General features: G+C 39.3%; 57 protein-coding genes, 1 tRNA gene and 1 other annotated feature. Of the genes, 3 read left to right on the forward strand and 55 right to left on the reverse strand.

What is annotated here, in order from left to right:
* The 8 genes from P6922_RS05230 to P6922_RS05265 all read right to left on the reverse strand — a co-directional run.
* Positions 1-5,674: ESPR-type extended signal peptide-containing protein (locus P6922_RS05230; protein WP_276874923.1), on the reverse strand; the 5,674-nt coding region annotated here is incomplete at its 3' end.
* Positions 5,675-6,173: 499 nt separating this feature from the next.
* Positions 6,174-7,172: an SLAC1 family transporter gene (locus tag P6922_RS05235; RefSeq protein ID WP_007553986.1), complete on the reverse strand. Its 999-nt coding sequence runs from the start codon at positions 7,170-7,172 to the stop codon at positions 6,174-6,176.
* A gap of 305 nt (positions 7,173-7,477) precedes the next feature.
* Positions 7,478-8,347, reverse strand: coding sequence for a YoaK family protein (locus P6922_RS05240; protein WP_276874926.1), 870 nt, complete (start codon positions 8,345-8,347; stop codon positions 7,478-7,480).
* A 264-nt stretch (positions 8,348-8,611) separates the two neighbouring features.
* A complete protein-coding gene (locus tag P6922_RS05245; protein WP_276874928.1) occupies positions 8,612-9,805 on the reverse strand; it encodes an amidohydrolase in 1,194 nt (397 codons plus the stop codon).
* A gap of 127 nt (positions 9,806-9,932) precedes the next feature.
* Positions 9,933-10,325 carry a biotin/lipoyl-containing protein gene (locus P6922_RS05250; protein WP_276874930.1) on the reverse strand — a complete coding sequence of 131 codons (393 nt, stop codon included), beginning with the start codon at positions 10,323-10,325 and terminating at the stop codon, positions 9,933-9,935.
* Positions 10,326-10,343: 18 nt separating this feature from the next.
* Positions 10,344-10,817: a sortase gene (locus P6922_RS05255; protein ID WP_276874932.1), complete on the reverse strand. Its 474-nt coding sequence runs from the start codon at positions 10,815-10,817 to the stop codon at positions 10,344-10,346.
* Positions 10,818-10,835: 18 nt separating this feature from the next.
* A complete protein-coding gene (gene mmdA / locus P6922_RS05260) occupies positions 10,836-12,365 on the reverse strand; it encodes a methylmalonyl-CoA decarboxylase subunit alpha (RefSeq protein ID WP_007556239.1) in 1,530 nt (509 codons plus the stop codon).
* 100 nt (positions 12,366-12,465) lie between these two features.
* Positions 12,466-13,695 carry an O-antigen ligase family protein gene (locus P6922_RS05265; RefSeq protein WP_276874935.1) on the reverse strand — a complete coding sequence of 410 codons (1,230 nt, stop codon included), beginning with the start codon at positions 13,693-13,695 and terminating at the stop codon, positions 12,466-12,468.
* Between the two features lie 151 nt (positions 13,696-13,846).
* Positions 13,847-14,086 (forward strand) — a binding site (T-box leader).
* Positions 14,087-14,148: 62 nt separating this feature from the next.
* On the opposite strand from P6922_RS05265, the gene P6922_RS05270 reads away from it, so the two are divergent.
* Complete coding sequence (locus P6922_RS05270) at positions 14,149-14,967, forward strand: MetQ/NlpA family ABC transporter substrate-binding protein (RefSeq protein WP_276874938.1); 819 nt, start codon at positions 14,149-14,151, stop codon at positions 14,965-14,967.
* Between the two features lie 66 nt (positions 14,968-15,033).
* Here P6922_RS05270 and yihA read toward each other — a convergent pair whose 3' ends face one another.
* From yihA to P6922_RS05500, 46 genes are all read right to left on the reverse strand, one after another.
* Entirely contained in the window at positions 15,034-15,675 is a 642-nt protein-coding gene (gene yihA, locus P6922_RS05275) for a ribosome biogenesis GTP-binding protein YihA/YsxC (protein WP_276874940.1), read from the reverse strand.
* Positions 15,676-15,685: 10 nt separating this feature from the next.
* A complete protein-coding gene (lon, locus tag P6922_RS05280; RefSeq protein ID WP_007556234.1) occupies positions 15,686-18,019 on the reverse strand; it encodes an endopeptidase La in 2,334 nt (777 codons plus the stop codon).
* Between the two features lie 299 nt (positions 18,020-18,318).
* The gene (locus P6922_RS05285; protein WP_276874942.1) at positions 18,319-19,668 is read right to left on the reverse strand and encodes an autotransporter outer membrane beta-barrel domain-containing protein; all 1,350 of its coding nucleotides are present in this window, start codon (positions 19,666-19,668) and stop codon (positions 18,319-18,321) included.
* A gap of 177 nt (positions 19,669-19,845) precedes the next feature.
* Positions 19,846-21,144 (reverse strand): dicarboxylate/amino acid:cation symporter, encoded by a 1,299-nt coding sequence (locus P6922_RS05290; protein WP_276874943.1) that lies wholly within the window; start codon positions 21,142-21,144, stop codon positions 19,846-19,848.
* A gap of 276 nt (positions 21,145-21,420) precedes the next feature.
* On the reverse strand, positions 21,421-22,656 hold the full coding sequence (gene clpX, locus P6922_RS05295) for an ATP-dependent protease ATP-binding subunit ClpX (protein WP_276874944.1): 1,236 nt from the start codon (positions 22,654-22,656) through the stop codon (positions 21,421-21,423).
* A 10-nt stretch (positions 22,657-22,666) separates the two neighbouring features.
* On the reverse strand, positions 22,667-23,266 hold the full coding sequence (clpP, locus tag P6922_RS05300) for an ATP-dependent Clp endopeptidase proteolytic subunit ClpP (RefSeq protein WP_174249865.1): 600 nt from the start codon (positions 23,264-23,266) through the stop codon (positions 22,667-22,669).
* Positions 23,267-23,340: 74 nt separating this feature from the next.
* Entirely contained in the window at positions 23,341-24,798 is a 1,458-nt protein-coding gene (tig, locus tag P6922_RS05305) for a trigger factor (RefSeq protein WP_276874946.1), read from the reverse strand.
* Between the two features lie 232 nt (positions 24,799-25,030).
* A complete protein-coding gene (locus P6922_RS05310; protein WP_007553957.1) occupies positions 25,031-25,897 on the reverse strand; it encodes a YitT family protein in 867 nt (288 codons plus the stop codon).
* A gap of 54 nt (positions 25,898-25,951) precedes the next feature.
* A tRNA-Ser gene (locus P6922_RS05315) sits at positions 25,952-26,041 on the reverse strand.
* A gap of 73 nt (positions 26,042-26,114) precedes the next feature.
* Positions 26,115-27,092: an AEC family transporter gene (locus tag P6922_RS05320; RefSeq protein WP_007554032.1), complete on the reverse strand. Its 978-nt coding sequence runs from the start codon at positions 27,090-27,092 to the stop codon at positions 26,115-26,117.
* 1 nt (position 27,093) lies between these two features.
* Positions 27,094-28,062 (reverse strand): AEC family transporter, encoded by a 969-nt coding sequence (locus P6922_RS05325; RefSeq protein ID WP_276874947.1) that lies wholly within the window; start codon positions 28,060-28,062, stop codon positions 27,094-27,096.
* A gap of 573 nt (positions 28,063-28,635) precedes the next feature.
* Entirely contained in the window at positions 28,636-28,977 is a 342-nt protein-coding gene (gene rplQ, locus P6922_RS05330) for a 50S ribosomal protein L17 (protein ID WP_007553958.1), read from the reverse strand.
* 17 nt (positions 28,978-28,994) lie between these two features.
* A complete protein-coding gene (locus tag P6922_RS05335) occupies positions 28,995-29,969 on the reverse strand; it encodes a DNA-directed RNA polymerase subunit alpha (RefSeq protein WP_276874949.1) in 975 nt (324 codons plus the stop codon).
* A gap of 53 nt (positions 29,970-30,022) precedes the next feature.
* Complete coding sequence (gene rpsK / locus P6922_RS05340; protein WP_276874951.1) at positions 30,023-30,406, reverse strand: 30S ribosomal protein S11; 384 nt, start codon at positions 30,404-30,406, stop codon at positions 30,023-30,025.
* Positions 30,407-30,424: 18 nt separating this feature from the next.
* Positions 30,425-30,802 carry a 30S ribosomal protein S13 gene (gene rpsM / locus P6922_RS05345; RefSeq protein WP_007553983.1) on the reverse strand — a complete coding sequence of 126 codons (378 nt, stop codon included), beginning with the start codon at positions 30,800-30,802 and terminating at the stop codon, positions 30,425-30,427.
* A 24-nt stretch (positions 30,803-30,826) separates the two neighbouring features.
* Positions 30,827-30,940: a 50S ribosomal protein L36 gene (rpmJ, locus tag P6922_RS05350; protein ID WP_007554086.1), complete on the reverse strand. Its 114-nt coding sequence runs from the start codon at positions 30,938-30,940 to the stop codon at positions 30,827-30,829.
* A gap of 16 nt (positions 30,941-30,956) precedes the next feature.
* A complete protein-coding gene (gene infA / locus P6922_RS05355; RefSeq protein ID WP_007554001.1) occupies positions 30,957-31,175 on the reverse strand; it encodes a translation initiation factor IF-1 in 219 nt (72 codons plus the stop codon).
* 46 nt (positions 31,176-31,221) lie between these two features.
* The gene (gene map / locus P6922_RS05360; protein ID WP_007553999.1) at positions 31,222-31,974 is read right to left on the reverse strand and encodes a type I methionyl aminopeptidase; all 753 of its coding nucleotides are present in this window, start codon (positions 31,972-31,974) and stop codon (positions 31,222-31,224) included.
* A complete protein-coding gene (locus P6922_RS05365; RefSeq protein WP_007554079.1) occupies positions 31,971-32,624 on the reverse strand; it encodes an adenylate kinase in 654 nt (217 codons plus the stop codon). The genes map and P6922_RS05365 overlap by 4 nt, the downstream gene beginning before the upstream one ends.
* 26 nt (positions 32,625-32,650) lie before the next feature.
* Positions 32,651-33,913 (reverse strand): preprotein translocase subunit SecY, encoded by a 1,263-nt coding sequence (gene secY / locus P6922_RS05370; protein ID WP_007554003.1) that lies wholly within the window; start codon positions 33,911-33,913, stop codon positions 32,651-32,653.
* A 1-nt stretch (position 33,914) separates the two neighbouring features.
* Positions 33,915-34,355 carry a 50S ribosomal protein L15 gene (gene rplO, locus P6922_RS05375; RefSeq protein WP_007554040.1) on the reverse strand — a complete coding sequence of 147 codons (441 nt, stop codon included), beginning with the start codon at positions 34,353-34,355 and terminating at the stop codon, positions 33,915-33,917.
* A 17-nt stretch (positions 34,356-34,372) separates the two neighbouring features.
* Positions 34,373-34,552: a 50S ribosomal protein L30 gene (gene rpmD, locus P6922_RS05380; protein WP_007553953.1), complete on the reverse strand. Its 180-nt coding sequence runs from the start codon at positions 34,550-34,552 to the stop codon at positions 34,373-34,375.
* A 13-nt stretch (positions 34,553-34,565) separates the two neighbouring features.
* A complete protein-coding gene (rpsE, locus tag P6922_RS05385; protein WP_007553950.1) occupies positions 34,566-35,066 on the reverse strand; it encodes a 30S ribosomal protein S5 in 501 nt (166 codons plus the stop codon).
* 17 nt (positions 35,067-35,083) lie between these two features.
* Complete coding sequence (rplR, locus tag P6922_RS05390; protein WP_007553992.1) at positions 35,084-35,449, reverse strand: 50S ribosomal protein L18; 366 nt, start codon at positions 35,447-35,449, stop codon at positions 35,084-35,086.
* A 17-nt stretch (positions 35,450-35,466) separates the two neighbouring features.
* The gene (gene rplF, locus P6922_RS05395; RefSeq protein WP_007553963.1) at positions 35,467-36,009 is read right to left on the reverse strand and encodes a 50S ribosomal protein L6; all 543 of its coding nucleotides are present in this window, start codon (positions 36,007-36,009) and stop codon (positions 35,467-35,469) included.
* A gap of 17 nt (positions 36,010-36,026) precedes the next feature.
* A complete protein-coding gene (gene rpsH, locus P6922_RS05400; RefSeq protein ID WP_007554070.1) occupies positions 36,027-36,425 on the reverse strand; it encodes a 30S ribosomal protein S8 in 399 nt (132 codons plus the stop codon).
* 27 nt (positions 36,426-36,452) lie between these two features.
* Positions 36,453-36,722 carry a 30S ribosomal protein S14 gene (rpsN, locus tag P6922_RS05405; RefSeq protein WP_007554072.1) on the reverse strand — a complete coding sequence of 90 codons (270 nt, stop codon included), beginning with the start codon at positions 36,720-36,722 and terminating at the stop codon, positions 36,453-36,455.
* 13 nt (positions 36,723-36,735) lie between these two features.
* Positions 36,736-37,275, reverse strand: a complete 540-nt coding sequence (gene rplE / locus P6922_RS05410) for a 50S ribosomal protein L5 (RefSeq protein ID WP_007556220.1) — start codon at positions 37,273-37,275, stop codon at positions 36,736-36,738.
* Between the two features lie 20 nt (positions 37,276-37,295).
* Positions 37,296-37,628 carry a 50S ribosomal protein L24 gene (gene rplX / locus P6922_RS05415; RefSeq protein ID WP_007554081.1) on the reverse strand — a complete coding sequence of 111 codons (333 nt, stop codon included), beginning with the start codon at positions 37,626-37,628 and terminating at the stop codon, positions 37,296-37,298.
* Between the two features lie 12 nt (positions 37,629-37,640).
* The gene (gene rplN, locus P6922_RS05420; RefSeq protein ID WP_007554034.1) at positions 37,641-38,009 is read right to left on the reverse strand and encodes a 50S ribosomal protein L14; all 369 of its coding nucleotides are present in this window, start codon (positions 38,007-38,009) and stop codon (positions 37,641-37,643) included.
* 29 nt (positions 38,010-38,038) lie between these two features.
* Positions 38,039-38,299: a 30S ribosomal protein S17 gene (rpsQ, locus tag P6922_RS05425; RefSeq protein WP_007554008.1), complete on the reverse strand. Its 261-nt coding sequence runs from the start codon at positions 38,297-38,299 to the stop codon at positions 38,039-38,041.
* A gap of 27 nt (positions 38,300-38,326) precedes the next feature.
* Positions 38,327-38,536, reverse strand: a complete 210-nt coding sequence (gene rpmC / locus P6922_RS05430) for a 50S ribosomal protein L29 (protein ID WP_007554074.1) — start codon at positions 38,534-38,536, stop codon at positions 38,327-38,329.
* 1 nt (position 38,537) lies between these two features.
* Complete coding sequence (rplP, locus tag P6922_RS05435) at positions 38,538-38,963, reverse strand: 50S ribosomal protein L16 (protein WP_276874953.1); 426 nt, start codon at positions 38,961-38,963, stop codon at positions 38,538-38,540.
* Positions 38,963-39,712: a 30S ribosomal protein S3 gene (gene rpsC / locus P6922_RS05440; RefSeq protein ID WP_276874955.1), complete on the reverse strand. Its 750-nt coding sequence runs from the start codon at positions 39,710-39,712 to the stop codon at positions 38,963-38,965. The genes rplP and rpsC overlap by 1 nt, the downstream gene beginning before the upstream one ends.
* 18 nt (positions 39,713-39,730) lie before the next feature.
* On the reverse strand, positions 39,731-40,066 hold the full coding sequence (gene rplV, locus P6922_RS05445; RefSeq protein WP_007553984.1) for a 50S ribosomal protein L22: 336 nt from the start codon (positions 40,064-40,066) through the stop codon (positions 39,731-39,733).
* Between the two features lie 14 nt (positions 40,067-40,080).
* A complete protein-coding gene (rpsS, locus tag P6922_RS05450; protein WP_007554076.1) occupies positions 40,081-40,350 on the reverse strand; it encodes a 30S ribosomal protein S19 in 270 nt (89 codons plus the stop codon).
* A 17-nt stretch (positions 40,351-40,367) separates the two neighbouring features.
* Complete coding sequence (gene rplB / locus P6922_RS05455) at positions 40,368-41,195, reverse strand: 50S ribosomal protein L2 (RefSeq protein WP_007554051.1); 828 nt, start codon at positions 41,193-41,195, stop codon at positions 40,368-40,370.
* A 14-nt stretch (positions 41,196-41,209) separates the two neighbouring features.
* Entirely contained in the window at positions 41,210-41,491 is a 282-nt protein-coding gene (gene rplW / locus P6922_RS05460) for a 50S ribosomal protein L23 (protein WP_276874956.1), read from the reverse strand.
* Complete coding sequence (gene rplD / locus P6922_RS05465; protein WP_007553951.1) at positions 41,491-42,114, reverse strand: 50S ribosomal protein L4; 624 nt, start codon at positions 42,112-42,114, stop codon at positions 41,491-41,493. The genes rplW and rplD overlap by 1 nt, the downstream gene beginning before the upstream one ends.
* 49 nt (positions 42,115-42,163) lie before the next feature.
* Positions 42,164-42,805, reverse strand: a complete 642-nt coding sequence (rplC, locus tag P6922_RS05470) for a 50S ribosomal protein L3 (RefSeq protein ID WP_007554006.1) — start codon at positions 42,803-42,805, stop codon at positions 42,164-42,166.
* Between the two features lie 11 nt (positions 42,806-42,816).
* Positions 42,817-43,128 carry a 30S ribosomal protein S10 gene (rpsJ, locus tag P6922_RS05475; protein ID WP_007553960.1) on the reverse strand — a complete coding sequence of 104 codons (312 nt, stop codon included), beginning with the start codon at positions 43,126-43,128 and terminating at the stop codon, positions 42,817-42,819.
* Positions 43,129-43,872: 744 nt separating this feature from the next.
* The gene (tuf, locus tag P6922_RS05480) at positions 43,873-45,060 is read right to left on the reverse strand and encodes an elongation factor Tu (RefSeq protein WP_276874958.1); all 1,188 of its coding nucleotides are present in this window, start codon (positions 45,058-45,060) and stop codon (positions 43,873-43,875) included.
* Between the two features lie 24 nt (positions 45,061-45,084).
* On the reverse strand, positions 45,085-47,160 hold the full coding sequence (fusA, locus tag P6922_RS05485; protein ID WP_276874960.1) for an elongation factor G: 2,076 nt from the start codon (positions 47,158-47,160) through the stop codon (positions 45,085-45,087).
* A gap of 18 nt (positions 47,161-47,178) precedes the next feature.
* A complete protein-coding gene (gene rpsG, locus P6922_RS05490; RefSeq protein WP_007555315.1) occupies positions 47,179-47,649 on the reverse strand; it encodes a 30S ribosomal protein S7 in 471 nt (156 codons plus the stop codon).
* Positions 47,650-47,685: 36 nt separating this feature from the next.
* A complete protein-coding gene (gene rpsL, locus P6922_RS05495) occupies positions 47,686-48,060 on the reverse strand; it encodes a 30S ribosomal protein S12 (RefSeq protein WP_276874962.1) in 375 nt (124 codons plus the stop codon).
* A 75-nt stretch (positions 48,061-48,135) separates the two neighbouring features.
* Positions 48,136-48,378, reverse strand: coding sequence for a ribosomal L7Ae/L30e/S12e/Gadd45 family protein (locus P6922_RS05500; protein WP_276874964.1), 243 nt, complete (start codon positions 48,376-48,378; stop codon positions 48,136-48,138).
* A 247-nt stretch (positions 48,379-48,625) separates the two neighbouring features.
* On the opposite strand from P6922_RS05500, the gene P6922_RS05505 reads away from it, so the two are divergent.
* Together P6922_RS05505 and P6922_RS05510 are read left to right on the forward strand one after the other, a co-directional pair.
* Positions 48,626-49,189 (forward strand): LOG family protein, encoded by a 564-nt coding sequence (locus tag P6922_RS05505; protein ID WP_276874966.1) that lies wholly within the window; start codon positions 48,626-48,628, stop codon positions 49,187-49,189.
* An 11-nt stretch (positions 49,190-49,200) separates the two neighbouring features.
* Positions 49,201-49,812: a TetR/AcrR family transcriptional regulator gene (locus P6922_RS05510; RefSeq protein ID WP_276874968.1), complete on the forward strand. Its 612-nt coding sequence runs from the start codon at positions 49,201-49,203 to the stop codon at positions 49,810-49,812.
* A gap of 104 nt (positions 49,813-49,916) precedes the next feature.
* Here the strand turns inward: P6922_RS05510 and potE are convergent, their stop codons facing one another.
* On the reverse strand, positions 49,917-51,230 hold the full coding sequence (gene potE / locus P6922_RS05515; RefSeq protein WP_276874970.1) for a putrescine-ornithine antiporter: 1,314 nt from the start codon (positions 51,228-51,230) through the stop codon (positions 49,917-49,919).
* Positions 51,231-51,367 lie beyond the last annotated feature (137 nt).

A 51,367-nucleotide genomic window follows, 5' to 3' on the forward strand; every position in this document is an offset into this window, starting at 1 on the left:
AAACAGTAAGGTTGTTACCTGCCAAGAAGCCAAAGGCATCATTTTTCTTTTCATCGCCTAACTTTACAGTAAACTTGTTGTCAGCTTCGTCTTTATTAACATACACATCGAATCCACGTTGTGTCGTTTTTTCAAAGGCTTCCAACTGTCCCTGTGTCGCTACTTGTGATCTGTCAAATGTAGCATCCCGTTTATCTTTAGGAATCCATGTAGTATTGGACAAGCCCTTGATAATTTTCTTTTCACCGTCCACAACCAAACTGTCTTGGCTGTCAGGTGCGCCGAATGTCACTTTCTTAATTTGAGAAATAGACTGATTTGTACCGTCAATTTTCATTGACGTGCCGTCTTTTCCAAATGTAATACTTTCCAAATCGGTTAAATTCTTAGCCAATTTCACATTCATTACATTTTCTTGCGTGTTGACAGTGACACCGATATTGTTATCACTCAACTTAGTTGTGTCTGCACCGCCCTTGATTGAAATATTCTGATTCGAACCGCGATGAAGGACATTCTTATCCTTTTCATGGTCATCATTTTCGCCCCATGTAGAATCATCTCCGGCGAAATGGAGCGGACGTGTCAATTGATATAATTGACTGCCATTCACAGCGTCAGTACTTGTGGCTGCCACCAATCCGGAAGCCACATTTTGAATACGGCGTTCGTTCCCTTTTGCACCCACTGTGACAACGCCTACCGGTTTAGTACCTGCAAAGGCATAGCCGTAAATAGAATCTTTCGTATACTCTTTATTGGCAGCAGATAGTGTTTCATCTTCGTTGTATGCAGCATTATCGCCCAAATATACAGACTTGTCCAGCGTAGTGGTAATACGGTTACCTAAGACTTGCACGTAATTATTCTGTACTTGGTTGTTGTTCCCCATAACCTGTGCGTCTTTAACCGCTTCCGAAACCTCTTTAGGTATGTCTTGACCTTCAGTCCCCTGTTCTGTGATATTTTTAATGATTCTAACCTCGTTAGCATTACCTATAATCTGTGTTCGATTTGCCGCTATCTTACTATTCGCATTACCCATAATTTGAGCATTAACTGTAACTCCCTCTACTTGAATGTTTTTATACCCGAAAAGAAGAGACTGTGTTCCTGCTACATTACTATTTTCATCGCCGATAACAGAGAGTTTTTCACCATCAATAGCGCTATTCGTATTGCCGATAACGTGACCACTCTTCGTAGAAATCTTCGTATTACTATTCCCTAAAATTTGTGCCTGCGCCGCAGAAATAGACGAGTTTTCATTACCGATGAGTTGTGTATCTTCTGCTGCTGTAACCTCTTTATTCTTATTCCCTAAAACGGTATTGCGGTTCCCGGTAATGTTATTATTTTCATTACCGATAACGCGTTGATCTTCGCCGGACACATTCGTATTAGTAAAGCCGATAACATGAGTTTTCTTGCCGGTGATAGTGTCATTGAAACTACCCAACACTTGTTGATTAGTGCCAGCAATCGCCTTATTCGAGAAACCGATAACATGACCATTTTCAGTAGTAACGCCGGTATTGGCATTGCCGAATACATTGGATCCCTCTCCAGCAACCTGTATATTATCATTGCCGATCACTGCTAAATTAGCACCACTTACCTCATTACGTTCACCCAATGTTTTTACAGAGTCACCGCTAATTTTGTTTTCATTACCTAATGTAGTAGTATGATGGCTGGTAATCTCGTTCTTCTCGCCTAATACGCCGGAAATCGTATTACTATTCGTTAATTTATTCTCACTCCCTACAAGGAATGTGGATGTAGTTTCTACTAATTCATTCGTACTACCGGTAACAAAGGAATTATTAGTTCGTGTTAACGTATTTGCATTACCTACAATATGATTATCTTCACCGCGAACAATGGCTTGATATGACGTTTTTCCATCTAATCCATCAAGGCTCTTGAACTTTGACACCATGGTATTGCGGTTACCGAGAACGGTGGAATCATTATCGGAAATCCCTTTAATCGCTGCATTGGCAATAGTATCTAGCACATCCTTGCGATCATCATCTGTCAAATTCATATTATCATTACCGATAACATAGCTATTATCACCGGATACGCCATTACGCGTACCCATTGTGCCAGATTCTCTGCCTAGTGCCGTATTGTGATTACCGATGGCCAAGGCTTTATTACGAAGGCTCCACGATTCACTGCCAATGGCCACACCATTTGGTTGATGTACTTCTGCCAAATGACCGATGGCAAGACCGTCTTTTGCATATACGGTTGATAAATATCCCATCGATAAGGCATAATCGACGCCAGTGTTTTCACTTTCCGCCTTATACGCTTTCTTTTTAGTTAACGCCCGTGGGCCGATAGCCATACTGTAATTACCTTCCGTTTGTGCACCAGCACCAATCGCTACATTATAGCGATATCCGGAGTAGGTTTTCGTCATAACCGGCTGTACTTCTTCCCCACTTCCTTCGATGGTAGGTTTATCATTTTCATTGAACCAACCGGTACCGATTGCCAAACTGCCTTCACCTTGTGCTTGTACATAGTTACCCATAGCCGCACTATATTTATTGGTAGCACTTGCATCGACACCGAAGGCAACGGAATTTTCCCCCGTAGCGCCTTCATTGGCAAAATTATGCTTATGGCCCGTAGTACGGGTGGAGAAATAGTGACCCATTCCTTTTTCTGTATATTCTTTAAGTTGTGCTAAGTTAACTGCATCGCCTGCATGTACGCCTTTTGCCACATTGTGAATGACTGTACCAGTTTTATTATCGCCTGCTTGTAACGTAATGCTTGGATTCCCACCAATGGCTGCCGGGTCATAATGAAGGTCTGTTTTACCAAGTTCACCTTTCGCCTTGACCATAAGATCATTACTTACTTCTGTCATGCTAGCGCGTAATTGTGCCAACGTAACTGCATCTTGATCATCTACGGCGTCACCCACATTCGTCACACGACGAAGCATACCTTTTTCCGCATTACCTACAGACACTATCCCGCTCTTAGCATCTGTACCTGTAAGGGCTGCTTTCTTGTCTGTCACATCCTGTTTCAATGCAACAGAGCCAGCGCCTAATGCGATATTGCCATCCTTAGCATTCGCTCCAGTACCTAAGGCTAAGGAACTTTCACCTTCTGCAATGGCAGCAAAACCATAGGCAGCGGTAGAGTTGCCCAACGCTTGTGCCTGATAACCTACAGCGGTACCATTATTAGCCGCCAAGGTTTCACTACCGATGGCGGTAGATTGTACTAATTTAATAGCTTGTGAATCTTCCGCAATGGAAGGAATCTTCATTTTAGGTTCTGCCGTTGGATCCACCGGATCTGTTCCTGGTGCTGGTTCAGGTATATTCTGATCTGGTTGGGTAACCGCTTTTCTAAAGTTTGCATGGTACCCGATAGAAACGTTTTTACCGATAGGGTCTGTACGACTTCCTAAGATATTTCTGCCCGCTTCGGAACCGATGGAAATGTTGTAGTTACTTTGTACATTGCCACCACTCTTATAGCCGAGAGCGATATTTTCGAGCCCTTCCATAGCTTGACCGGCCTGATTACCGATGACGATATGCGATGCGGCAAGCGGAATTGTGCCCGTTCTCTTCATGCCCAGACCGGCCTCTGCACCGATGGAAATGGTTGCATCTGATAGGGTCTGTGCGCTACGACCGATAGCGATCCCATCGATACCAGTACCAAGGCCATCCTGTTTCACTTCTCCATCTAACACGGGTGGTTCTATATACTCGCCGACCTGAGCGTCTTGCCCAATAGCCACGCCGCCCTTCATGTAGGTTTTAGCGCTATGACCTAATGCCATGCTTTCTTCTGCAAAAGTTTGCGTTGCCGCACCGATAGCAATGGCATACTTATTAGTAGCTACAATATTAGCAGCATTACCGATGGCAATGGCACCTTCAGACTGTTTAAGAATTTTTGCTTCTGTACCGATAGCAATCGTATTCGCATTATCCTTATCCCCGATTTCTACGCCATTACCGATACCGATGGAGTTTTCACCCCCTGCTGTAAGGCGTCCTGCTTCTCCGCCGGCGGCAATCCCAATCGCACCTTCACCGGAAGTTGTGCTCACACCGATGGCCATGGAATTAGCACCTTGTGGATCTGCATCGTGCTTATTATCCATGCTAGTACGGAAATATCTAAATCCCAATCTAGCATTTTCACCGATATCTAACCCTAAATTTTTCTGGCCCGCAGCCTGTCCATCTATTCTTTTCTGAATAAAATCTTGAATTTTTTTGAAATTATCATCTGTTTTCTGCTGATTGGTAGCCACTGTCTGATTTGTTGCATTAATTTGTCGCTGCAAATTCTGGTTTACACCGGAAATCTGACCTGCCAATGCTGCTTTTGCATCGCCTACATCTTTATTTATTTTATTCGTCAAATCCGTTTTAGCTTGATTCAAGTTTTGGTTGGTGGTATTAATCTTTCCTTGCAAATCATTTTTGACTGTTGTTAAAGCAGTATCGGCTGCCTTTTTATTGTCGCCGATAGTCTTCTCCAATGCGGACTTGGTCGTATCAATCTTATTGGACAATTCATTTTTGGTATCAGTTAACGTTTTATTTGTTGTATCTATTTTCTTTTGTAAATCATTTTTTGCTGTTGTTAACGCATTATCTGCCGCTTCTTTATTGTCGCTAACGGTCTGTCTAAGATTTTTTATATCTTCTTTATTCTGTTTGATATCTTTTTCGTTTTGTGATACACGACCTTCTAAGGCTTGATTGGTTTTACCAATTTCTTCTTGTGCTTTCTTTATTTTTCCTTCTAAATCGCTCTTTGCTGCCCCGATATCTGTAGCAATTTTCCCTTCCAAAGCAGACTTTGTGGTATCAATTTTCCCGGACAACTCATTTTTTGCACTCGAAATTTCATTGGAAAGCGCTTGCTTTGCTTGATCCAATGTTCCGCCCTGTTTCGTAATATCTTCAATGGCTTTTGCATTATTACCTATTTGTTCTTTATTTTTACCGATTTGAGTTTTATTGGCTTGAATATCTCCGGCATTCTTTGCAATGGCGTTCTTATTCGTATCCACTGCACCACCGGTACTCGTCAACTTTTGAACGGCATTCTGAATAGCCTTGTCCAATGTCCCGCCTTGTTTCGTAATATCCGCTACCGATGTTTGAAGTTGCTTAATGGCTCCACTATTCGTCCGTTGACTCTCTTGAAGTCGCTGCATCCCTTGTCCCGTCGCATCCAACATCGTATTAACTTGATCAATCGTTTGATCCAGTTTTCCGCCGGCTTTCGTGATATCGTTAATAGCGTCTTTATTTGCTTGCACTGATGCTTCAAAATTTTTCAACGACTGATCATAGGCACCTAATGCAGTACTATGTGCCTTAATTTCTTTTCCCTGTGCTTGAATAAGATTTTGTTGAGCAGCTAATTTCTCCAATATTTCTTGAATCTGACTTTCCAAAGCCGGATTATTCTCATTTGGCCCTGCCGCATACGAAGCACTCGCTCCCCCTGCTATTCCCATCAAGCAAAGTGATAAAGCTACCATTAACCGTAATTCACGATTTCTACTTCTACTATTTTTGTCCTTCCCACTGCGTTTCACGATTTCCGACACAACTTGGTACATTCCACGTGCGCGATTAAATATTACCTTATAGATTTTATTCATTTTATGCCCCTATTAATTTCTATCAACTATGATTTTTTTAAATAACTAAATCATTAATATTATATATCTAAGAATACTCTCCCCCATACTTTAATGTCAACCTCATTTTTCGGCTTCAATATTTTAAATTTTGTTTTAATTTTTTAAAAATAAAACGATTAATTATATATCGTTTATTACATATACCTACAAAACAAAACTTTTTACAATTACTTTTCAATTTCAAATTTTTATTTTTATGTCCTTAAAATATTTTCCAAATAAAAATTATTTCAGTATTTATATATTGTAAAAGAAATATTTTATAGTTTGAACATAAATAAATATTTTTATCAATGACAAAATCATTCAAAAACAAAACAGATGCCACCTACAAATAAAGGTAAGCATCTGTTTGCAGTATTAATTTAATATCGTTCAGCTTTGTAAGTACATAAAGATAAAAATCTGTTTCATTTAAATATTTATGATTTTTTATTTTAACGCAGTTACACAAATTTTAATATAATTTCCAGAGCGTTCTATTGAATACCGCATTCAATGTTTTGAACGAGAGGTATAGAATAAGTCCCGTTCCGAAGAGCAGAAGTCCGCCGGAGAGAATTTTTACCCATATTACGGGGTAGTCTTGGCAGTAGTGAAGCAGTCCGTTTACAAATGCCATTGTAGGGAAGCTGCATGCCCACCAGCTCATTCTGAAATCGGATGTTTTCATAACATGTAATATTTTCAGTACTACCGGCCAAAACATAAATATTCCGGCATTTATGAAAAGTTGTGTAAATGTGTCCGGTTGAAATGTGGATGTGTATGTAATATATCCCATTCCGAACGGTGCCATAAGTATCATCAGACTTGGTTGTACCGAGTCCGGCATATGTTTTGCAAATATACTGTGTGTGAACAGAAGTGCTATAACCGGAATACCCAGTATTATTCCTATTGCTACACAGAATACGGATATATCATGAAATCCCGGTTGTTTCAGTACATTTCCCGCTACCGGAATGGTAATCGGTCCGAGTACGGCAAGCAGCCATGCAGGTGTAACCGTTCTCAGTATCTGATCGTCATATAGCCAATGTTTCAGAAGTATCCAACTGAATACCATAATAAGTATCATTCCGGCATACCAAAATATACATGCCAGTGTATAGTTGTACGGTGCGGTTACCGCTGCCAGAAGTACGGTCGATACATTGAATGTTCCGAAGAAATTGATTTTCGTGGGACTGTTCCATTCCGCACGTACTGTGTCAAAATCCAATTTCCATTTTTGTATGTACCTTACAAGTATAAGTATGTACAAAAGTAATGCACACGCTCCGAAAAATTCTCCGATTATTGCCGGTGCTCCCCAGAGTTCGTGTGCCATTCGCCAACCGAAACACATTCCGCAGTAACCCATTGATGCGGAAAAGGTAGATATGGACATAAAATGTACAAATCCTATTTCACGTATTTTTTTCCTGTCTACTATCTCAATAATTTCAGCCAAAGTGTTTCCTCCTCACGTGGCAGAAAGAACCGTTAAAACTGAATGAATCATTTTCATTTTGAGATATAAAATATGAAAGTGTTTGTCTTTCTGTCATTTCTATTCTATTCATAAGTTTTTACTTATATATTATAGCACATTTTTAATATTACATTTTTGTGCTAATTTTTTTGTTGCACTTAGATTATAAATTCAAGGCTTAAAAAACTTTTAGAAAATTTATTTCAAGTTACAATCACATTTTTGCTATATCTTTTTACATAAAAAACGATTGATTGCTCAATCGTTTTTTATTTTTATTTATTTCAATTATTGTTTTTATTTTCAAGCTCTTCACGTTCACGTTCTTCTTCCTGCTCAAGCAATTGCAATTCTTCCAACTCCAAAGCTTCTTCGCGTTTTCGAAGTGCGTCCTCTTCTCTGATGATTTCTTCTTCTTCTTCGAGAAGTTCTTCTTCTTCGTTCTTGACGAACATTAAAAGCAATGTAAAAGACAAAAGTATACAACTTATCCAAATCATTTTTACGCCGATTATGTGTGCAAGTCCTCCGCCCAGTCCGGCTCCGAATGCAAAGAGCAATATCACGCCCAAGTAATGTGCCGTCTGATGTAAAAATGAATCGTCGCCCGTTTCTATATATACGCTCAATGCAGATATACCTCTTCGCATATTTCCTATACACATGGTACTTGCGTACGGAAATCCGTTTACTTTACGGAATGACTGTACTTGCATTGCACATGCAAATGATGTCATCGCATTTGCTATAAAATTTATTTGTTCGGTACAAGGAAGCATACCTACTATAAACAGCAGTATAACTTCAATTAAAACTATTCTTTGTCGCCAATGAAATATATTGTGCATTTGATACCGACTTCTTATTTTTGTCGCCACAAATACACCTGCCATAAATGCCAATAGAGGAATTAAGTATTTGAAGAATGATTCCCATTGTCCTAAAAAAATGTGTTCACTCATAAAAACTACGTTTCCCGTTTGTGCGTTTGCAAATACTTTTCCTCTTATAAAATATGAGTAAGCATCTTGCAATCCTCCCGATATTGTCAAAAGTGCCATAACTATTACCGTATCGGACATTTGTTTTTCTTTGTCGCACAATTTCTTACATTGAATTTTAAACTTTTCTACATATAAACTACCATCAAACACTTTCTTCCTGCTTTCTTTATTCAGCTGTTTTAATATTTATTTTCGTCACCTTGATTTATAGATAATTTTTATATATCTTATTATACTAATTTTCACTTTTTCTTTGCAACTTTATTCATTATGTATATAAATACCGTTTTTGCAAGTAACAAAAAAAGACGGTTTTCCGTCTTTTTTCGTATAGATTATAGTTTTTTTAAGGAGATAAAAACTATTCATGAGTAATTATACCTCTTTTTTGTATATTTTTCAATTTTTTTATTTTTATTTCATTTTTTCCGTTACTATATATGCTACTGATTTTGCTGCAACTAAAAGTGCATCTTCATCTATATCGAATTTCGGATTATGATTATAGATAACTTTTTTCACATTTTTTGGTGCTGCTGCTATAAAAAAATAACATCCTTTACAGATTTTGTTATAGTATGAAAAATCTTCAGAAGGTGCTTGCGGAGGAAATTCTTTTACTTCTTTTATATCTTTGTCTTTTTTTGTCGCTTTTTCCAAAATTTTTACTACTTTTTCAGTAAGTTCAATATCATTATAAAGCGGCGAATAATCATTCTTATAAGTAAGTTTACATTTTACCCCAAATCCCGTTTCTATTCCTTTTGCAAGTTTTTCAAGTTCCTCCCCAATTAATTTTTGTCCTTCGTTCGACATACAGCGTATATCTCCTTCAAGTTCGACACTTTCTTTTATAATGTTAAATTGTCCTTTCCCGTCAAATGATCCAATTGTGATTACTCCTACATCAAAAGGGTTCAATCTTCTGCTTATGACGGTTTGTGCTTGTGTAATGAAGTATGCACCTGCTACTATCGCATCGTTTGCAAGGTGCGGTGATGAGCCGTGTCCACCCACGCCTTTTATTTCAAGTTTCATATAGGATCTTCCGGTGAAACTGTATCCTTTATGCCAGCCTACCGTTCCTGCAGTCCCATCAGGTAAAAGGTGTATTCCGTATATTTCTTCCATGTCATCCAAAAGTCCGGATTCCACTATGTCTTTTGCTCCGCCAGGTGCCATTTCTTCCGCATTTTGATGTATTATTTTTATTGTTCCTTTTATTTCGTCTTTGAGTTTAATCAGGCAGTCCGCAAGTATCATAAGGTATGCGGTATGTCCATCATGCCCGCATGCGTGCATGACTCCTTCATTTTTTGATGCAAAAAAAAGCCCCGTTTCTTCCTTTATAGGAAGTGCATCGAAGTCCGCACGAATTCCTATGGTTTTCCCACTTTTTCCACCTTTTATCGTAACTACAATTCCGTTTTTACCTGCTATATTTTTATGTATTCCCACATCTTTCCCTTCGTAGAATTTTGCTATATATTTTGCAGTTTCGGTTTCGTGAAACGACACTTCGGGATTTTCATGAAGATGCCTTCTTATTTGTATCATTTCATCTTTCCGTTCTTCAAGCATTTTTATGAGTTTTTCTTGTAATTCCATTTTTTCTCCTTTAAAATTTTATTTCTGTCAGTTTCTTTATAACACAGTTAAAAAGTATTTACAATTTTTTGATATGTAATAAAAAAATTTACACTTCGTTTTCGTTGAAAGTGTAAATTTTTTCTTTTTATTTTATTGTGAACAGAAGGTCTCCGCCTTGTACGTTCTGTCCTTCTTTTACGTTCATTGATGTGATTGTTCCGTTTTTCGGTGCTATAATCGGATTTCCCATTTTCATGGCTTCAAGTACGAGTATTTCATCGCCTTCTTCCACTTTTTCGCCTGTCGTTCTGCTTACATATACGACTTTACCCGGCATCGGTGATGTTACCGGTTCTCCGTCACCTGCGGTTGTTTCAGGTTTCGGTGCCGATGTTTGCGTTTGTGCTTGCATCGGTGCGGGTGTCGGTGCAGATGCTTGTTGTACTTGTACCGGCGATTGCGGTATTGTTCCGTTTTTTATTTCACTTACTTCTACTTCATATGTTTGACCGTTGACTGTGATTGAAAACTTTCTCATTACGGTGCCTCCTGATTTTTAATATATTCCGTTCGACATGCTTGCCAGTCTTGCCGCACGCTTCCATCCTGCATTATCGGTGCGTTTTATAGATAATACTTGTCCTGCACCCATGCACATAACCGCTGCCGATATTACCGCTATGATTTGAGGATCGATTTCCTCAAGTTCATTTTGCGTTTTTTCTTGTGTCGGCATTGCGATTTTTTCTTGTGTTTCAATATCTTTTTCCGTACATGGAATTTCTTCACCTTTTTCATATACTTCGCTCATGTCGATTTTTTCTATATCGGCTTGTTCTACATGATCCGGATATTGAGTATTGTTTATTTCTTGTACGTTTTTTACGTTCTCTTCATTTTGTATATTTTTTGCAAGAATTTCTTTTTTCGCTTTTTTTACGGATGAAAGTGCATAAAGTGCCGCTATACAACAAATGATTGCAATTGCCGCTGCCGCCAAGGTTATATACAGCATTTGTTCGTTTTCCATTTTATCATCCTTTCATCGTTATACGGGGAAGTTTCCATGTTTTTTTGCCGGCAATACTTCGTGCTTGCTTGCAAGCATTCTCAATGCGTTTATTATCATCGGTCTCGTTTTTTCCGGATCGATTACCGCATCTACATATCCCATTTCCGCCGCTTTGTACGGTGTCGCAAATTCATCAACGTATTCTTTTGTAAGTTCTTCTTTATTTTCAGATTTTTTAAATATTATATTTGCCGCACCTTGCGGTCCCATTACCGCAATTTCGGATGTAGGCCATGCAAATACTTGATCTGCTCCGAGTTCTCTTGAGCACATTGCAATGTACGATCCTCCGTATGCTTTTCTCAGTATTACGGTAACTTTCGGTACTGTGGCTTCGCAGTTTGCAAAAAGCATTTTCGCACCGTGTCTTATTACTCCGGCATATTCCTGTTGTTTCCCCGGTAAAAATCCAGGTACGTCTACAAGGTTTATCAATGGTATGTTGAAGCAATCGCAAAATCTTATAAATCTTGCGCCTTTGTCCGATGCGTTGTAGTCGAGACATCCTGCCATACATAACGGTTGATTTGCCACTATTCCTACAGTTTGTCCGTCCATACGTGCAAAGCAAGTAATGATATTTTGTGCAAAATCTTTCGCAACGTCATAATATTCTCCGTTGTCGACTATTTCTTTAATTACATCATACATATCATAAGGTGCATTTACATTGTCGGGAATTATACCGTTCAATGTTTCAGATATACGATCCGGCGCATCGCCTGTGTCTACACACGGCGCATCTTCCATATTGTTTGAAGGAAGGAAACTCAAAAGATATCTTATTTGATTTATACAATCTTCATCGTTTTCGGCTGCAAAGTGTGCAACTCCGGATGTATGTGTATGTGTCGATGCTCCGCCAAGTGCTTCGGCAGTAATTTTTTCTCCTGTTACCGATTCTACTACTTTCGGTCCTGTAAGGAACATTTGACTTGTATTTTTTACCATGTAAACAAAGTCGGTGAGTGCCGGTGAGTATACCGCTCCGCCTGCCGCCGGTCCCATTATTGCGGATATTTGAGGAATTACTCCCGATGCATTTGTATTGCAACGGAATATTTTCCCGTATCCGGATAATGCGTTTACACCTTCTTGTATACGTGCTCCGCCCGAGTCATTCATAGCCACACAAGGTGCACCTACTTTGAGTGCCGTCTTACATATATGTACTATTTTTTCGGCGTGCATTTCACCAAGTGAACCTCCGATTACGGTAAAGTCTTGTGCATATGCAAATACAAGCCTTCCGTCAACCGTTCCGTATCCGGTTACTACACCTTCGCCCGGTAAATCCTTTTTTTCCTGTCCGAAATTGTGACAGCGTGATTTCACAAGTGCATTTACTTCTACAAAGGAATTATCGTCAAATAACAATGCCAAGCGTTCACGAGCTGTAAGTTTCCCTTTTTCATGTTGTTTTTTTATTCTTTCTTCTCCACCCATGTTTTCTGCATGTTTCAATTTTTCGTGAAGAATTTCCATTTTTTCCGAAACTGTTGCCATTATAATTCCTCCGGTTTATTTTTATGAGCAACTGCTAAGAGCTGCTACAAGATTATTATACAATATCTGTTTCTTTTGTAAATCTCATGTTTTCGATATTTCATTCTTTTAATTCAATCCATGCCGACATAATTATCGCAAAAATCGCCCAAAGACAGCCTGATACCGAACGACTGAAGAGTGTATAATCTCCTATTCCGCTTACAAGTATTCCTATTGTTACCAGAACTCCTCCGAGTCCGATTGATTTATTTATTACATCTTTTGCTTTTTTGTATAATTTAAAACTTGTATATCCATGTAAAAAAATAAGCAATATATAGGTAATTCCGCCTATTATTCCCGTTTCCGCAATTATGGAAAGATACATATTGTGTGCATGATACATTATAACCGTTTTATCTTGTATGTAGAAATTGTAATCGGGATATGTCAAAAAGTAACTTCCCCATCCTATTCCTAAAAACGGATGATCTTGTATCATCGCAATTGTACTTTGCCAAAGTCCGATGCGAAGTGATGCGGATGTATCCGATTGCGATAACAGCGACATTAGTCTGATTGCTATTTGTCCATGATAAAAGAAAGCTACAATCGGTATCACCAAAAGTAAAATCAAAATTCTTTTGTCATACAAGATACCAAGTCCGGCTACCATTATAGCAAGACTTATCCATGCTGTTCGTGAGTATGTCAATGCTGCTGCAAAAAGAAGCGCTATGAGAAATATTCCTAAAATAATTTTTTTCTTTTTCTCGTTTATTTGCAAAAAGAATGACGAAACAAATCCGATAATCATAATAAGGTATGTTCCGAAAAGATTAGGATTTTCAAGTGTAGAATACATTCTTCGTGACAAAAGAGGGAACTTTCCTGCATCTACCCAACTTTGTGTAACAAGATCATGTGCCATGTCTTGTACGTTTGCATATTGTATAAATCCGTATGCCAACACAATTGCCGCAACTGAAAGCAGCGCATATATAAGTTTTTTCCGATTTTCGGTATTTCTTGAAAAATTTAATATGCTTACATACAAAATCGCATACATAAAAGGTAAAAGCATCCAATTTGTAATCGAAAAAATTATGTCTTTCGAGTTTATTGTCGAAATTGCGGAAATTACGAGAAATATCGCTCCTATACTTTTCAATGTTCCGAATTCGAGTTCCGTTCCGCTTTTTTTTATTTTTATGAGCATCAATACAAATGAAACTACCAGCGGTGCTGTCCATATGTATGCATTAAGCGGTATAAGAATTATTGTAGCTGCCAAGCAAAACATAAGAGTTTTACTTTCTTTCAGAGAAATGTTTTGTTTTTCGTTCATATATTCTCCTATAAAAACACCTCTTATATTATATAAGAGTAATTTGCTTCTATCAAATTAGAATATTTCATCATTTTCCGTTTTTAATTAAATCATAATCATATATTGCTTGACAATAATTTTTTTTGATGATAAAGTAGATTTCAACTTGATAATGACAATGAAGAGAAGAGTAAATGTACATGAACATCTTAGAGAGCTTCGGTCGGTGAAAAGAAGCATGGAATTGCACATTGAAGATGGCCTCCGAGTCTGTTTTGCCGAATAGTCAGGCATTCCGGGAACTCCCGTTACAGAGAAAGAGTATCGAAAGAAATTTCCGTACTTTTAGAGGTGTATGCGGTGACGTATACATGAATTCGGGTGGTATCACGGTTTCTCCGTCCCTTTTGAGGGTCGGGGATTTTTTATTGTCAAGTATTTTATATTTTTAGGAGTTTTGGGAGGATTATTATGAATTTAAAGAAAACTGTTATTGCAGGTATCGTCGCTTTGTCGGCTGTGGGTTTGCTTGCCGGATGTTCTTCGGACTCGGCAACTAAAGGCGAATCGAATGAAGTTACGTTGAAGGTCGGTGCTTCACCTGTTCCGCACGCACAGATTTTAAATCACATCAAGGACAAATTGGCAAAGGAAGGTGTCAAACTCGAAGTTGTAGAATTTAATGATTTCGTTCAGCCGAATTTGGCTTTGGAAGATAAAAGTATTGATGCAAACTTCTTCCAGCATCTTCCGTACTTAGAAAAGTTCAATGAGGAAAGAGGTACTCATGTAGTTTCCATAGGTAATATACATATCGAACCGATGGGTATTTATTCTTCAAAGATTAAGGATTTAAAAAATTTGAGTGACGGTTCACGTGTATTGATTCCGAGCGATCCGACAAACGGCGGTCGTGCATTATTGCTTTTGCAGTCTGCAGGCTTGATTAAGCTTCGTGACGGTGTTCCGATTACCGCTACAGTACAAGATATTGTAAAAAATCCGAAGAATTTACAGTTCTCCGAATTGGAAGCACCTCAAGTTCCACGTTCAATAGATGATGCGGATATTGCGGTTATAAACATGAATTTCGCCATTCAGGCAAACATTTCTCCGTCTTCCGCTCTCTTTACCGAAGGTGCAGATTCTCCTTATGCAAACATTCTCTCGGTTCGCAAGGGTGATGAAAACAGACCGGAAATTCAGAAGTTGCTGAAAGCTCTGCAGAGTGATGATGTAAAAGAATTCTTGAAATCCGAATACAACGGAAGTATCGTTCCGGCATTCTGATAAATAATAAAACCTCGAAATCGATTATTGTGATTTCGAGGTTTTTAATTTATTCTCATTTTTAATTTATTCGCATATGTAATTTTCAATAAGTTCCAACAATTCTTTTCGTCCTTCATTCTTAAGTGACGAGTATGCAATCGGAGGATTTTTCAATTGAAATATTTTTTTTACTTGTGCGAGATTTTTTCTTTTTTCGTTATTTCCGAGTTTGTCCGCTTTTGTTGCGATTATTTGCACGTCAACGCCTGAGTTTACGAGCCATTCATAAGCTTTCATATCCATGGCAAGTCCGGGGTGTCTTAAATCTACCAAAAGACATATAAGTATAAGTTTTTCCGATTTATATATGTAGTCGGATATGAAACTTGACCACATGTCTTTATTTTTTTGCGATGTTTTTGCAAAACCGTATCCCGGAAGGTCGACAAGGTACCAATCTTGTCTTTCTTCTTCTTCATTTATCGCTTTTCGTGATTGTACGGCGTAGTAGTTTATTGTACGTGTTTTCCCCGGTTCCCGACTTACTCTGGCAAGTTTTTTGTTTCCGCATAATGAATTTATAAGTGATGATTTACCTACATTCGATCTTCCGATGAATGCTATTTCCACGTATTCATCTTCTACGTATTGTTTCGCATTCACTGCCGATTTTACATACGCTGACGAAAATATATGAAATTTATTTTTATCTTTGATTTCCGCCATTTTTTACTCCTTACTTCATTAATGCATGTGCTAAAACTTCTTCTACATTTTTAACAAATATTATATCTATACCTTCTTGTATGTTTTTAGGCATATCTACCAAGTCACGTTTATTCTTTATCGGTATGAGAACTTGTTTTATTCCGAATTGTTTTGCGGCAAGCAATTTCTCTTTAAGCCCGCCGATAGGAAGCACTTCTCCGGTGAGTGTGATTTCACCTGTCATTGCGGTATCGCCTCTGACTTTTCTTCCCGTATATATGGATGCCATTGCGGTTGCCATAGTTATTCCGGCAGACGGACCGTCTTTCGGTACCGCACCTTCCGGAAGGTGTATGTGCGTGTCCAAACTTTCATAGAAGTTTTCTTTGAGTCCGAGTTTTTTAGCTCTGCTTCTTATATATGTGTATGCCGTTTCCGCAGATTCTTTCATAACGTCACCGAGTTGTCCGGTGAGTATCAATCTGCCTTTTCCTTTTATTGTAACGGCTTCGGTGTCCAATACTTCTCCGCCTACCGCTGTCCATGCAAGTCCGTTTACTCTTCCTACTATGGATTCGTGTTCTTCCGACATAGGCATGAATTTTTCGGCTCCGAGGTATTTTATAATCGTTTTCGATGTAAGATTCGGAAGTTCTTCATCTTTCAATACTATTTTCTTTGCAACTTTACGACAAAGCGTACCTATTGTACGTTCGAGTTCACGTACTCCCGCTTCTCTTGTATAACTTCTGATTATTTTTCTTATAAGTGCGGGTGTAAATCTCACATCTTCATTTTTAAGCCCGCTCATTTCTTTTTGACGCGGTACAAGGTATCTTTTCGCTATTTCAAGTTTTTCGTCTTCGGTATATCCGGAAAGACTTATTACTTCCATTCTGTCGAGTAATGCCGCCGGTATCGTAGACAATGTATTTGCAGTAGCTATGAAGAATACTTTTGAGAAGTCGAAAGGTATATCTATATAGTTATCGTGGAATGCTTTGTTTTGTTCAGGATCGAGCGCTTCCAAAAGTGCCGATGCCGGATCCCCTCTGAAGTCGGATCCCACTTTATCTATTTCATCCAAAAGTATCAAAGGATTTTTCGTTTTAGCTTGATTTATAGCCTCAATAAATCTTCCCGGCATTGCGCCTATGTATGTACGTCTGTGTCCTCGTATTTCGGCTTCGTCATGAAGTCCGCCCAATGAAATACGTGCAAACTTACGTCCCATTGCATCTGCAATTGATTGCGCAAGGCTCGTTTTACCTACTCCGGGCGGTCCTACAAAACAAATAATAGGTGCTTTTGCATTCGGTGCCAAAATTCTTACCGCCAGGTATTCGAGTATATGTTCTTTTATTTTTTCAAGTCCGAAATGCTCTTTGTCGAGCATTTTTTTCGCATGATGAAGATCGAGTTTGTCCTTGCTTTCTTTTTTCCAAGGAAGTCCCATTATCCATTCAAGATAGTTTCTTACAATTGCAGTTTCCGCCATCATCGGAGGCATCGTTTCAAGATGAGATATTTCTTTTTCGATTTTTGCCTTCGACTCTTCGGGTATACCGCTTTTTGCAAGTTTCTTTCTGTATTCTTCGGCTTCTTGTTCTTGTGAAATACGATCTCCCAATTTGTCGTGAATGCTCTTTATTTTTTGACGCAGGAAATAATCACGCTGTTCTTTTTCCATACGTGTACGTACTTCTCCGTTTATTTCGGCTTCCATTCTTCCGATTTGTATTTCATCGTCAATGTATTTTTGTACAGCTTTCAATCTTTCCATTACATCCAAAGTTTCAAGCAAGTCTTGCTTTCTGTTCATCGGAATAATGAGTTGTTGCGCTATAAAATCTACGGTACTACCCACTTCGGACATTGAACGCAGTTGTGCGGTTTGTTCTTCGGAAAGTGAGATTTTACCTTGTTGCATCCATTCAAAGAACGATGTAAGCAATACTCTTCTGTATGCTTCGGCTCTTATATTGTCTTCGGGATATATCTCTTTCACTTTTTCAAATTCGGCGGTCACATAGTCTTGTGTTCTTTTTATACTTTTTACCGTCACTCGAGAGACACCTTCCACTAAAATACGGATAAGTCCTCCGGGGAGTTGAAGCATTTGTCTTATTTTTATGAGTGTACCGTATCTGTACAAATCTCCTTCTTCAGGTGCTTCTATTTTTCCGTCTTTTTGCATTACGCCTACAAACATTCTGTTTCCTTTTGATGCTTGGCGCACTGATGCTATCGAATCTATTCGTCCTATATCTAGGTTTGTTACTATACCGGGATATACAATCATGTCACGCAACGCCACCATCGGCAGTGTCACATAACTTGTATTTTCTATAATTTCGTCCATATATTTCCTCCATACCGGTTTTTATAAAAGTTTCAACCTTTATTTTATCATAATCACGATAATAAAAGTATAGAATACAAATTCATTTCTATATAATCAATTCATTTTAGTGTCTCAAATTCCTTTTATACTTTGTCCAAATACCTATATCGTAACTTTTGATATTTTATCTGCATAATCGCATTTAACTTACACAATGTCTTTTGTTCTTCCCGTTTACTTTTTATGATGAAAATTACATATATTTATATAAAGCAAATTTCCCCAATAAAAAACGTCAACATTGTTGACGCTTTTTACTAAAACTTGGCACTTACGCCAAGTTTTACTTTCATATTATTTTCATTTTTTCCGGTTCGATATGTAATTGCCGAATTAATCGTCACATCTTTCTTTATTTCTTTTTCCAATCCCAATTCAATCTCGCCGACAACGTCTATTCCTCGTTTTCTTTTCTTTTTTACGGAACTATATCTTTCCATTACTTTCTTTGCGTATAATCCATCATAATTATTTAAATATACATTTGCTTTCACATATACATTTTTACGTGTCGCCTTGACACCCGCTCTAAGCTCATGAAGAGTGAAATCGAGTTTCGGTAACGGATTTAAATCCGGATACACATCATCTAAGCTGTCCTTATAACTGTCTCCATGCATTTTGAACATCGTATATTGAAGTTGCGGTTCTATATGCCAATCATTTTTCCATGGAATTTCCTTCCCTACCTCAAAAGATATTCCCGTTCCGTTTATACTGCGACTTGCCTTCTCATTGGCAAACATTCCGTTATCAACAGTTTCCATATTTCCCTTAGATTCTAAACGTTGAAAAGCAATGTCTGCATATACTCCGTTTTTCAAGTAACGAGTATGATGAACTCCCCAACCGGACACCTTATAATCACCATTTGATACATAGTACCCTTTCGCAGAATAATTAGCTTTGTTATAAGCATTAAATATAACTGTTCTGAAATATTCGGCCTTTTCCGTTCCTTTAATCAAATATATACCCGTCAGTGTATCGGATTTCACCCAATCGATACCTATATGAAGCATTTTCACATGAGATTCTTTTCTGAAATTTTTATTGCCTGTCAATACGTAAGAAGACAAACGGTTGGACTGATAATCAGTCCACACTTGGTAACGGTTGTCCAATTCCCACCGATTACTCCTGTCATCTGAACTTAATATGCTCGATTTCATAATATTTACTTGATTATCCATTTCAGCCGGTTCAATGGCAACGGCATTATGGTATAAAACCATACTGCCATCCTTTAAAAAATGCTGTGTCTGTCCATCTTTTTCTAATCTATACCCGATAGAACTGATCCAACCTGTCAAACTTCGTGGGAAAGAAAGCGAATTCTCAAAAATCGAATTATTATTTGTGATATTGGTTCGAAAACGAAGTTCGTATGTAGATCCGTGTTTTACAATTTGATAAGTTATCCAACTCGGTTTCCCTTCAAATTCACCTTCCCAAACTTTAGTTTCCTCATTTGAGAAATAAATTACTTTTCCGTCATTTCTGACCAAACGGAATTCATCCTGAGGTTCGGCATATATGGGATTTTTCATGCACATAAGCAAAGTAAATATACATATTCCGATTATATTCTTTGAAATATTTTTCATAATCACTCATTCTTTCGTTTATTTAGTACATATTTTTATTCAGAGTTTTAATTATATCACCCCCCCCCGATTTTTTGTAAATGTATTTTCAGCTTCTTTTACATAAAAAAACGAAATCGTCATTTTAAACGATTCCGTTTTTTCTTTATATCGCAAATATTTTCAATATTCAATTTATTAAGCATTCTTATCATCTGACAAGGTACCCTTCAAGTCGTGATCGGTCATTGCACATACTACCGCATCCGACCATACATTTTCCGCAGTTTCCACCATGTCTATGATTGTGTATATAGGAAGTATTATTCCCATAATTCCTATGGGTGCTCCTACCGATGACATGAGTGAAAGTGTAAGAAAATAGCATCCCATCGGTACTCCTGCATTTCCTACCGCTGATATTACGGATACGAAGAGCCATACTATCATCATCGGAAGTGTCAGTTCGAATCCTCCGTTTTGCATGAGGAAAAGTGATGTGACCAAGATGAATGCCGCACATCCGTTCATGTTTATTGTTGTACATATCGGAAGTACGAAGCGTGATATTTTCGGATTTACTTTCAAATTTTCTTCTGCCGATGCCAACGTGACCGGAAGTGTTCCGGCAGAGCTTTTCGAAAAGAATGCAAGTGTTATCGCCGGAAGCATTTTTTTAAATACTTTTACAGGATTGAGTCCTCTTGCAAGGAGGTATAAGGGAAGTACTATAAAAAATTGTATTAAGTTTCCGACAATTATAACGAGTGTGTATTTTCCCAATGCTCCTACAATAATTCCGGTTGCAATTTGTGCGGAAAGTTGTGCCGAGAATGCCAAAATTCCGAGAGGCAATGCCCAAATTATCGCTTTTATCAATACAAACAGTATTTCTTGCAATCCGTTTATTCCTTTGAGCAAAACTGCGTGATTTTCAGTTTTGGGCATAAATGCAAGTGACAGCCCTACTGCGGCGGATATAATCATCACCGAGAGAGCATTTCCTTCCAAGTACGGTTGCAATATATTATTCGGTATTACTGAAAGGAAGTGATCATAATAACTTATATGTGTCAGTTTTTCAGGTACTTGTTCGACACCTGCATTCACAAGCGATACCGGTAAGTTTCCTGGGTCGACAACTATGTATAAAGCAAGTCCTATGGCAGCGGCACATATTGTTGTAAGCAGTGTGTATGTAAGTGCGTGTACAAATATGCGTCCGGTGTCTTTTTTTACTCCTATTGATGCAAGTGTGGTTATTACGGTGAGTGAAATGGTCGGTATTGCTATGAATTGAAACAGTCGTGTAAATACGGTGGCAATAAATGCAAACATCTGGTTGAGCATCGTATTTCCAAGTCCACCCAGAATTCCTCCGATAACCAATGCGGCAATCCACAAAATGATTTGCTTGCTTTGGTGATTGTGTCGACTTTTGAGTATCAGTTCTTCCGCTTGTTTTTCAATCGAGATGTTTTTATTTTCTTTTTCCATTTTTGCCTCCTATGCACAAACAGTAAAAAACGTTCCATTTCCAATGGAAAGAAATACACTCCGATTGTTTGAATATTCCGACTTCCACATATAATACCGATGTTGTTTTTATTTTTTATCGATACCGGAAATTCTCGGTTTTGTGCACTTTTTTTCGGGTGAATATTATTTTCAGTCTATCATTCATGTTATTTATTGTCAACGAATTTTATTTTTTCGATTTATTATATTTTCGTGCAAAAAAACGGGATAATTTCAAATATCCCGTTTCATTTACTATTTCCTTTTCAGTTCCGGTTGCTTGTTGTGTACAACTACGTCTTCGGTTATTATACATTTTTCCACGTCTTTCATTTCCGGTATGTCGTACATTACTTTTTGCATTATTTTTTCTATAATGGCACGAAGTCCTCTTGCACCTGTATTTCTTTCGATTGCTTTTTTTGCTATCGCACGTATTGCTTTTTCTTCAAATTCAAGTTCGACGTTATCCATCTTAAGCAACTTTTTGTATTGCTTTATCAATGCGTTTTTCGGTTGTGTCAAAATTCGCACCAATGCATCTTCGCTCAAAGGACTGAGTGCTACAAGTATCGGAAGTCTGCCTATAAATTCCGGTATGAGTCCGAATTTCAAAAGGTCTTCAGGCTCTACCATGTTTAATATTTTTGCTACGTCTTTTTCTTCTTTTTTCTTTATATCGGCACCGAATCCGACTGCACTTTTTGTCAGTCGTTTTGCTACTACTTTGTCCATTCCTGCAAATGCTCCTCCGCATATGAAGAGTATTTTCGAGGTGTCGAGTTGTATCATTTCCTGATTCGGATGTTTTCTTCCTCCTTGAGGCGGTACGTTTGCAACCGTTCCTTCCAGTATTTTAAGGAGCGCTTGTTGTACGCCTTCTCCCGATACGTCTCGTGTTATTGACGGGTTTTCCGATTTTCTTGCTATTTTATCTATTTCGTCTATATAAACTATTCCTCTTTCCGCTTTTTCAAGGTCGTAGTCTGCCGCTTGTATAAGTCTGAGCAGTATATTTTCTACGTCTTCACCTACATAGCCCGCTTCGGTAAGTGTTGTAGCATCGGATATTGCAAAAGGTACATCCAAAAATCTTGCAAGTGTTTGTGCAAGAAGTGTTTTTCCGCTGCCGGTCGGACCGAGCATTATTATATTGGACTTTTGCAGTTCGACATCGTCGTTTCCGCCGTCCTTTTCGTATTTTATACGTTTATAGTGGTTGTATACCGCTACTGCAAGTGCAATTTTGGCTTCTTCTTGATCTATAACGTATTGATCCATGTATTTTTTTATTTCTACCGGTGTCGGAAGCTTGAATTCTTCTTCAAATTCGGATTCGTTTACTTTATATTGTTCTTTCAATATATTTGCACAGACATCTATACATTCGTTGCATATGTAAACGTCCGGTCCTGCAATAAGTTTTCTGACTTTGTCTGCAGTTCTTCCGCAAAAATTGCATTCCGGCGATTTTCTACGTTTATTATCCAAAGTACCTCCTTCAGTCTTTTGCAGTTAATTCGTTTCTTGTAAGAATTTTGTCGATAAGTCCGTATTTCAAGGCGTTTTCCGCTGTCATGAAGTTATCTCTTTCGGTGTCTTTTTTTATCACGTCAAGAGGTTGTCCGGTATGTTTTGCCAAAATTCCGTTCAATTCGTCACGTAATCTTAAAATTTCACGTGCATGTATTTCTATTTCCGTTGCTTGTCCTTGTACTCCTCCCAAAGGTTGGTGAATCATAACATTTGAGTGGGGAAGTGCAAATCTTTTGCCTTTTGCTCCGGATGTCAAAAGTACCGCCGCCATGCTTGCGCATGAACCGATACAAATGGTAGATACGTCGGGTCTTATATATTGCATTGTGTCATATATCGCCATTCCTGCGGTTACCACTCCTCCGGGACTGTTTATGTACAAGTGAATGTCTTTGTCCGGATCTTCTGCTTCCAAAAACAGAAGTTGCGCAATAATTACATTTGCCATATGGTCTTCTATTTGTCCGTCAAGAAATATAATTCTGTCTTTCAACAGACGTGAATAGATATCATATGAACGCTCTCCGTGAGAGGTTTGTTCTACTACTATCGGAACGTATGCCATTATTATCCCTTCTTTCATTTTTTGAAAAAAAGAGACGACAGTATAATCTGCGTCTCCTTTCTTGTATTTATTTTTTATTTTGCTTCTGCCGCTTCGATTGCTGCAATAATTTCAGCTTTCTTTGCTCTTGAATCCAAAGCGATGCCTTTTTCTTCAGCATATGCTTTCAATTCTTTAACGGTTTTTGATGCAAGATCGCTTTCGGCTTTTTCTTTCTTTTCTTCTTTTACTTCTTTTACTTCATCTTTCTTTGCTTCGCCGAAAATGAATGCTGCAGCTTTCTTTCTGCGTACATTATCTACGAGCATACCTACACGGTTTTCTTCCTTGATAATGTTTACTACATCTTTCGGTTCAGCATTGAATTGCTGTGCCATGAAGTATACTTCCATTGACAAGTCGTTGTCTGTTACAGTCAATTTTTCTTTGTCCGCTATTGCACCGAGTATCAAACTCTGACGAACTTCTTTTGCCGCATTTTCTTCATATTGCTTACGGAATTCTTCTTCAGTCTTGTTTACATTTTTCAAGTATGTATCGAAGTCGAGGTTTCTTGCCTGCATATTGAGTTTCATTTCGGAAATGATTTCGTCAATTCTCTGATCAATCATTTCTTTCGGAATGTCCACTTCTGAATTTGCAACCGCTTTTTCCACCAATGCCTGACGGTACATGTCTTCAGCTTGCTGAACTGCCTGAAGCTGCATCTGCTGTTTCAAGCTGTCTCTCAAGTCTTTAATTGTTTCGAATTTGCCGACGCTCTTTGCAAATTCGTCATTCAATTCCGGTACTTCTTTACGTTTTACGTCATTGATGTGTACTGCAAATTCCGCATCTTTGTTTTCAAGTTCAGCCTTGAAGTAGGGTTTCGGGAATTTTACTTTTACAGTAACGTCATCTCCCGCTTTGTGTCCTTTGAGCTGATCTTCAAATCCCGGAATGAAGCTGTTGGAGCCGATTTCGAGCGGGTAGCCTTTTCCTTCTCCGCCTTCAAACGGTTTTCCGTCAACCGTTCCTTTGAAGTCGATGAATACGTAGTCGCCCTTTTCTACTTCAGAGCCTTCCGGAACCACTTTGAGACGTGCACTCTGTTGTGCAGCCATCTTGAGTTGTTCTTCTACTTGTTCATCCGTAATCTTTACGTCATGCTTTTCAACTTCCAAGCCTTTATATTCACCGAGTTTTACTTCGGGCTGCTTAACGAATGTAGCTGTAAAAGTAGCACCTTCTTTTTCTGAGAAAACATCAGCTTTGATATCCGGCTGTGTTACCGGAACCAATTTATTTTCAGCAAGTGCTTCATTCATAGCTTTGTTAATTACGATATCCTGTGCTTCGGCAGCGACAATTGCTTTTCCGAAACGCATTTCCAAAGTCTTACGCGGTGCTTTTCCCTTACGGAATCCCGGTATGTTGACACGATTGGAAATACGTGACACAGCCTGTTTAAAACCCTTTACTACTGCTTCAGCCTCAACTTCGATATGAAGACTCACTTTGTGCTGATCCAGTGCTTCTACTTTTACCTTCATAAAAATTAATCCTCCTTAAGTCGGTATTCCGACAAATTGATACCTTTTTATCTTACCAACATAAGACAAATCGCAATGTATATTTTATCATATACAGCCCGAAATCTCAAACTTGCGCATTTTGCATTTTATATCTTTATGCCGATTTGATTAATATTCATACATAACTATAACATATCGGAGAAAAAATTTCTCCATTTTATACCGATATTAAATTTTAATTTATTTTATTTTAAATCGGACTTTTGGTCTTTTTTATAAGTCCGCCATGCACTTCCTGTACGTCAAATACCGACAAGAATGCGGCTTCGTCTATTTCACGTACAACCATTTTCAATTTCATAACTTCAAGTCTTGATACCACGCAATAAAGCACGTCTTTGCTGTCTTTCAAAAATCCGCCTTGTCCATGAAGTCTTGTAACCGCTCTACCCATGCTGTGCACTATGGCATCGGATACCGCATCGTAATTTTTTGTAATGATAAATACGCCCTTGGAAGAATCGAGTCCCGTTGCGACATTGTCCATCAATCTTGAGCATATGAAGTATGCAATAAGCGAGTACATTGCACTGTTCCAAGTGAAAACGAATCCTGATGTACCCAATATGAAAAAGTTGAAAAACATTACTATTTCACCGACAGAAAATGATGTTTTGCGATCCAAAAGTATCGCAACTATTTCTATGCCGTCGGTCGAACCACCGAATTTTATTACAAGTCCGATACCTATACCCATTATAATTCCTCCGAATATTGTGGATAAAAACGGATCGGTAGTTGCAGGTGGCAATTTTTCAAGCATATGGCTGGCAATCGAAAATACAAGTATGGAATAACCGGAGTACAAAGCGGTCCTTGCACCCAATCTTTTATATCCCAAGTAGAAAAAAGGAATATTAAGCAATACAACCAGTATACTGAAGTGTATGCCTGTAACAGCTTGCAACAACAGTGAAATACCGGTAACACCGCCGTCAATTACATTGTTCGGAACCAAAAAAAGACCGAGACCGGCGGAATATATTACAGCGCCCAAAGAAAGTCCTACAATGTTTCTTACGTGTGAAGACCAACCGTCTTCAACTAATGTCTTCATGCAATTCCTCCTTCCTATAAAAAAAAACACCACGTTGTTCGTAGTGTTTTATAATGGCGGAAAGGGAGGGATTCGAACCCCCGAACCGTGTTAACGGTTAACGGTTTTCAAGACCGCCTCCTTAAACCACTCGGACACCTTTCCATAACAGTAATATTGTAATAGATATGGCTTTATATGTCAAACACTTTTTACAATATTGCCTATATAAATGTTTTTAACTTATAGGAAAGAGTATTCGTGCCGCATATATAACTGCCGGCATTGTTATAACCGACAGAAATGTACTCATTGTAACTATTTCTGTGGCGAAATTTACACAATTTTTAAATTCTATTGCATAAAGTACAGAGTTTACGGGTGCTGGGGCGCATGACATTATCAATATGGCTTGGCAGGTAATCGGCGAAAAATTTATACCGAACATATTTGCAAATTTTATCAAAATAAATCCGGTTACCGGTCCCATGATAAGTCTTAAAAAGCACGCAATCCACGAGTCAAAATGTTTAAATGATATTACGCTTCTATGTATTTGCACTCCCAATGCGGTCATAACCACCGCTACGAGAGCCGCCGCACTGTATTGAAATACCGGCCACATGAATGTACGTGTCATGTCTATATCAAGCCATTTAACGGCAAATACCGCAGCAAGTGTGTATATTACCGGTATATGAAATATAACTTTTATCGCATCTTGAGGTGTAAGTCTCCCTTTTCCGGCTTGATATAATCCCAATGTGTTCAGAAACATATTCATTTGTATGAGTATCATCGTGGATGCTGCAAATGCTTCGGGTAGGTATATCGCTTTACCGTTCACAATAAACGGTGCATTTGAAAATACCAATGTTATAAGTGCGGCACCTATATTCCCTGTATTTGAAAACATTGTTCCGTTCTTTATGGCTTCTATTCGTGAGCTGTCAAATTTTCTCAACTTACCTACCACGGTGGCAAGTATTCCTACTATTATCATTTGCCCTATCGCTATAAAGTACACGTTCAGAAGCATTATATTTATTTTTGCATTATAGATACTGTAGAATATAAAACTCGGCAAAATTACATAAAATGTAAGTTTTGTAAGTGCGGTCACTTGAAGATTGAATTTTATATCCATCAAGTATCCTACCGCTACAAATATAATGAGCGGCACTATATTATTTATTATTATATGTAAAAATTCCATTTTATTGTCCTATCGGAAATAAGTAAGGTGAAATATATATTACTGTCGACATTGTAATTATTCCGAGTATCGTGTTGAACAATATCGATTGCAGTACATACGATTTATATTTGTCGTGTTCGTTTGCATATACCGCTGTCAAAAATGAACTTGATATCGATGAGTATATGAAAAATACTTGCGAATCCAACGGATTCGGTAAATTTACTATTTTCAAAATTATATATGCCAAAACAGGATTAATTATAAGTTTTGCAAATGCGGAAACATACATGAATTTATCCGGTTTTTTCCATTTGATACGATTTATTTGCATTCCTACAGATATCAGTACCAATATCATAAATGCTCCTATGTAGTGTTTGATAATCGACCAGAGAAATGTTGTTTCTATATGGAAACCGAGTGTTTTTACAAGTATTGCCAATATGATTGCATATATTGAAGGCATCTTGATTATATGTTTTATCGTATTTTTGAATGACAATTCTTCTTCGCCGAATTGACAGGGTTCAAAAATATATATCGCCGAAAGCATTATCAGCAAAAGAAGTACTATCGTACCTCTGCTTTCATTTATAAGACTTTGTTCTATATCCGCTATATACGGCATTCTCGAGTAAATAAGCATCACAAGTGATATTCCTATATATCCTATGCTCGAGTAAGTGGATATCGCTTTAAATATGGTTTTTTTATCTTTTTCTATTTTAAAAAGTTTTGCAAATATACTTGAACAAAAATATTGCAGAATTATAAGCACTATCGCCAGCGGAACAAGTACCAAGCTTGAGTATGAAGGAATATAATTATATATTCCGTAAAAAACAAAGCATGGTAATGTTACCCATATAATGAGTTTGTTGTATGTACTTAAATCTATTTTAAATCTGGAATCAAGAAATATTCCTGCTCCTATAAGCACTATAAGAGGAAGTATTCCGTCCCACAAAATTTCTAAAAATACCATATTTTTACCTTTCATAAATTATGTATTTCAGTATACATTCTATATGCTTCAGTTGCAATATTCATTTATTATAATGCTTCTATCTTAATATATTTTATACATATAGTACTTTTTTGGTGTTGTATTTGTTATTTTCCTTATATTTTGGAAATACAAATGTATTTGTCATAATAAGATTTCAAAATAAAAAGGATTGTAAATAAAAAACAAAACAATATATCGTTTATTTCGTATTGTCCTATGTGAATTTCAATTTGTCCGTATTTAAGTATACCGCTTTTATGAAATTTGACACCGCAGCAAAAATAATCTCAATAAATTTTACTACAAAAAACTTTCATCATTTATTTACGTAAATCGGTTCATATTCGATTAATTGTGATTAATTATATCGGTTTCCCGATAAATTAAAATCGAAGACGAATATTATTTACTTGCATCCGGATTTATTATAGAACCTTATTTATGCAACCGAGGTATTATATTTATTGATTTATACTCTGCCGTTTGACTTGGAATCAACAAAAAAATTTTTGCATTGAAAAACGCTTCCCTTTCGGAAAGCGTTTTATTTTAGTCTACCAATTCAATGATTGCTTTCGGTGCGTTATCTCCCAAACGTGCATCCAACTTGAGTACACGGGTGTAACCTCCGTTGCGATCTGTGAATTTTTTTCCTATTTCATCAAATAACTTTTTGGTTATCGCTTTGTCCATAATGAAAGATTCAGCCTGACGACGTGCATGGAGATCTCCTCTTTTTGCAAGGGAAATCATTTTGTCTGCTACGTGGCGAAGTTCTTTTGCCTTTGATTCAGTGGTCTGAATACGGCCATACTGGAAAAGAGATGTAACCAAGCTGCGAAGCAATGCTTTACGTGCTCCGCTGATTCTTCTCAGTCTACTACGAGCCATTTCTTTCCTCCTATTTATTACTCATCATTATCTTTAAGATGAAGTTCCCAGCCTTTGTATGCTGCGAGTTTTTCTTTTATTTCATCTACAGATTTCTTACCTAAATTACGTACGCGAGTTAATTCATCTTCCGTTTTGTCGGTTAACTGGTCGAGCATATTTATTTCCGCTCTCTTTAAACAGTTGAACGCTCTAACGGATAATTCCAATTCTTCAATTGGAATTACTGAAAGGTCCGGTGAATCGTCTTTTTCTTCGATTTCCGGCTCAATTTCATCAACGTCAATTTCAGGAATTTGTTTGGTTGCCAATCTCCGGAAATTTTCGAAGTACTTTATCAAAATGGTTGCAGCTTGCGCCACTGCATCTTCCACTTTAACTGATCCGTCAGTTTCCAATTCCAATGTCAGTTTGTCGTAGTCCATTTCATTTCCTACACGTGTGTCGCTGACTTTGTAATTACATTTTACAACCGGAGTAAAAATGGAGTCGATAGGAATTATTCCGATTTCGTCATTTTTCTTGTTCTTGTTAAAAGGAACATATCCATGACCTCTGTCGATTGTCAATTCCATACCTAAATGAGCATCGGCATCCAGAGTGCATATTTCCAAATCGGTATTTAACACGTCTATTTCAGACGGCAGTTGCATGTCGCCTGCATGGAAAATACCTTCTTTATCTATGTCTATACGAACTTGAATAGGAAATACCGCTTCATCATGAGCAATGAAACGAATTTTCTTTAAATTCAATATCATATCGGTTACATCTTCTCTAACGCCTTCAATTGTTGTAAATTCATGAAGTACGCCGTCAATTTTTATCGATGTAATAGCCACACCGTCTAATGATGAAAGTAATACACGTCTTAAGCTGTTTCCCAATGTTATACCGAATCCTCTTTCGAGCGGTTCACATTCAAACTTGCCATAACGTTTATCATCACTCAGTTCCACAATCTTTATCGCGAAGCTTGTATTTTCAATCATCCGAAAGTCCTCCTTCTGCGCCAGAAGACGCCAAAATTCTTACGCAAAAGCAATTATACTCTTCTACGTTTCGGAGGACGACAGCCGTTGTGCGGAATAGGAGTTACGTCCTTAATACTGCTGATTTCAATGCCTGCTGCCTGTAATGCACGGATAGCGGCTTCTCTACCTGCTCCCGGTCCTTTTACAAATACGTCTGCTGAACGCATACCGTGATCGATTGCAACTTTGGCTGCTTTTTCTGCTGCCATTTGTGCTGCAAACGGTGTGCTCTTACGTGATCCTCTGAAGCCCAATTCTCCTGCGGATGCCCATGAAATGGCGTTTCCGTTGGAGTCTGTAATCGTTACAATCGTGTTATTGAATGTTGAACGAATATGAGCTGCACCGGTTTCTACATGTTTTCTTTCTCTTCTCTTACTTTTTACTGTAGCCATGTTTCTCCTCCTTCAACATTACTTAACTGTTGCAGTTTTCTTTGCTGCAATAGTTTTTCTAGGTCCTTTACGTGTGCGTGCGTTTGTCTTTGTACGCTGTCCACGTGTGGGAAGTCCTAAACGATGACGACGACCTCTGTATGATCCGATTTCTACCAAACGCTTGATATTGAGGGATTCTTCACGACGAAGATCACCTTCAACTTTGTATTCACCTACTGCATTACGAATCTTTGCTACATCATCTTCATTTAAATCTCTAACACGGGTATCCGGGGATACTCCTGTTTCTGCCAATATTTTCTTGGAAAGAGTAAGGCCAATTCCATAAATATAAGTTAAGCCGATCTCAACGCGCTTATCTCTCGGTAAGTCTACACCAGCTATACGTGCCATATACTCTATACCTCCTTTTCTTTATTAACCCTGTCTTTGTTTATGTTTCGGATTTTCGCAAATAACCGTTACACGGCCTTTACGCTTTATAACTTTACATTTGTCACACATCTTCTTGACGGACGGTCTGACTTTCATCTTGCTTCCTCCTTACTTACTTGTAACGATAGGTTATCCTGCCGTGATCCAAATCGTATGCTGTCAGTTCGACAGTGACTTTGTCTCCCGGTAAAATTCGAATGAAGTTCATTCTCATTTTTCCCGAGATATGTGCCAATACGATATGTCCGTTTTCCAATTTGACGCGGAACATGGCATTAGGAAGTTTTTCAACTACTTTGCCTTCCACTTCAATGACGTCTTCCTTGCTCATGAGAGCCTCCTTTGACTTTGTGAATTTATCAATATCGTAATACGTTTCAATTACGCAATGTCAAAATTTCAGGTCCTTCTTCGGTAATCACAAGGGTATGTTCCATGTGAGCGGACGGAAGTCCATCTTTTGTGAGTACGCTCCACCCGTCTTTCAGGGTGTATACTTTTTCACTGCCCATTGTAATCATGGGTTCTATACAGATGCACATTCCTTCTTCCAGTCGCGGACCATGTCCGGGAGTACCGTAATTCGGTATTTCCGGTTCTTCATGCATTTCCGTTCCTATACCATGCCCTACATATTCCCTGAGTACACCGTAGCCATAGGGCTTTACAAAGCTCTCTATCGCATGTCCGATATCACCGACATGATTACCGACGACTGCTTGTTTGATACCGGCAAAAAGAGCATTTTCGGTAACTTCTATAAGTTTCATGTTCTTTTTGCTTGTTCTGCCGACCGGAACGGTAATACAGGAGTCTCCTTTGTAACCGTCTACTTCTACGACAAGATCGATTGATATTATATCGCCTTTTCGAAGAATTCTTTTTGCTGAAGGTATTCCATGTACAACGACTTCATTTACCGATGTACACAGTGTTGCGGGGTATCCTTCATATCCTTTGCAGGCCGGTATACCTCCGTTTGCTCTTATAAATTCTTCAGCCATTTTGTCGAGGTCAAGCGTGCTTATTCCCGCTTTGACTTCTTTTGCCAACATAGAAAGTGTATCTGCTGTCAATTTGCTTGCAGCAGCTATCTTTTCTATTTCTTTCGGTGTACGAATCGTTATCATTTTGACGCTTTCTCCAATGCTGCTTGGATCTGTTTGTATACGTCTTCCATAGATTGATTACCGTCTATTTCACAATAGCTTCCGCTTTCTTTGTAATAGTCGATAAGAGGTTTTGTTTTGCTTTCGTATACTGCAAGTCTTTGTCCTACAGTTGCTTCGTTGTCGTCTGCACGCTGATAGAGTTCACTACCGCAGTTGTCGCAAATATTTTCTCTTACCGGAGGACGGAATTCTTTGTGGAATGAAGCACCGCATTTTTTACACATCATTCGTCCGCAAATTCTCTTTATGAGGTCTTTGTTTTCTACTTTGATGGTAATAACGGATGTCAACTTTATTCCGATTTCTTTCAAAATTTTATCTAATGCACGAGCTTGATCCGTATTGCGTGGGAATCCATCCAATATCCACCCTTTTTTGCAGTCTTCTTGCTGTAATCGTTCTTTAACGATGCCTATTGTTACACTGTCGGGAACCAATGCTCCTTTATCCATGTAACTTTTGGCTTCGATACCCAGAGCGGTTCCAGCTTTCACGGCAGCTCTGAACATGTCTCCCGTTGAAATCTGGGGGATTCCGTAATCACGAATGAGTTTTTCTGCCTGTGTGCCTTTTCCTGCACCGGGCGGTCCCATTAATAAGATGTACATAGATCCCAACTCCTTCTAACTTTTAATTATTTTAAAAACCCTCGGTAGTTTCTTGTAACCATCAATGATTGTGCTTGACGCATCGTTTCCAATGCTACTCCGACTACAATCAGAAGTGCCGTTCCTCCGAAGTATACTCCTTGTATTCCGGTTATATTACCGATAAAGTTCGGAAGTATAGCTACAAAGGCAAGGAATATCGCTCCTGTAAGTGTAATTCTTGTGAGTACTTTGTCGATATACATCATTGTCGGTTCTCCGGGACGTATTCCCGGTATAAATCCACCGTATTTTTTCATGTTGTCGGCCAAGTCTTTTACATTTACCGTTATTGCTGTGTAAAAGTATGTAAACATGAATATCAATATTCCGTATAATATTGTGTTCGGCCATGTGCCCCAACCGAATAGTGTGGCTAATGACTTCACCCAATTTATATGTACAAATTGTGCAAGTGTAACCGGCATCATAATTATTGATGATGCGAAAATTATCGGAATAACTCCTGCCTGATTTACTTTGAGAGGTAAAAAGGTGGAGTGTCCTCCGTACATTTTTCTTCCTACTACACGTTTTGCATATTGTACGGGTATACGTCTTTGTGCTTCATTTACAGCGATTACCACAAGTATCATTGCAAGTCCTATTACTACAAAAAGGAGTGCTTGCAACGGTGTTATCGTACCGACTTTAAGGTAATCCACAATTGTACTTGCAGCTTCCGGAAATCTTGCTACGATACCGCAGAAAATGATTAAGGAAATTCCGTTTCCTATACCTTTTTCAGTGATTTGTTCGCCAATCCATACCAAAAGGCATGTTCCTGCTGTCAGTACTATAACGATAAAGAATAAGAAAAACCAACTGTTGTCCAGCAACGCATTATTTGCACGCAGTGCATATGCCATTCCGAATGCTTGAATGAATGCAAGTACTACAGTGAAGTAACGTGTTACTTTTTGTATTTTCTTGTATCCTTCTTGGCCATCTTTCTGCCATTCTTCCAGTGTCGGAATTACGGCAGTTAACAACTGCATAATAATGGATGAGTTGATATACGGGGTTATGCTCATTGCAAATAATGAAAACTTGCTCAGTGCTCCACCTGAAAATAAGTCTAAAAATCCGAAAATATTTCCGGATGTAAACAGACTTTCTATAACAGATGAGTCAACTCCAGGTACAGGAATATGTACTCCCAACCTGAAGATGACAAACATCACAAATGTGAACAGAATACGATCTTTGAGTTCTTTATTTGCAAATATATTTGCGAATGCAGACCCCATATTAGATCACCTCTGCTTTTCCACCGGCTGCTTCAATTTTTTGTTGTGCGGATTTTGTGAATCCTTGAGCTCTTACAGTAAGGGCTTTTTTCAATTCACCGTTTCCAAGAACACGTACACCATCACGAACATTTTTCAAAATTCCGGCTTCTACCAATGTTGCCGGATCTACTACAGCATTGTCTTCGAAACAGTTCAAGGATTCTACGTTTACGATTGCAAATTCATCTGCAAAAATATTCTTGAATCCACGTTTCGGAAGACGACGATACAGAGGCATCTGACCGCCTTCAAAACCCGGACGAACTCCACCGCCTGTTCTGGCATTTTGTCCTTTTGCACCACGGGTAGATTGTTTACCCATGCCTGAACCGATTCCGCGTCCTACACGACGACGTACTCTTGTAGAGCCTTCTGCCGGTTTTAATTCATGCAGTTTCATTAGTGCACCTCCTTCTCTTATTCAGCTTCTTTACATTCAACCAGATGACGGACTTTGTGCACCATGCCCTTTATCTGTGGTGTCAATTCTTTTTCTACTGAGGAATTGGTCTTTTTGAGACCAAGTGCCTTTATAGTTGCAACTTGATCGGGTTTGGAGCCGATCACGCTTTTCTTCAAAGTAATTATAACCTTCATGATCGCTCTCCTGTTAATTGTAAATTTCTTCTACACTTTTACCGCGAAGCGCTGCTACTTTACGAGCATCTTCCAATTTTGACAATCCGTCCAATGTAGCTCTTACCATGTTGATCGGGTTTGAAGAGCCCAAGGATTTTGTCAAAATGTCACGAACACCCGCTAATGTCAATACTGCACGAATCGGACCTCCGGCAATAACTCCACAACCTTCTGCCGCCGGTTTCATGAATACTCTTCCTGCTCCGTATTCACCGATCATTTCATGCGGAATTGTTCCGTTTTTAAGTGTTACGGTAATCAAATTTTTCTTTGCGTCTTCTACGCCTTTACGAATAGCTTCCGGAACTTCGGCAGCTTTTCCCAATCCTAATCCTACTCTGCCTTTTCCGTCTCCTACTACTACTACGGCTGCAAAGGAAAAACGACGACCGCCTTTTACAACTTTAGCTACGCGATTTATAAATACGACGTTTTCTTTTAAGTCGGATTCTTGTTTTTCAAATCTTGGCATGTGTTTTCTCCTTTACCTTAAAATTTCAAGCCGCCTTCACGCGCACCTTCTGCAAGAGCTTTCACTCTTCCATGATAAATGCATCCGCCGCGATCGAATACAACCGCTTCGATGCCCTTTTCCAAAGCTCTTTTCGCCACGAGAATTCCAACTTCCTTGGCTGCTTCTACATTGCCGCCATATGGAAATTTGGCTTTAATTTCTTTATCTAAGGTATTTGCCGATACCAGCGTTTTACCTGATTCATCGTCAATCACCTGTGCATAGATGTTGGCGAGACTGCGGTAAACATTAAGACGCGGACGAGCGGCAGTACCGGAGATTTTCTGACGAAGGCGCAGATGGCGACGTTCCAATTGTGCCTTACTTGCATTTTTACGCATATCTGTTTACCCCCTGATTACTTTGTCGCACCGGTCTTGCCTGCCTTACGGCGGACATGTTCACCGGAATAACGAATACCTTTACCTTTATATGGTTCCGGTTCACGCCATGAACGGATTTCTGCCGCAACTTGGCCTACCAGTTCCTTGTTTGCACCGGATACTTCAATTACTACTGAAGAAGGTGTTGTAATTGTTATTCCTTCCGGCGGTACTACTATGACCGGATGTGAGAATCCCAATGCCAATCTTAAATCTTTACCCTGCATCTTTGCATTGTAGCCGACGCCCAGGATTTCCAATTTCTTTTTGAATCCTTCGGTAACTCCCACAATCATGTTGTGAATGAGTGTACGGGTAAGTCCGTGTAATTCACGGCTTTCAATTTCATCATTCGGACGTGTAACGATTACTTCGTTACCTTCCAATTTTACATCCATTAAGGGATGTAAATTACGTTCCAATGTTCCTTTTGAACCTTTTACGGTTACCTTATGTCCATCAATCTTGATTTCCACTCCTGCCGGTACCGCAATCGGTTTATTGCCTATTCTTGACATTATATACCTCCAACTGCTTACCAGACATACGCAAGAACTTCTCCGCCCAAACCGGCTTTTCTTGCCGCTTTGTCGGTCATAATTCCTTTGGATGTGGAAATAACTGCTATTCCGAGGCCTCCCAATACACGCGGTAATTCTTCTTTGTTTGCGTAAATTCTCAAGCCCGGTTTTGATATTCTTTTCAGACCTTTAATTACTTTTTCACGGTTTGCTCCATATTTCAGTGTTGCGCGCAAAACTTTGTGATTTTCAACTTCAATCTGTTCTACTGTACGGATAAAGCCTTCATCTTTCAAAATTTCAAGCACAGCGGCCTTAATTTTAGAAGCAGGCATATCTACTTTTTCATGATATGCATCGTTCGCATTACGAATACGAGTAAGCATATCCGCAATCGGATCGGTTGTTACCATTATATTTAATCCTCCTCCCGAAATTTATTACCAGCTGGCTTTTCTAACGCCCGGTATTTCTCCACGGTATGCCAAGTCACGGAATTGGTTTCTGCAAACTCCGAATTTACGCATGTATCCATGGGGACGTCCGGTCAATTTACAACGATTATGCAAACGTGTCGGAGAAGCATTGCGAGGCAATTTACTGAGAGCTTCATAGTCGCCCGCTTCTTTCAAAGCACGACGTTTGGCTGCATATTTCTGAACCGCGATTTCTCTTTTCTTTTCGCGTTCCAACATAGACTTCTTTGCCATATTGTCCTCCTGCTTACTTCTTAAACGGCATTCCGAAGAGTCTCAAAAGTTCACGAGCTTCTTCATCTGTTCTAGCCGTTGTAACTACTATAATATCCATTCCGCGGATTCTGTCGATTTTTTCGTAATCGATTTCCGGGAAAATCAACTGTTCTTTAACGCCCATTGCATAGTTTCCGCGGCCGTCAAAGCTTTCCGCACTGACTCCTCTGAAGTCACGTACGCGGGGAAGTGCAATATTAATCAAGCGATCTAAGAATTCATACATTTTTTCATGACGTAAAGTTACTTTGCAGCCTAACGGCATTCCTTCACGAATTTTCCATGATGCGAGTGATTTCTTGGCTTTACAGATAATCGGCTTTTGTCCTGTTATCTGAGCAAGATCTGATGCCGCAGCATCTACTGCTTTGGAGTTTTCTGTCGCTTCGCCTACACCGATATTAATTACGATTTTTTCCAATTTCGGTATTTCCATTTCGTTTGTGTAGCCGAATTTTTCACACATGGATTTCTTTATCTGTTCTACATATAAATCATGTAATCTGGACAATTTTTATCCTCCTTTCCCCGTTACTTAACCTTATCTAAAATAGCACCGCTCTTAACGGAAGCTCTTACATATTTTCCGTCTTCTTGCTGTACTTTCTTAATACGTGTCGGTTTCTTTGTTTCAGGATCTAAAATCATTACCTTTGAAGCATGTAACGGCGCTTCTTTTGAAATAATTCCGCCTTTCGGATTTGCCTGGTTCGGCTTTACATGTTTCTTTACAATGTTGATTCCTTCTACAACTACTTTGTTGTCTTTGGGCATTGCGGAAATAATTTTTCCCTGTTTACCTTTATCTTTTCCGGATATTACTACTACCGTATCTCCGGTTTTTACGTGCATTTTATGACTCATTATGTGCCTCCCTTAGAGTACTTCCGGTGCCAGAGAGATGATTTTCATGAAATCTTTTTCACGTAATTCTCTTGCTACCGGTCCGAAAATACGGGTTCCTATCGGGCTCTTGTCGTCCTTGATTAAAACTACGGCATTTTCGTCAAAACGAATGTGTGATCCGTCTGCACGATTTACACCGTCTACTGTACGAACGATGACACCTTTTAATACCTGGCCTTTCTTTACAACGCCGCCGGGTGATGCGTCTTTCACCGTGCAAACCACTATGTCACCGATGCTACCGCTCCTGCGGAAAGAACCGCCCAATACTTTAATCACAAGGACATTCCTAGCACCGGTATTGTCTGCAACGTTGAGTCTGCTTTCTTGCTGAATCATCGTGCCAATCCTCCTATTTTTTTATTACATTAATTATGACGGGCAACGATTTTTTCTACTCTCCAACGTTTGTCTTTTGACAACGGGCGAGTTTCAACTATGCGTACTACATCACCGATACGACATTCGTTGTTTTCGTCATGTGCTTTGAATTTTGTTGTGGTATTTATAGACTTTTTGTACATCTTGTGCGGAACTTTACGTTCAACAGCTACAACAATTGTCTTGTCCATTTTGTCGCTGACAACAGTTCCCTGACGCACTTTACGTACGTTTCTTACTTCTGCCACGTTGAGATCCTCCTTTTGGATAAACCGTTATGCCTGCTTTTCTGCAGCCTTCAATTCTTCTTCACGCTGAACAGTTTTTATTCTGGCGATGGTCTTCTTTACTTCACGAATACGCATCGGGTTTTCAAGCTGTCCTGTAGCGAGTTGAAAACGGAGGTTAAACAGTTCTTCCTTCAAGCCGGCAACCTTCTTATCTAATTCGGCAGAGCTCAAATTACGAATTTCATTGACCTTCATTTTATTCACCTGCCACTTCTTGACCTTTAACTACAAATTTTGTCTTGATCGGCAGCTTGTGTCCTGCAAGACGCATTGCTTCTTTGGCCATTGCTTCCGGAATTCCGCCTATTTCGAACATTACGCGGCCCGGTCTTACAACTGCTACCCAGTATTCTACCGATCCTTTACCGCTTCCCTGACGGGTTCCGATCGGCTTTGCCGTTACCGGCTTGTCCGGGAATATTTTTATCCATACTTTTCCGCCACGTTTTGTATAACGTGTCATAGCGATACGTGCCGCTTCTATTTGTCTACTTGTAATCCATGACGGTTCCATAGCCATTAATCCATATTCACCGTATGTTACAGTGTTTCCGCGACGATCTCTTCCTTTCATACGTCCACGAAATTGTTTACGGTATTTTGTACGTTTCGGAATTAACATCAGGAATCACTCCTTTCGGCATTTCTAAGACGGCGATCGCTTCTTCTTCCGCCTCTGCGGTTTTCATTGCGGTTGTTTCTTTCCTTGCCTGTACGAACGTTTTCCGCTTCGTCTACCATCTGTCCCGGTGCAAGTTCGCCTTTATAAATCCATACTTTTATACCTATTGCACCGAATGTTGTATGTGCTACAGACACGCCGTAGTCAATGTTTGCTCTTAATGTCTGAAGCGGTATTGAACCTTCACGATAGCTTTCGGAGTGTGCAATTTCAGCTCCGCCCAAACGGCCTGATACTGTAACTTTTACTCCTTTTGCTCCGCTACGCATTGTTCTTCCTACTGCCTGTTTAACGGCACGACGGAAGCCGATACGACGTTCAAGCTGAGATGCTATATTTTCTCCTACGAGAATAGCACTCAAGTCGCTGGATTTAATTTCCAATATATCAATATCAATTTCTTTATCTGTAACAGTTTTTAAAGCTTTCTTGATATCTTCGATACCTGTACCGCCTCTTCCGATAACCATTCCGGGCTTGGCTGTATAGATAGCAATCTTTACTCTGTTTCCTACGCGCTTAATGCCGATTTTTGAAATACCTGCTACGAAGAGGTGCTTTTTCAAAAATTGACGAATCTTTGTGTCTTCCACCAGCTGTGCAGCATAATTCTTTTCTGCAAACCATTTGGAATTCCAGTCATTGATTACGCCCACGCGCATTCCATGCGGATTTACTTTCTGACCCAAAACGTTTCCCTCCTTTGATTATTCTTTTTCAGAAACTTTCACCGTCAGTATGCTGGTACGTTTCATAATTGCGAACGCTTGTCCGCGAGAACGGGGATGAACGCGCTTCAACACCGGACCTGCATCTACGAAAATTGTAGAAACATACAAATTATCAATATTCATATTATTATTGTTTTCAGCATTTGCCATTGCGCTCTTCAGTGCTTTTTCAATTACACTTGAAGCGGCTTTCGGGGTATGACGAAGAATATTTATCGCTTCTCCTACATTTTTACCACGAATAAGGTCTGCTACAACGCGAACCTTACGAGGCGAAATGCGGATATTTCTTGCTATTGCCTGAACTTCCATCTTTTTCCTCCTCGTTAAGCGTTTTCGCTCTTGTTATGACCTTTGAAGGTACGAGTAGGTGCAAATTCTCCAAGTTTATGTCCTACCATATCTTCAGTTATATATACCGGTACATGTTTTCTTCCATCATGAATCGCAATCGTATGACCTACGAAGCTCGGCAGGATGGTAGAAGCACGAGACCAGGTTTTTACTATTTTGTTCTCATTAGCTTCATTCATCGCATTAATCTTTTTTACAAGTGAGAATGCGACAAACGGCCCTTTTTTAACGGATCTTGACACTTTTACTCCTCCTTATCTTACTTGCGTCTCTTTACGATCAATTTTGTGGATGCCTTTTTCTTATCGCGTGTCTTCACGCCGTATGCAGGCTTGCCCCACGGAGTAACCGGACGCTTACGACCGACCGGTGATTTACCTTCACCACCACCGTGCGGATGATCATTCGGGTTCATTACTACACCACGGTTTGCAGGTCTTACGCCTAACCAACGATTTCTTCCTGCTTTACCTATGGTAATGTTTTCGTAGTCTTCATTTCCTACTGCACCTACAGTTGCTCTGCAACGAATGTGCACTTTACGTAATTCACCGCTCGGCAAACGAAGTAATGCATAGTCTCCTTCTTTAGCCATAAGCTGTGCGGAAGCTCCTGCAGAACGAACCATCTGCCCGCCTTTACCGATTTTCATTTCTACGTTGTGTACTACTGTACCTAACGGAATATTTACAAACGGTAAGCAGTTTCCTACTTTAATATCTGATTCCGGTCCGCTTGTTACAACGTCTCCGACATTAAGTCCCTTCGGTGCCAAAATGTAGCGCTTTTCACCATCTGCATAGTTCAAAAGTGCAATTCGACATGTACGGTTCGGATCGTATTCTACGGTTGCAACTGTTGCCGGAATATTATCTTTATTTCTCTTAAAATCAATAATTCTGTACTTACGTTTATGTCCGCCACCCTGATGACGTACTGTCGTCTTTCCGGAATTATTACGTCCGCCATGATTATGAATAGGAGCCAGAAGTGATTTTTCCGGTCTATTTGTTGTAATTTCATCAAAACTTGAAACAGTCATCTGACGGCGTCCGGGGGTGTAAGGTTTAAATGATTTGTGACCCATTGTTTACTCCTCCCTTAACCTTCGAAGAGTTCAATTGTTTCGCCCGGTTTGAGTGTAACAATTGCTTTCTTCCAATCACTGCGACGACCCTGAGTGCGGCCCAGACGTTTCATCTTGCCTTCATAACGCATGGTATTCACAGCCTGTACTTTTACATTGAAGACTTGTTCTACCGCTTGACGAATTTCAATTTTCGTTACATTAAGCGGTACTTGGAATGTATATTTTCCCTGTTCCATAAGAGCTGTCGATTTTTCCGTTACAATCGGTTTTATGAGGATATCACGTGCGTCCATTATGCCAGTACCTCCTCAATCTGTTTAACTGCTTCTTGTGTTATAAACAACTTTGTGTAGTGAACAAGGTCATAAATATTTATTCCGCAAGTTCCGATTGCTTTTACACCCGGAATGTTACGTGCACTTAATACCGTGTTTTCTACAGCTTTTCCGCCGTCTATAATTAAAGCTTTACTTGCTTCAAAAGCTTTCATCATTTCTACAACCTGTTTTGTCTTCGGTGCTTCGAAGTTTATTTGGTCGATAACAATCAATTCATTTGCACGAAGTTTTTCGCTTAATGCAGATTTTACTGCCAATCTACGTGCTTTCTTTGTCATACCTTTTGCATGACTTCTCGGTGTGGGTCCAAATACTGTACCACCGCCTACCCACAATGGTGATCTGATTGATCCCACTCTGGCACGACCGGTACCTTTTTGTCTCCACGGTTTTTTACCGCCGCCTCGTACAAGGCCTCTGGTTTTTGTGGCATGTGTTCCCAAGCGTTCATTTGCTTGCTGACGAACAACTGCCTGATGAATTACAGCTTCGTTATATTCTACACCGAATATGCTGTCATTCAACTCTACCTCACCGGCTGCCTGACCGGCAATGTTATACAGTGTTACTTTCGGCATTGAGATTTTCCTCCCTCTTCAGAACATTTTTCTGTTGTTCCATACAATATTATTTTGCAGATTTAACGGCTTCCTGCACTTTTACAAGGCCACCCTTAGGTCCGGGGATTCCGCCTTTTACAAGCATAAGGTTACGAGCGGTATCAATTCTTACCACTTTCAAGTTTTGCACGGTTACACGGTCACATCCCATGTGGCCCGGCATCTTCTTACCCTTGAAAACCTTTCCGCCGCCGCCTGACATACGAGCTCCCAATGAAGCTGTCTGACGGTGATTTTTTGAACCGTGGCTTTCCGGTCCGCGTTGATGGTTATGACGTTTAATTGTTCCGGCAAAACCCTTACCTTTGCTTATGCCGACTACGTCGATAACATCACCTTCTGCGAATATATCGGCAGCCAGAGTTTGGCCTACTTCATAAGCCGGTTTTTCCGAGAATCTGTGTTCACGAAGGAACTTTGTCGGAGCAACTCCGGCCTTTTCAAATTGACCCTTCAACGGTTTTGTAAGGTGTTTTTCTTTTATTGCACCATATCCGAGCTGAACTGCATAATAACCGTCTGTTTCAACTGTTTTTACAGCAACTACTGTGTTCGGCAATACTTCAATTACAGATACCGGAACCAAATCTCCGTTTTCTGCAAACACCTGAGACATTCCTAATTTTCTTCCCAAAATAGCTTTAGACATTTCGCACCTCCTTACGCTTTAATTTCAATGCTGACACCCGCCGGTAATTCCAATCTCATCAGCGCATCTGCTGTTTTCTTGGACGGATCGAGAATGTCAATCAATCTTTTGTGAACACGCATTTCAAATTGTTCACGACTGTCTTTGTTGACATGCGGAGAACGAAGAATTGTGTACACATTTCTTTCTGTCGGAAGCGGAATCGGTCCTGAAACTCTAGATCCCGTTCTCTTCGCGGTTTCCGCAATCTTCGCCGCACTCTGATCTACTGCTTTGTGATCATAGCCTTTAAGGCGAATTCTGATTTTTTCCTGTTTCGACATACTAAACCTCCTACGTTCATTTCTTGAATGAACTGCTCCGTGGAAATTCCCCTGCATCGCAGGCCACCTTCCACTTCATAGTTTTTTCGGCACCATGTAAAGAACTGCTTGTGTATTCTTTCTATAATGCTCAACTTTTAAATAATACTATTATTTTTAATAATTCGCAACTATTTTATAAAAACTTTATATTTATTTTTATACATAGTTCAAAGTTCGACAAACACTGAATATTTCTTAAGTTTATATTTTTGTTATAATTAAAAACACGCGCCCGTGTGTGTCCGCTTTTTTTATCACTATATCATAATTTTTACAAAACTTCCACTTTTTTACGTTTTCAAGCGTTTTTACGCTTAATTCGCTCTACTTCACGAATTAATTTCTTTTTGTTTAATTATTTATTTTAATACCCGTCAACATTTTATTTAAAAATAAGCTTTTTCCGATTATTCTGAAATAAATATTTTGTTTTATCAGGTTTATACAAAATATTGAAATAAAACATAATATTTAAAATTTCAAAAAAACATTATCAACCGCTTCATATTATGAAGCAATTTTACATATTAAATTGTAATCCATTACTCACTCTTCAGAGGAACCGCTTTTCTTGAAAACAATTTAACTGTCTACAGTTATATTCATTTCACATTTTATTTTTAGCAAAAAATTATTTTACACAAATTGTTTCACATAAAAAAGAGAACCGATTTCTCGATTCTCTTTTAAGTGTTTCTAAGATTATTTTATAATCTTGGATACTACACCTGCTCCTACTGTACGGCCGCCTTCACGAATTGCGAAACGCTGTCCTTCTTCGATTGCTACCGGTGTTATAAGTTTAACGGACATTTCAATGTTGTCGCCCGGCATGCACATTTCTGTACCTTCCGGCAATGCAATGTCTCCTGTTACGTCTGTTGTTCTGATGAAGAACTGCGGACGGTATCCGTTGAAGAACGGTGTATGTCTTCCGCCTTCTTCTTTCTTAAGTACGTATACTTGTGCTGTGAATTCTGTGTGCGGATGTACTGTGCCAGGTTTTGCCAATACTTGTCCTCTTACGATGTCGTCACGTTCTACACCACGCATCAATGCTCCGATGTTGTCTCCTGCCAATGCCTGATCCAATGTCTTTCTGAACATTTCTACGCCTGTGATTACTGTCTGGGTCGGCTTTTCCTGAAGTCCTACGATTTCAGCTGCGTCTCCTACTTTTACTGTACCACGTTCTACACGGCCTGTTGCTACTGTACCACGGCCTGTGATTGTGAATACGTCTTCGACAGGCATAAGGAACGGTTTTTCCGTGTCACGTGCCGGTGTCGGTACGTATTCGTCTACTGCTTTCATCAGTTCACGAATCTTTTCTTCGTCTGCCGGATTTCCGTTCAATGCGCCCAATGCGGATCCTACTATGATCGGCACTTCATCGCCCGGGAAGTCATAGGATGAAAGAAGGTCTCTTACTTCCATTTCTACCAAGTCGATAAGTTCCGGATCGTCTACCTGATCTGCTTTGTTCAAGAATACTACGATTGCCGGTACACCTACCTGTTTTGCCAAGAGGATGTGTTCTCTTGTCTGCGGCATCGGGCCGTCTGCTGCTGATACTACGAGGATTGCTCCGTCCATCTGTGCAGCACCTGTAATCATGTTCTTTACATAGTCTGCGTGGCCTGGGCAGTCTACGTGTGCGTAGTGACGGTTTTCTGTTTCGTATTCTACTGTTGCAGTATTAATTGTAATACCACGTGCTCTTTCTTCCGGTGCTTTGTCGATTGATGCATAGTCCAAGAAGTTTGCTTTACCTTCCAAGGACAATACTTTTGTGATTGCCGCTGTAAGTGTTGTTTTACCATGGTCTACGTGACCGATTGTTCCGATATTTACATGCGGTTTAGTTCTTTCATAATGTGCCTTTGCCATTTGAATATCTCCTTTTATTTTATTTTACTTACCGAGACGTTCTTCAGTAATCTGCTGAGAAATCGCCTTCGGAACTTCTTCATAATGATCGAATGTCATTGTAAATGTTCCACGTCCCTGTGTGGAGCTACGTAATGATGTAGCATATCCGAACATTTCAGAGAGCGGTACGAATCCGTTAATTTTGGATTCGGAATTTTCTGTTTCCATACCTTCGATGCGTCCACGACGGGAGTTCAATCCGCCGATAACGTCACCCATGTATTGTTCCGGTACTTCAACAACGACTTTCATGTACGGTTCCAAGAGAACGGGGTCCGCTTTTCTTGCACCTTCTTTGAATGCCATTGAACCTGCTACTTTGAATGCCATTTCTGAAGAGTCTACATCGTGGTATGATCCGTCGAATACGGTAACTTTAATATCTACCATCGGATATCCTGCTACTACACCGTCTTCCATTGCGGCTTCTACACCGTTCTGTACCGGATTGATAAATTCTTTCGGAATAACACCACCGACAACTTCATTTGCAAATTCAAAGCCTTCGCCCGGCTGTCTTGGTTCAAGACGCAACCAGCAGTGACCGTACTGACCGTGACCACCTGTCTGACGTACGAATTTACCTTCCGCTTCGACAGTTTTCTTAATTGTTTCACGGTATGCAACCTGAGGCTTACCTACAGTTGCATCTACCTTGAATTCACGTTTCATACGATCAACGATAATATCCAAGTGAAGTTCACCCATACCGGAAATAATTGTCTGACTTGTTTCCGGATCTGTGCGTACTTTGAATGTCGGGTCTTCTTCTGCAAGACGCTGAAGAGCTATACCCATCTTTTCTTGGTCCGCTTTTGTCTTGGGTTCTACAGCTACGGAAATAACCGGTTCCGGGAATTCCATTTTCTCAAGAATAATCGGACTGTCCATATCACAGAGTGTATCACCTGTGGTTACATCTTTGAAACCTACAGCAGCTGCAATATCACCTGTGTATGCGGCATCGATTTCTTTACGATTGTTTGCGTGCATCTGAACGATACGTCCTACACGTTCTTTCTTGCCTTTGGTTGAGTTGAGTACATATGTACCTTGGTGCATCTGTCCGGAATATACACGGAAGAATGCCAACTTACCTACAAACGGGTCTGTCATGATTTTGAATGCCAATGCCGACATCGGAGCATTGTCATCTACTGCACGTTCAGCTTCGCCGCCGTCAAGTAATGTTCCCTTTACCGGAGGAACATCAAGCGGTGAAGGCAAGTAATCGATTACTGCATCGAGTACCATCTGAATTCCCTTGTTCTTATATGCGGAACCGCAGAACACCGGGAACAATTTACATGCCAATACCTGTTTACGAATAGATTTCTTAATTTCGTCGATGGATAATTCTTCACCTTCAAGGTATTTTTCCATGAGGGTGTCATCACCTTCGGCTGCAATTTCGCAAATCTTTTCACGGTATTCTTCAACCAAGTCTTTCATATCTTCAGGAACTTCCTGAAATTCAATTTGCTTGCCGTCATCATCTTTGTAAACTTCGGCTTTTCTTTCCAACAAATCGATGATACCTACGAATGTATCTTGTTGGCCGATCGGAAGCTGCATAGCTACTGCTCTTGCATGCAAACGATCTTCAATTGTACCTACAGCACGCAAGAAATTTGCGCCTGTAGTATCCATTTTGTTGATAAATGCAATACGCGGTACGTGGTAATGGTCTGCCTGTCTCCAAACTGTTTCAGACTGTGTCTGAACACCGTCCTTAGCACTGAATACAGCAACAGATCCGTCCAATACACGCAAGGAACGTTCTACTTCTACAGTAAAGTCTACGTGACCTGGTGTATCGATAATGTTTACACGGTAACCTTTCCAATGGCAAGTTGTAGCAGCGGAAGTAATGGTTATACCACGTTCCTGTTCCTGCTCCATCCAGTCCATGGTAGCTGCGCCATCATGAACTTCACCAATCTTATGATTTACACCGGTGTAAAACAGGATACGTTCCGTGGTTGTTGTTTTTCCGGCATCAATGTGTGCCATAATGCCGATATTTCTAGTTTTTTGAAGCGTAAATTCTCTAGCCACGATAAGTCTCCTTTATAATTACCAGCGATAATGAGCAAATGCCTTGTTGGCTTCTGCCATTTTATGCGTATCTTCCTTTTTCTTAACTGCTGCGCCCGCATTGTTATATGCGTCCATCAGTTCTCCCGCAAGACGTTCTTCCATTGTACGTTCGTTACGCAAACGTGCATAGTTTACCATCCAGCGAATTCCTAAAGTCAGACGACGATCCGCTCTGACTTCAATCGGTACCTGATAGTTAGCACCGCCGACACGGCGAGCCTTAACTTCCAATACCGGCATAACATTATTCAAAGCCTGCTCGAAAATTTCGAGAGGTTCTTTGCCAAGCTTGCTTCGGCAAATATCAAATGCACCGTAAACGATAGATTCTGCGATGCCCTTCTTGCCGTCAAGCATAACCTTATTAATGAAACGAGTTACTACCTTGGAACCGTATACTGGATCCGGCAGCACGTCACGTTTCGGAACAGCACCTTTTCTCGGCATACAAGTTTCCTCCTTTTAAAAATGTTTGTTAATCACTTACTTCTTTTCACGTTTAGCACCGTATTTTGAACGGCCCTGTTGACGACCGGCTACACCTACTGTATCCAGTGCACCGCGGATGATGTGATAACGAACACCCGGAAGATCCTTGACACGTCCGCCTCGAATAAGAACTACACTGTGTTCCTGAAGGTTATGACCTTCACCCGGAATATAAGCTGAAACTTCAATTCCGTTTGTCAAGCGTACACGAGCTACTTTACGAAGAGCCGAGTTCGGCTTTTTCGGTGTAGCTGTATATACTCTTGTACATACACCACGTTTCTGTGGAGACTGTTTTAACGCCGGAGTCTTCGCCTTGGTATACAAAACTTCTCTACCTTTACGAACCAGCTGATTAATTGTCGGCAATATAGGCACCTCCTTTCCTCAATTGTATATTTATAATTGATCTTTCAAGATAAATCTTAAAAGATATTACCGAATTTATATGACTGCAGCAGTTGCAGCCTTGACTTTGATTTTGCAAGCACGTCCGATTTCTTTTCTTGTAAATTCACGATTTACGGAAATATTTCTTTCCTTGCAAATTTCCAAAAGCGGCAACGCAATACGTTCATCACAATCTTTTGCAATAAACACATGCTTAACTTTACCTGCGTCAATCGCTCTTTCCGTTTCTTTCAATCCGACTACAAAATCGGATTCACTTAACTCTTCCAAGCTCATTTCATCACCTGTTTTTTTGCATATCAAAATCACACACAATGGATTATAGCATTACACGGAAATCCTGTCAAATATTTACACTCATTTTATTCAGTATTTATTGATAACTTTTTTACAACGTATCCGTGTGTATCATTAATACTTTTTTTCATTATCATTTTTTTACATTTTCTCCAAAATGTTTTATTTATCTTAAAAGTTCTGTATAATTAAGTTAATATGGTATTGTTTGACACAAGGAGTAATCATGACTAAGAAAAATATTGTGGTTTATTGCGGTTGTCATCCTGGAAATAATTCCGTTTTTTCAAAAGTTGCCGAAGACGTAGGTACTCTTATAGCAAAAAAAGGTCATAACCTCATTTACGGAGGAGGAAAATCGGGCCTTATGGGAATTGTTGCAAATTCCGCAATGAAATCAAAAGGATTTGTAACCGGTGTTATTCCGGAAGTTTTTGTCAAAAAAGAACAAGCTCATTACGAGCTAAAAAAACTTTTCATTGTAAAAAATTTATCACAACGCAAAGAATATTTTCTCAAGCATGGTGATATTTTCATCATATTACCCGGAGGACTGGGTACTCTTGAAGAATTGGCAGATACCGCTTCATATATACGAACATACAAAGATTGTCTTGAAAACTACCCTATATATGTTTTAAATATAAACGGTTTTTACGATCCGCTTCTGAAATTATTTGAAACATATACACAATATTCATTTATTCCGCGCAATGAATGGGCAAATATCATTTTTTGCAATTCCGTAGAAGAACTGAATATACATATTTCAAAATTTGAAAACAATTGAAAGGACATTTTATGAGAAACAAAGAGCTTACGGAAAAAGGTGAAAAAATCAAACAGAAAATAATTGATGTAACATCAAGAATTTTACGTAACGAAGGTTTCAAAAAAGCGACAATACGAAGAATTGCAAAGGAATGCAATACAAATATCGCATCTGTAAATTATTACTTCGGTTCAAAAGAAGAGTTGATAGGTGCCGCTTTGGAAAAAATGATTTTCAACTTTGAAGCCATAGTAAGTTACTTGGATAAAACAGATTTACCGGTAAAAGAGCGTTTAAGAAAATACATACTCGGATACTTCAAATTGGCTCATCAACATCCTGCACTGTTCCGTTCAATTTCAAATCCTTCAAGTAATGATGCAAAAGACACCTACTTCATTTACTTGAATTTATTACATGACCAATCATGGGATAAGTTTTTAAGAAATGTAGGAGAATTGTCAAAAATTAATTCTCAACCGGATTTGGAGATGAAATGTATGCAAATTTTTTCGGCAATGGAGTATCCCATAATAGTTGAAATTAATCGTAAAAATTCATTTCTGTCAAAATATATTAAAAATGATGAACAATTGGAAAAATATGTAGAAATATTACTCCAAAGTATTGAGCACATATAAAAATATAGCAGATAAAATCTCATGTTTTATCTGCTATATTTATTTTACATATATTATAAAAAAAGGAAATCTCATTACGAGATTTCCTTTAATTTTATCACTTTTTATTCTTCGTGATTCATTTCGAATTTATCTGCAATAAATCCGTAAAAAGGCCAGCCCAAGAATGTAACCAATGCACCGTATGTCATAGCTTCAAATCCGGATGCATAGCATGCATACAAGCTGTAAATTACACCAAGAACTGCTGCAATCATGGACTTGCTCATTTCGCTTGTTCCACTCTTGCCGGCTGTCTTCATGATTACATATACTGCCGCCATGGACATAATGTATGGCACCAAGTTTGTGATAACTGCCAAATTTGTCAACTGTTCGAACTGCTCATTCAAACTCGGGCTGATTGTCATCAAGGATAACAATGTTTGAATTATGCCCAAAACAATCATTCCTGAAATCGGAGCGCCGTTGCTGCTTACTTTTGAGAATATCTTCGGAAAATAGCCCTCATCTGCGGACGCTTTAAACACGTTAGCTACTGTAAACTGCCAGCCGAGTAAAGAACCGATGCAGGCAATTGTCATAAGAGCCATTGCAGTCTTACCCGCAACTCCGCCCCACATTGTAGCAAATGCCAATCCGAAAGGCGCATTACTCTTGACAATTTCCGTTGCCGGAAGCATACCGAACATAACGTTTGTTGAAACGATGTATACAACTGCACAAAGAAGTGTTCCTGCCAATACTGCAAAAGGAACAGATTTTTCAGGATTTTCTACTGCATCCGCATTTGCACATGCAGATTCCAATCCCAAGAAGGACCAGAGTGTCATTGTAATAGCATTTACTGCAGCTTCACCTACCGGCAAGTTGTTATAATTCCAGTTAGCTGAATACTGATCCCCTGAAAAGAAAAACCAACCGCAAATTGAAATAGCGAAAATCGGTACAATAACTCCCCAAATTGTCACTGAGCCGATACGTCCTGTGATACTTGCACCACCGAAGTTGGCCAATGTGGTCACCCACAGAACTGCAATTGTTGCAAGGCATGTCATAAGCGGATTCAATGAAATATTAAAGAATGTAGAGCCGTAACCAACCGCTGAAATAGCGATAGCAACGTTTGCAATTACCAAGGAAATACCATATGTAAATCCACACATAAAGTTACCGGATTTTCCGAAAGCGTATTCAGCATAGCCGCCCATTCCGCCGCCTTTTCTACTGTACATACCGCACTTTGCGAATGCAAATGCCAAAAGCATGGAACCTACAGCGGTAACTACCCAAGATACAATTGACAAACCGCCAACCTGTGCCAACTTGGACGGGAGCATGATAATGCCGGAACCCATCATGTTAACAGCGGTAATAATTGTCAATTGTCCTACGCTCATCTTTTTAGTTTCAGACATAATTTAAATCTCCTTTAAAAAACAATTCATACTGCTCGATTCTCACCGAACAGGATAATATATATAAATCTTTAGTATTATCTATTATTTTACGAAATTCTTTTCGTATTCTTTCTTCAATACATAGCCGTATGCAT

This window comes from Dialister micraerophilus (assembly GCF_947090205.1).
In the GTDB taxonomy this organism is placed as follows: Bacteria; Bacillota; Negativicutes; order Veillonellales; family Dialisteraceae; genus Dialister; species Dialister micraerophilus.

Coding starts and splice junctions, on each gene's coding strand:
- rpmJ (WP_007554086.1), bottom strand. CDS start 30,940: ATGAAAGTCAGACCGTCCGTCAAGAAGATGTGTGACAAATGTAAAGTT.
- rplF (WP_007553963.1), bottom strand. CDS start 36,009: ATGTCAAGAATAGGCAATAAACCGATTGCGGTACCGGCAGGAGTGGAA.
- P6922_RS05510 (WP_276874968.1), top strand. CDS start 49,201: ATGAGAAACAAAGAGCTTACGGAAAAAGGTGAAAAAATCAAACAGAAA.
- secY (WP_007554003.1), bottom strand. CDS start 33,913: ATGGGGTCTGCATTCGCAAATATATTTGCAAATAAAGAACTCAAAGAT.
- lon (WP_007556234.1), bottom strand. CDS start 18,019: ATGGACGAAATTATAGAAAATACAAGTTATGTGACACTGCCGATGGTG.
- P6922_RS05250 (WP_276874930.1), bottom strand. CDS start 10,325: ATGAGAAAGTTTTCAATCACAGTCAACGGTCAAACATATGAAGTAGAA.
- P6922_RS05290 (WP_276874943.1), bottom strand. CDS start 21,144: ATGGAAAAAGAAAATAAAAACATCTCGATTGAAAAACAAGCGGAAGAA.
- P6922_RS05500 (WP_276874964.1), bottom strand. CDS start 48,378: ATGAGCTTGGAAGAGTTAAGTGAATCCGATTTTGTAGTCGGATTGAAA.
- mmdA (WP_007556239.1), bottom strand. CDS start 12,365: ATGGCAACAGTTTCGGAAAAAATGGAAATTCTTCACGAAAAATTGAAA.
- rplD (WP_007553951.1), bottom strand. CDS start 42,114: ATGCCGAAAGTAACACTGTATAACATTGCCGGTCAGGCAGCCGGTGAG.
- rplR (WP_007553992.1), bottom strand. CDS start 35,449: ATGCGTAAAAATGCAAGTAAGGCACAATTGGAACGTCGCCATCTGCGC.
- rpsM (WP_007553983.1), bottom strand. CDS start 30,802: ATGGCACGTATAGCTGGTGTAGACTTACCGAGAGATAAGCGCGTTGAG.
- rplO (WP_007554040.1), bottom strand. CDS start 34,355: ATGAAACTGCATGAATTAAAACCGGCAGAAGGCTCTACAAGAGTACGT.
- rpsJ (WP_007553960.1), bottom strand. CDS start 43,128: ATGTCGAAACAGGAAAAAATCAGAATTCGCCTTAAAGGCTATGATCAC.
- rplC (WP_007554006.1), bottom strand. CDS start 42,805: ATGTCTAAAGCTATTTTGGGAAGAAAATTAGGAATGTCTCAGGTGTTT.
- rpsE (WP_007553950.1), bottom strand. CDS start 35,066: ATGCCAAGATTTGAAAAACAAGAATCCGACTTAAAAGAAAACGTCGTA.
- rpsN (WP_007554072.1), bottom strand. CDS start 36,722: ATGGCAAAGAAGTCTATGTTGGAACGCGAAAAGAAAAGAGAAATCGCG.
- rpsK (WP_276874951.1), bottom strand. CDS start 30,406: ATGGCTACAGTAAAAAGTAAGAGAAGAGAAAGAAAACATGTAGAAACC.
- P6922_RS05265 (WP_276874935.1), bottom strand. CDS start 13,695: ATGAACGAAAAACAAAACATTTCTCTGAAAGAAAGTAAAACTCTTATG.
- P6922_RS05310 (WP_007553957.1), bottom strand. CDS start 25,897: ATGAAGACATTAGTTGAAGACGGTTGGTCTTCACACGTAAGAAACATT.
- P6922_RS05285 (WP_276874942.1), bottom strand. CDS start 19,668: ATGAAAAATATTTCAAAGAATATAATCGGAATATGTATATTTACTTTG.
- rpmD (WP_007553953.1), bottom strand. CDS start 34,552: ATGAAGGTTATAATTACTTTGAAGAAAAGCGTGATCGGCTCCAAACCC.
- rplV (WP_007553984.1), bottom strand. CDS start 40,066: ATGGAAGTTCAGGCAATAGCAAGAAATATCCGCATTTCGCCTCGTAAG.
- rpsH (WP_007554070.1), bottom strand. CDS start 36,425: ATGGTAACAACCGATCCGATTGCGGATATGCTTACTCGTATTCGTAAT.
- P6922_RS05270 (WP_276874938.1), top strand. CDS start 14,149: ATGAATTTAAAGAAAACTGTTATTGCAGGTATCGTCGCTTTGTCGGCT.
- P6922_RS05365 (WP_007554079.1), bottom strand. CDS start 32,624: ATGTACATCTTATTAATGGGACCGCCCGGTGCAGGAAAAGGCACACAG.
- rpmC (WP_007554074.1), bottom strand. CDS start 38,536: ATGAAGGTCAATGAAATTCGTAATTTGAGCTCTGCCGAATTAGATAAG.
- rplQ (WP_007553958.1), bottom strand. CDS start 28,977: ATGGCTCGTAGTAGACTGAGAAGAATCAGCGGAGCACGTAAAGCATTG.
- rplB (WP_007554051.1), bottom strand. CDS start 41,195: ATGGGTCACAAATCATTTAAACCTTACACCCCCGGACGCCGTCAGATG.
- potE (WP_276874970.1), bottom strand. CDS start 51,230: ATGTCTGAAACTAAAAAGATGAGCGTAGGACAATTGACAATTATTACC.
- map (WP_007553999.1), bottom strand. CDS start 31,974: ATGATAACGATTCGTACACCGAAAGAAATAGAAAAGATAGCTGCTGCA.
- P6922_RS05255 (WP_276874932.1), bottom strand. CDS start 10,817: ATGGAAAACGAACAAATGCTGTATATAACCTTGGCGGCAGCGGCAATT.
- yihA (WP_276874940.1), bottom strand. CDS start 15,675: ATGGCGGAAATCAAAGATAAAAATAAATTTCATATATTTTCGTCAGCG.
- P6922_RS05335 (WP_276874949.1), bottom strand. CDS start 29,969: ATGATTGAAAATACAAGCTTCGCGATAAAGATTGTGGAACTGAGTGAT.
- rplW (WP_276874956.1), bottom strand. CDS start 41,491: ATGGACGCACGTGATATCCTCATAAAACCGATTGTAACGGAAAAATCG.
- clpP (WP_174249865.1), bottom strand. CDS start 23,266: ATGGCATACGTTCCGATAGTAGTAGAACAAACCTCTCACGGAGAGCGT.
- rplN (WP_007554034.1), bottom strand. CDS start 38,009: ATGATTCAGCAAGAAAGCAGACTCAACGTTGCAGACAATACCGGTGCT.
- infA (WP_007554001.1), bottom strand. CDS start 31,175: ATGAGCAAGGAAGACGTCATTGAAGTGGAAGGCAAAGTAGTTGAAAAA.
- rpsG (WP_007555315.1), bottom strand. CDS start 47,649: ATGCCGAGAAAAGGTGCTGTTCCGAAACGTGACGTGCTGCCGGATCCA.
- P6922_RS05325 (WP_276874947.1), bottom strand. CDS start 28,062: ATGGTATTTTTAGAAATTTTGTGGGACGGAATACTTCCTCTTATAGTG.
- P6922_RS05320 (WP_007554032.1), bottom strand. CDS start 27,092: ATGGAATTTTTACATATAATAATAAATAATATAGTGCCGCTCATTATA.
- tuf (WP_276874958.1), bottom strand. CDS start 45,060: ATGGCAAAGGCACATTATGAAAGAACTAAACCGCATGTAAATATCGGA.
- rplX (WP_007554081.1), bottom strand. CDS start 37,628: ATGAGTCATAAAATGCACGTAAAAACCGGAGATACGGTAGTAGTAATA.
- P6922_RS05505 (WP_276874966.1), top strand. CDS start 48,626: ATGACTAAGAAAAATATTGTGGTTTATTGCGGTTGTCATCCTGGAAAT.
- tig (WP_276874946.1), bottom strand. CDS start 24,798: ATGAAGGTAAAAGTAGAAGCACTGGATCAGCACAAAGTGAGTCTTCAT.
- rplP (WP_276874953.1), bottom strand. CDS start 38,963: ATGTTAATTCCGAAACGTACAAAATACCGTAAACAATTTCGTGGACGT.
- P6922_RS05245 (WP_276874928.1), bottom strand. CDS start 9,805: ATGGAATTACAAGAAAAACTCATAAAAATGCTTGAAGAACGGAAAGAT.